The following is a 57671-nucleotide window of genomic DNA, read 5'->3' as shown; positions in this document are numbered from 1 at the left end:
TAGCCGCTATACTACGCGCCTTCACGATACTCCTCCCCGCTTCGGAGCCCGCATGACCCAGGATCAACTCAAACAGGCTGTTGCCCAGGCCGCTGTCGATTTCATTTTGCCCAAGCTTGACGACAAGAGCGTCGTCGGTGTCGGCACTGGCTCGACCGCCAATTGCTTCATCGACGCCCTGGCCAAACACAAGACCGCCTTCGATGGCGCAGTTGCCAGTTCTGAAGCTACCGCCGCGCGCCTGAAGGGTCATGGCATTCCGGTCTACGAGCTGAACACTGTCAGCGACCTGGAGTTCTATGTTGACGGCGCCGACGAGAGCGACGAGCACCTGAACCTGATCAAGGGCGGTGGCGCGGCCCTGACCCGCGAGAAAATCGTCGCGGCAGTGGCCAAGACCTTCATCTGCATCGCCGATGCCAGCAAGCTGGTACCGGTCCTAGGCGCTTTTCCGCTGCCAGTCGAGGTCATCCCAATGGCTCGCAGCCATGTGGCGCGCCAACTGGTCAAGCTGGGCGGCGACCCGGTGTACCGTGAAGGTGTCATCACCGATAACGGCAACATCATTCTCGACGTCTTCAACATGCAGATCACCAATCCGGTAGAGCTGGAAAGCCAGATCAATGCCATTGTCGGCGTGGTCACCAACGGCTTGTTCGCTGCCCGTCCAGCCGACCTGTTGTTGCTCGGCACCTCTGAAGGCGTCAAGACCCTCAAGGCCTGAAGGTCAGCTCAAAGACTCGTTACTCGGTCGGCTTCTTGAACACGTAAAACAGGTTCGGCTCGCTGACCAAGTAGATGGTCCCGGCATCGTCCATGGCGATCCCTTCGGCTTGCGGCACGCTGCGCTTCAAGCCCTGGAAGCCCTTGCGCAGCGACATTGTGCTCAGGGGCTTACCCTTCACATCGAGCTCCAGCACCAGCTGCGACTCATCCGACAGCGCCAGCAAATGCCCGCTGCGCTCATCGAACTGCAGGCTCGACAGGTCGCGTACAAACAGCCGCGAGTCGCGTTTCTGGTCCTGCACTACATGCACGGCGTAAGGTTGCTCCGGATTGTCATGGGGGAACCCGTGCACCTCGTAAATCAGCATCGGGTCGCGCTCCTTGGCAACGAACAGACGCTTGCCCGCCGAGTCGTAGGCCAGCCCCTCGAATCCTTTATTACCGTTCAGGCCGATACCCAGGGTGAGTTGCTCGGCATCCTTGGCATCCAGAAACAGAGTGTTGTCACTCAGGTGGACGCGAATCAGGCGCTGCTCACGCTCGTCCGTGATCACGTAACTGCCCGGCCCGACATACTCCACCGCTTCGGGATCACCAAAGCCGGTCAACGGCACACGGCGCAGAATACGTCCGTCCAGCGACAGCTCGATCAGCTCTGACCGCTTGTTGGTTACGGTAAACAGGCTTTTGCGGTCGGGATCGAAGGTCAGTGCGGAAATGTCGTCATCCAGACCTTCTACGGTCTGTGCTTCGATGATCACGCGGTACTGGTCCAGGCCAATACTCTGCTCGAATGGCTGCCACCAGGCCTTGAGGTTGAACCAGCCCCGCTCGAACAAGCGGTACTGTTGACCCGCAAGCGCAAGCACGAGCAAAGCCAGCAGGCTGGCAACCAGGAAAATCAGAGGCAGGCGGATGTAACGGCGCATTCAGGGGGACTCAGTAGGTGACTGCCTGAATCTAACCACATGCAACTGAAGCCAAGCTTAAATCCTGATCAGGGCTTCTTGAAACGATAGAACAAGTCCGGCTCGCTGACGATGTACAGGGTGCCCTGATCGTCCATGGCCACGCCTTCAGCGCGTGGAATACGCTTGTTCAGGCCATTGAAACCGCCCAGCAGGGTCATGAAGCTGACTTGCTCACCCACCTCGTTCAACTCCAGCAGCATATTGGAGTCGGCAGACAGCACCAGCATGTGCCCTGTACGCGGATCAATACCCAGGGCCGAAAGGTTGCGCAGGTCCAGTTCGTCGTTTGGCAGCGGCTGTTTATCCCCCGTCAACGGGCTGTGTCCGTCGCTGTTCCAGGTAAACAAGGCAGGTGGACGCTCTTCACCAAGCACGATGCGCTGCTGGCGCGGGTCCCAGGCTACTGCCTCGAAAGCCTTGTTCTGGTTTTCCGACGGCCCGAGGTCGTATTGTGGGAAATCAGCAACATTCAACGAACGGGTATCGGCGTTCAGGGTAACGATGGTCATTTTGTGATCACGTTCGTCGACAATCGCCAAGCGCCCACCCTCGAGTGCAGCAACACCTTCGGGATTGCTCCAGCCAACCAACGGTATTTTGCGCAGCACATCACCTTCGAGGGTCAGTTCCACCAGGAAGGGGTTCTTGCCCATCACCGCGAACAGAGTCTTGCTGATCGGGTTGTAGGTCAGATCGGAAGCTTCATCATCTTCCATGCCAGGCAATACCTTGGCATCGATGTCGACTTTGTAGTCCGGCAGCCAGATGCTGGCTTTTTGCTCAACAGGGCTCTCGAAACCCTCCTGCAACCACAGCAACCCGCGATCATCCCAGTGCATGGCAATTGCCACGCCATAGCCAATGATGGCTGCCGCAGCCAACCAGGTCGACCAACGCAAGGCGAGCCCGCGCTTTCGTGCAGACGGCACCGATTTACCGGAAGGAAGGGGAGTGGCCATGGGATCTATGCTCTTTTTTGCCAGTTAATATCACATTACTGGCACTTCGTAGAGCCAGACCGGCAAGCATTATCCGGATTGATTGTGAAAAAAACGCCAAAAGCTGACAAAGCGCGGGCAGCCAGCGTGGCTGGCTGCCGCAAAGGACTACAACACTCGGCTTTCGAAGCGGCTTGCGCCCGGCAGTTCCAGAATCAGTTCGTCGCCCGGATTGAGCGGGCCTACGCCAACTGGCGTACCAGTCAGGATTACATCTCCTGCCTGCAGGCTGAATTGCGAGGCCATGTGCTGGATCATAGGCACGATCGGGTTAAGCATCAGGGCGCTGTTCCCATCCTGACGCACCTCACCATTGATGGTCAGGCGAATACCGATGTCAGCAAGATTTTCGAAGGTACTCCCGGAAACAAAGGGCGGCAGCACACAAGCACCGTCAAAACACTTTGCGCGCTCCCACGGCAGACCCTTGGCTTTGAGTTCGGCCTGTAGGTCGCGAAGGGTCAAATCGAGTGCCGGGGCGAAACCGGAAATGGCGTCGAGTACTTCTTCCACGCTGGGGTCGGTAGACAACGACTTGCCCAACAACACCGCGATTTCTGCTTCGTAATGCACCGAGCCACGCTCAGTCGGGATTTTGAAACCGCCATCCAGCGGCACCACACAGCTGCCTGGCTTGATAAACAGCAGCGGCTCAGTGGGGATAGGGTTGTCCAGCTCTTTGGCGTGCTCGGCATAGTTGCGCCCGATGCATACCACCTTGCCCAGGGGAAAGTGAATACGCGTGCCGTCTACATACTGGTGCTGATAGCTCATTACCGACTCCTGGCGCTATTGGAAGCTCTTATTGCCTTTGACTTACTCGACAGCGAAGATTTTGCCCGGGTTCATGATCCCGTTGGGATCGAACACCGCCTTCACCGCTTTCATGTATTGGATTTCCACCGGGGAACGGCTGTAGGTGAGGTAGTCACGCTTGGTCATGCCGACACCATGCTCGGCGGAGATCGAACCGTTATACCGCTGGACGATCTCAAACACCCATTTGTTCACCGTAGCGCACTTGGCAAAGAACTCGTCCTTGCTCAAGGTATCGGGTTTGAGAATGTTCAGGTGCAGGTTGCCGTCGCCGATGTGGCCATACCAGACCACTTCAAAGTCTGGGTAGTTTTCTTCGACGATCGCGTCGATATCCCGTAGAAACGCTGGCACTTTCGATACAGTAACCGAGATGTCGTTCTTGTAAGGTGTCCAGTGCGAGATGGTTTCGGATATGTACTCGCGCAACTTCCAGAGGTTCTGCAACTGCTGCTCGCTCTGGCTCATCACCCCATCCAGCACCCAGCCCTGCTCCACGCAGTGCTCGAAGGTGGCCAAGGCAGCGTTGGCGACCTCTTCAGTGCTGGCTTCAAACTCCAACAGTGCGTAGAACGGACAGGGTGTGTCGAACGGCGCGGGAACATCGCCGCGACCCATGATCTTGGCCAGCGCCTTGTCGGAAAAGAACTCGAAAGCAGTCAGGTCGAGCTTGTCACGGAAGGCATGCAGCACCGGCATGATCGAATCGAAGTCCGGGGTACCCAGCACCATGGCCGTCAGGTTGTTCGGAGCGCGATCCAGACGCATCGTCGCCTCAACCACCAGGCCCAGTGTTCCTTCGGCACCGATGAACAACTGGCGCAGGTCGTAGCCAGTAGCGTTCTTGATCAGGTCTTTGTTTAGCTCCAGCACGTCACCGGCACCGGTTACTACCTTCAGGCCAGCAACCCAATTACGGGTCATGCCGTAGCGAATCACTTTGATTCCGCCGGCATTGGTGCCGATATTGCCGCCAATCTGGCTGGAACCTGCGGAGGCGAAGTCCACCGGATAGTACAAACCCTTGTCCTCGGCGAAGTTCTGCAACTGCTCGGTAATCACCCCCGGCTGGCAGACCACCGTGCGGTCGAACTCATCGAAAGCCAGGATCTGATTCATATAGTCGAAAGACACGACCACTTCGCCGTTGGCTGCCACCGCTGCCGCCGAGAGTCCCGTACGCCCACCCGAAGGCACCAGCGCGACCTTGTGCTGATTGGCCCAGCGGACAATGGCCTGAACCTGTTCGATACTCTTGGGGAACACGATTGCCCGCGGTGCCGGGGCAAAATGCTTGGTCCAATCCTTACCGTAAGTTTCGAGGGAAGCGGCATCGGTCAGCACCTTGCCAGGCTCTACCAGGGTCACCAGCTCATCAAGCAATGCAGAATCGGTCATCGACAGAACTCTCGAACAATTCATAGTCACCCTGAGCACACTTCACGTGCCAGGGGCTGGGCGTATAAGGGGGTACTCATGCTAGCATACGCCCCCGCTGATCGTGCTTTAGGCCGATGCTGCGAGAGCTTCACTTCCCTGCCATTTTTCTCCGGGACACAGGTTTACGCAGATGAGCAAGACTTCTCTCGATAAGAGCAAGATCAAGTTCCTTCTACTCGAAGGCGTCCACCAATCCGCCGTGGACGTCCTCAAGGCCGCCGGGTATACCAACATCGAGTACCTCACCGGTTCTCTGCCCGACGCCGAACTGAAAGAAAAGATCGCTGATGCCCACTTCATCGGCATCCGCTCGCGCACCCAACTGACTGAAGAGGTTTTCGACTGCGCCAAGAAACTGGTCGCTGTCGGCTGTTTCTGCATCGGTACCAACCAGGTCAACCTGGACGCGGCCCGCGAGCGCGGTATTGCCGTGTTCAATGCGCCGTACTCCAACACCCGTTCGGTTGCCGAACTGGTGCTGGCCGAAGCGATCCTGCTGCTGCGCGGCATCCCGGAGAAAAACGCTTCCTGCCATCGTGGTGGCTGGATCAAGAGCGCGGCCAACTCCTTCGAGATTCGCGGCAAGAAACTGGGCATCGTCGGCTACGGCTCGATCGGTACTCAACTGTCGGTCCTGGCTGAAAGCCTGGGCATGCAGGTGTTCTTCTACGATCCGCTGACCAAGCTGCCACTGGGCAACGCCACCCAGGTCACCAGCCTGAACGAACTGTTGGGAATGGCCGACATCGTTTCGCTGCACGTGCCTGAGCTACCGTCCACCCAATGGATGATCGGCGAGAAAGAAATTCGCGCAATGAAGAAGGGCTCGATCCTGATCAACGCCGCTCGCGGCACTGTGGTGGAGCTGGATCACCTGGCCGCCGCGATCAAGGACAAGCACCTGATCGGCGCGGCTATCGACGTGTTCCCGGTAGAGCCTCGCTCCAACGACGAACAGTTCGAAAGCCCGCTGCGTGGCCTGGACAACGTGATCCTGACCCCGCACATCGGTGGTTCCACCGCCGAAGCGCAGGCCAACATCGGTCTGGAAGTTGCTGAAAAACTGGTCAAGTACAGCGACAACGGTACGTCCGTATCGTCGGTCAACTTCCCTGAAGTTGCCCTGCCAGCGCACCCGGGCAAGCACCGCTTGCTGCACATCCACGAAAACATTCCTGGCGTGCTCAGCGAGATCAACAAAGTCTTTGCCGAAAACGGGATCAACATCTCTGGTCAGTTCCTGCAGACCAATGAGAAAGTCGGTTACGTGGTAATCGACGTTGACGCCGAGTACTCAGACCTGGCGCAAGAGAAACTGCAACACGTCAAGGGCACTATCCGTTCCCGCGTACTGTTCTAAGTTCCTCTAGCGTGACATCGCGGGGCAAGCCCGCTCCCACAGGATTTAACTAACCTGTGGGAGCGAGCTTGCCCCGCGATGGTTTAAGCCCTTACTTGACAGTAACGGTGATTTTCTTCGATTCGACGCTTGGCTTGAATGGCACATGGAACTTGTCGCCCAGTACCAGTTGCAAGGTGTGTTTGCCTGGCGTCAGGGTCAGTTCAACTTCGGTTTGAGCCTTGCCAAAGTGCAGCACTTGCGGACCGGCAGGCAATGCGCCCTTGTTTTCCGGCAGCAGGCTGGTTGGCAAAACCTGATCTGCAGCAGGCTCCTTATCCACATCTACCAGCAAGTGGTGATGACCGCTATGCGGGGTCTGATCACCCGCAGGCTTGAGCGCCATACCCTCGATGCCGAATTTGACGGTAAAGGTTTTGTCGACGGTTGCGCCATCAGCCGGGGAAACGATGTAGACCTTGGCGTCTTTGGGCGGCTCCTGGCTCTTCAGGCCTTCGGCTGCAGCGGCGAACGCCGACACTCCCATCATCAGGCCGACAACGGCTGCACGCGATACTAGGCTTTTCATTCACTTCTCCTGTGATTCTTTTCTTCAGTAGCTTTTAATAACCTTTGCCAGTGAAACAAAAGGCAATGGCTTGTAACCATAGATCAATTGATTCAGGACATATCCGAAATTTCGCACAGAAATTTTTTACCCGTGGGCCTAACATCCAAGCGCCAATGCTGTCCTAAGCTGCGTTCGACCGTGGCATCATCATAAAGCTCCGGCGATTTTTTCACTGCCAATGAATTCAAGGGATTTAAATGCGTTTAACCATAGGGATACTAGTTGCCGCCCTGTTCAGCCCCTGGGCACACGCTGAATTGATCGATGATGTGAACGACCGTGGCGAACTTCGCATTGCCGTTGAAGCCAACATGCCGCCGTTCAACTTCAAAGATGACGGCAAGCTGACGGGCTTTGAAGTCGAACTTGGCCAGGCCCTGGCGGGTGAGCTGGATATTCGCGCAGAATTCGTAGTAACCACTCGCGACGACTTGCTCCAGGGTGTAGAGAGCGGCAAATACGACATTGCCATGAACCAGATTGCCGCCACTCCCGAGCTCAAGGATCGCCTGGACTTCAGCGAACCCTACAGCTATTCCAGCGCGCAACTGATCGTACGCAAGGAAGAGAAACGCCCGTTAAGCAACCTTGAAGCGCTTAAGGGTCACAGCCTGGGCGTGGCTCAGGGCAGTCAGTTTGCCGAACAAGCCCGCGGTGTCGAGGGCGTTGACCTGCGCAGCTACCCAGATGCCACCCAGTCAATCAAGGACGTGGCCAACGACCAGATCGATGCTGTCATCAGCGACCGCCTGTTGGTGCCCTATGCCATTCGCGACAGTCAGCAAGCCGTTACCGAAGGCGCAACTGTGGGGCCGATTCTGAGCCTGGCAATTCCTTTTCAGAAAGGCAATCCAGCGTTCCACAGCGCCGTGGACAATGCCCTGCAACGCATCAAGGCCGACGGGCGGCTTGCGGCGATGTCGCAGAAATGGTTTGGCCTGGACGCAAGTAAGCCGCCGAAGTGATTTTCGCGGGGCTTGATAAACCCGCCGGAGCAGGCTCACCCCGCGAAAACTCAAAGTTCAGAGCTGGTTCAATGCCAGCTCTGCCGACTCAAGTTCAAGCTCGCTGAAAACCAGCACACCCTCGCGGCGTAGAAGCGCTGTGGTTACCCCTTCACCGCTCACCTTGGTGCCACTGAACGTGCCATCGTACGTCAGCACATTACCGCACGAAGGGCTACCCGCCTTGAGCACGGCGATACGTATGCCGTGACGACGAACCAGTTCCAGCGCCCGTTGTGCACCAGCCAAAAACTGCGCACTGACATCCTCGCCATCCACCGTGACTATCTGGGCATTGCCATCGAGTACGGCGCCGCCCTGGCCCCCGGGAATTTCAGCAGGGGCTCGTGGCGTTGGTAGCCCTCCTGCCACTTCCGGACACAAAGGCACGACACGGCCTTCGCGCTGCCAATGCCGCAGCAGGTCCGGGTGACCGCTGGTGCGGCCGTCGTAGCGTACCGGCTGGCCCAGCAGGCAAGCGCTGACCAAAACCCTGGGCAATTCAGAACGGCTCATTGCCACGTCGGCGGAACCATCCGGTGACCGATAAGCGCTCGCGCCGGGCCGGCAGCACTTCATGAGGAATGTCACCCGAGAGGAATACCACCAGGCAACCGCCGATGGGCTGCACATCGTGCTCCTCACCGTTCTTGAGGCTCATGCGCAACTGGCCGCCATCGTCGGGCGTCCAATCATCGGCATTCAGATAGATGACCGCCGATACTGTACGTCTATCGTCATCTCGGAAGCGGTCCAGGTGCTTGCGGTAAAACGCCCCTGGCGGGTACAGGGCAAAGTGACATTCGAAGTCCTCAAGGCCCAGGAACAACCCACGATTGAGGGCTTCACGCAGGCCTTCCATCAGTTCCAGGTACTGGTCGCACGACTCGGCCTGACCCGGCTCCAGCCACTGGATATGATCGCCGCGAATACCCTCGCGAACCTCCTGAGTAGCACCCCGCCCTACCGCTGCAGGTGCCAGCTCGCCCTCAGCGGCGCGGGTACGACACTCAGCCGCCAGCGCCAGGGTCAGGGACGCTGGAAGGAAGATGTCCTGCTGAGACCAGCCACAGGTGGCCAGGTCGTCGACAATGCGCAACAGCAGCGGGTGTTCAGGAGATAGAGGCATGCCGCGCATAGTATCCATCTGCTGCGAAAACCGACAGCGCCACTTAGCTGAGAGTATGCAATGGCTTCTCGACAAAGCCCGGCAACGCCAAGACAATAGCGCCCTGCCGACAGGAGTCCTGAATGCGCCGTTTGTTTTTTCTGCTTGTAATGATCAGCACCACGCCTGTCTGGGCAGACAGCCTCGACCAACTCTACAAGGTCGCCGGCTGGCCCGAGCAGCGCGCCCACTTTACCGATGCCCTCGATGCCGCCCAGCAGCGCTATCGCAATAGCCTGCCGCCTGCCGTTTACCAAGCCCTGGTGAATAACAGCAACCAGCGCTTCCAGGCCCAGGCAGTGGACAAGCGTGCGCAAACCCAACTGCGCGCCAACCTCAGCAACCCCTCCCCGGCGCTGGCGTTCTTCCAATCCCCGCTGGGGCGCAAGATCGTCGCCGCCGAACTGCTGGCCACCCGCCGCGATCAATTGGCCAAGAATGCCAAGGGTTTGCCCAAGATCGAAGCCAGCGACAATCGCCTGCTGATTATTGGCCATCTCGCCCAGGCCCTGCCTGCCCGTGAAGCCGGTGCCGAGGTCAGCTTGGCGATTGCCGGGGTTGCGGCAGACAGCCTCAGCCAGATGATCCCCGGCCTGCTCGGCGGTGGCCAGGCGCAAGGCCTGCTGGACGGTCAACGCCAGCGCTTGATGCAGCAAATCGGCAGCGAGCTGAACAACACCCTGCTGTATGTGTATCGCGACCTGTCGGATGAAGAGCTGGACGAGTTCGCCACTTTTGCCGAATCGGCAGAAGGCAAGGCTTACTACAAGGCCGCCCTGGCCGCGATTCGTGCGGGACTGGCTGTCGGCCAGAGCACCTCCGAGCTGAAGTGATCAGCCCAGGCGCTGATCGATAAATTCGAAATAGCGCTGGCGGATCGCTGGCAGCTCATTGACCAGATGATGGCGCGCCTCGGGAATCAGCAGAATCTGCGGCGCGGCGAATTTCTCCTGGAGTACCTTGAGGTTGTGCGGCCAGTCCACGGTCATGTCTGACTGCCCTTGGATAATCAAGGGGCGGCGCATACTGGCCGGCGCTGCTTCTATGCGTTTTACCCACTCCACCAACGCCCCCACCCATGCCGTTGGCAAACGCCGTGGCTGCAACGGGTCCGTCTGTAAAAATGGCAAGAACGTCGGATCATTACTGTTTTCACTGAAGCGCCGCGCAATGCCGTTGACGAATGGGCGCAACAGCCGATAACTGAGTTTCGACCACCGCCAGGCGCGAGGCCGCACCAAAGGTGCCAGCAGAATCACCTCACCTTGAGCCGGGCTTTGCCCATCGCCGTAAAGCAGGTGATCAATAACAATCGCGCCACCCGTGCTTTGCCCGCACAAATGCCAAGGCTGCGGAAGGTCAAGCGCACGCCCCTGCTCGAACAGTGCCAGCAGCACCTGTTGGTAGTCTGCAAAATCATCGATGCTGGCCCGCGCTCCGCTGGACAGACCATGCCCTGGCAGGTCGCAGGCAATAACCGCGTAACTCTGATCCAGGGCCCAGTCGATCACGTGACGGTACAAACCCATGTGGTCGTAGAAACCATGCAGCAACACCAGCGTCGCCACCGGAGCCGCTGGCAGCCAGACCTGCCCCACCAGCTCGTAACCGGCTGCCTCGAAGCGTCCAAGCCAGCGCTGCACAGCGTCCCTGCGGGCAGGCAAATCCAGCCCATAGAAACGCTGATAGGCCTGAGCCTGGGTCGATAACGGCTGACGCGCACTCAGCGGGAGCAGGCTGGCGCGTAACGAGTCGGGCTGAAATGACGCGGGCATAGAGAATTTCCAGACAGCAAAAGCGGGATATTGACCTGTGATATTCAGCTGTCGTCAGCGGCATGGCAAGCTAGGCAACTTTTTCCGGAACTTGCCCTCATGCTCGCCGCCTCAAAACGCACAGTGCTCAGCCTGATAATCGCTGCAATTTGCGCCGCGGGTGTGTGGTGGGCCTATGACAACTTCCAGAGTCGCTACCTGCGCACCTTCGACAACCAGACCGCGCTGTTTTCTGGCGACCGCCTGCAGCTACCCCCGACCATCGCGGGGCCTGGCGCAATCCGTCTGGTGCACTTCTGGGACCCTGCCTGCCCGTGCAATGTCGGTAACCAGCAGCACCTGGCCGAACTGATCGAGCACTTTGCAGCACAGGGTGTGGAGTTCTATGCGGTGCAAAAGCCCGGCAGTCGTGGACAGTTGCCGAGCACCTTGAGTGCACTTAAGCCGCTCGCAGGGCTGCCGGGCGCCGAGCACTTGCCTGCCAGCCCCGCCGTCGCAATCTGGGACCGCCAGGGCAACCTTGCCTATTTTGGCCCTTACAGCGAAGGGGCCACCTGCAATTCGAGCAACAGCTTCATCGAGCCGATTCTGCTGGCGTTGAGCCAAGGTCGGGCAGTCAGCGCCACCCACACCCTGGCGGTGGGTTGCTACTGCCCGTGGGACGGCTAACGCAAGCGCGCCGGATTACCCACTACCGTCGCCCTGGCCGGCACATCGCGCGTCACCACACTGCCGGCACCAATGACGGCGTGGTCACCAACAGTCACCCCGGGCAGGATGATCGCCCCGCCACCAATCCACACATTGTTGCCGATCTTCACCGCACGCCCACTTTCCAGGCCGCTGCGGCGCACCTTGGGGTCTAGCGGATGATCCGCGGCATAGATCTGCACAGCCGGTCCAATCTGGCAATCATCACCAATGCTGATCGGGCAAACGTCGAGCACAACGCAGTTGAAGTTCATGAACACGTTGCTGCCAATACTGATGTTGTAGCCGTAGTCGCAATAGAACGGTGGACGAATCACCACACCATCGCCGACCGCATTGAGATGTTCTTCCAGCAACGCATGGCGCTGTTCGTTGAGTAACTCGGCACTGTTGTTGTAGCGCTGCATCCAATGCTTGTTAGCGACCTGTTCGGCCTGTAGCTCTGGACAATTTGCGTGATAGAGCTGACCGGCGAGCATCTTCTGTTTTTCGCTGAGATTCATCATGCCTCCTTTGGGACTATCTTCTGTCCAGGTTTACCTCGATGATCGGACCACAAAATCCGCTAAAAAGTACAAGGAGTCCTGATGAAGCGCAGCCTGACTGTTCTCGCTGTGGTCATTGCCGCGGCAGCTGGCGGTGGTTACTGGTATGTGCACGGCAAGATGCCGCAGCGCGATGGCCAGGTGACCCTGGCCAGCCTGCAAGCCCCGGTCAGTGTGCGTTACGACACCCGCGGCGTACCGCATATCCAGGCCGCCAACGAAATCGACATGTATCGCGCCCTGGGCTACGTACATGCTCAGGATCGGCTGTTCCAAATGGAAATCATCCGCCGCCTTGCACGCGGCGAGCTAGCCGAAGTGCTCGGCAGCAAACTGCTGCCCACCGACACACTGTTCCGCAGCTTGCGCATTCGCGAACAAGCCGAACGCTATGTTGAGCGTCAGGACAAACAGGCACCCGCCTGGCTCGCGCTGCAGGCCTACCTCGACGGCGTCAACGCCTGGCAGGCCGGTCACCCGAAACCCATGGAATTCGATGTACTGGGGATCCCACCGCGTCCCTTCACCGCCCAGGACACCGTAAGCATTGCCGGATACCTGGCCTATAGCTTTGCCGCGGCCTTTCGTACCGAACCGGCGTTGACCTTCGTGCGCGACCAACTGGGTGGCGAGTACCTGAAAATCTTCGACCTCGACTGGAACCCCGAAGGTGCTCTGCACACCCGCCCGCCGCTGGCACAAGCCGACTGGAAAAGCCTGGAACACCTGGCTCGGGTCAGTCAGCAAGCCCTGAGCGAAGCGGGTATTCCACAGTACGAAGGCAGCAACGCCTGGGCTGTATCCGGCAGCCGTACCCGCAGTGGCAAGCCGTTGCTGGCGGGCGATCCGCATATCAGTTTTGCCGTACCCGCGGTCTGGTATGAAGCGGAACTGTCGGCGCCCGGCTTCAATCTTTACGGTTATCACCAAGCGCTCAACCCCTTCGCATTGCTGGGACACAACCGTGAGTTCGGCTGGAGCCTGACCATGTTCCAGAACGACGACGTCGACCTGATCGCAGAGCAGGTCAATCCAGCCAATCCCGATCAGGTGCGTATCAACGGTCAATGGCAAACCTTGGCCGTTACCCATGAGCAAATCGCGGTGAAGGGTGAAGACCCGGTAACCATCACGCTGCGCCGCTCGCCTCACGGCCCCATCGTCAACAATGTGCTGGGCGAAAATGCCGGACCCACGCCGATTGCCATGTGGTGGGCGTTCCTTGAAAGTGAGAATCCGCTGCTCGACGGCTTTTACCAGATCAACCGCGCCGACACCCTGGACAGGATGCGCGCCGCCGCAACAAAGGTTCAGGCACCCGGACTCAATCTGGTTTGGGCCAACGCCCTTGGCGACATTGGCTGGTGGGCCGCAGCACAGCTTCCGATTCGCCCGGATGGCGTCAACCCGGCGTTTATCCTTGACGGCAGTACACCACAGGCTGACAAGCTCGGTTTCTATCCTTTCAGCGCCAACCCGCAGCAGGAAAACCCGGCTAGCGGCTACATCGTCTCGGCCAACTATCAGCCACCTGCGGCCATGCCCATTCCGGGTTACTACAACATGCCCGACCGCGGTCAACAGCTGGATCGCCATCTGGCTGATCCACAGACCAAGTGGGATACACAGAACAGCCAAGCGCTGCAGCTCGATACCTCTACCGACTACGGACGACGTACCTTGGCGCCGCTGGTGGGCACCTTGCGCGAAATAGCCTCTGGCGAGCAGGAGAAGGAGTTGGTCGAGCAGTTGGCGAGCTGGAATGGCGATTATCCGCTGGATTCGGTCAGTGCCACCTTATTCAACCAGTTCCTCTACGACCTGGCTTACGCAGCCCTGCATGACGAACTCGGTGATGCCTGGTTCCAGACCATGATTAACACTCGCGTCATTGATGCGGCCATGCCACGCCTTGCCGCAGACGCTCACTCGCCTTGGTGGGGACAACATGGCAGCAGCGAGCATGGCGACCGCACAAGTGCGGTCAGGCAAGCCTGGCAAGCAAGCCTTGCGCATTTACGCGAAACCCTTGGCCAGGACCCTACGACTTGGCAGTGGGGCAAAGCGCATACCTTGACCCACAATCACCCACTGGGCTCGCAGAAACCGCTGAACCTGCTGTTCAACGTCGGCCCCTTCGCCGCGCCGGGAAGTCATGAAGTGCCGAACAACCTGTCGGCAAAGATGGGCCCGGCGCCTTGGCCAGTCACCTATGGCCCGTCGACTCGACGCCTGATCGACTTTGCCGATGCCGGTCACGCACTGACCATCAACCCGGTGGGACAAAGCGGCGTATTGTTCGATCCGCACTATGCCGATCAAGCCAAGGACTATATTGCAGGGAAATACCACAAGGCGCAGATGGGGGTGATTCCGGCGCAGAGCACCTTGCGGTTGTTGCCCGGTAAATAGAACATGGAAAAACCGAGGTCCGATCAATAGGGCCTCGGTTTACATACCATGCAACGCTAACTCGATCGCAGCGTGTCAATCACACCGCACTGCGGAGCAAGCCCGCTTTCGTAGAGAAGGTCCAGTCGTTGGCTCGGATGGCAATCAGAACGCCGGCAATACTGCGCCGCTGTACTTCTTCTCGATGAAGGTTTTCACTTCCGGGCTGGTCAACGCCTTGGCCAGTTTCTGGATGGCATCGCTGTCCTTGTTGTCTGGACGCGCTACCAGGAAATTCACGTAAGGCGAGTCGGCACCTTCAATTACCAGGGCGTCCTTGGCAGGGTTCAGACCAGCTTCCAGTGCATAGTTGGTGTTGATCATGTCCAGGTCGACCTGATCCAGCACACGCGGCAGCATGGCCGACTCAAGCTCGCGGAACTTCAGCTTCTTCGGGTTCTCAGCGATGTCTTTTGGCGTTGCCAGGGCATTCTTCGGATCTTTCAGGGTGATCAGGCCAGCCTTTTGCAACAGCAGCAGGGCGCGGCCACTGTTGCTGCCTTCGTTAGGAATGGCAACCGTGGCGCCGTCCTTCAGTTCGCTCAGACTCTTGACCTTCTTCGAGTAGCCACCGAAAGGTTCAACGTGTACGCCGATGACAGTTTCCAGGTGCGTGCCTTTACCTTCGTTGAAGTTCTTCAGGTAGGGCAAGGTCTGGAAGTAGTTGGCGTCCAGGCGCTTCTGGTCAACTTGAACGTTTGGCTGCACGTAGTCGGTGAATACCTTGATCTCAAGGTCGACACCTTCTTTTGCCAGCGTCGGTTTGATCAGCTCAAGGATCTCGGCATGCGGCACAGGGGTAGCTGCAACTACCAGCTTTTCGCCAGCATGGGCAAAACCTGCAACCGACAGAGCGGCCGCCAGAGCAGTGAACAACAGAGCCTTTTTCATGCGCAGTCCTTATTCGAATACAGCGCCATCGGTCGACGGCAAAAATAGGTTGCCAGCATTTTGATAGCTGGCTTGATGCGGACAATACCGATAATTTTTATACCAGAACAATATCTTTTAATTCGCCGCTTATTCCAAATAGGCATTGAACGAGCAGCAGACGTGTCTAGCCCTATGCCACACCCTTGGTTAGGCGCGTCAAGGTTAGCTCCAACACGTTTTGCAAGGCATGACGCTCGCCTGCCACCGCGCGATTGCACAATTGATCAAGCTGAGTGGCCAAGGCTTGCAGCGGCGTCGGCAGGTTCAGGTGTTGCGGCAAAATCTCGTCGCCACTGCTCACCAGTAATGCGAAGTGAATGACGTTTTCCAACTCGCGGGTGTTGCCCGGCCAGCTGTGCAACTCCAGCACGCGCTGGGCCGCCTCGCTGATCATTGGCACCGCAAGGTTGAGACGCGGGCTGTAGATGCCCACGAAGTACTCCGCCAGCGGCAGAATATCGCCAACGCGGTCGCGCAGCGCCGGCAGTTCCAAATGGCCCTCGCGCAAATAGTGATACAGACGGTCATAAAACTTGCCAGCACTGACCGCTTCACCCAGGTCGATGCTCGATGCCGCCACCAGACGTACATCCACCGGGTTCGGTTGCTGGGCACCCACGCGGGTAACTTCGCGGTTTTCCAGCGCGGCGAGAAGCTTGGTCTGAATCGCTAGCGGCAAATCGGCTATTTCGTCCAGGTACAAGGTGCCGCCGTTGGCCGAGCCAAACCATCCAGCCCTGCTGCTGGCCGTACCGCCATGGGTGCCGGCGGTGTAACCGAACAACTCGGCGTCGGCATAAGTCGGGCTGATCGCCGCACAACTGACCGATACAAACAAGCCGCCCCGATCACTGGCACGGTGGATCTGCCGGGCCAACAACTCCTTGCCCGTGCCCGTCTCGCCGCGAATCAGCACGGGTAGCGCCAATGGCGCGAGCCGTTCAAGCTCCTCACGCAATTGCCGCGAACGCTGGTCGACAAACACCAGCGCCTTGGCGCGAATGCTCAGCGGGCTTTTGTCCGACTCGGGAAAGGTCAGCAGCGGCTGACCGAAGGTGTCGTGATTACTCATGGCAAGCTCCCGCCGTCAGCATCTGGGGCCGGGCGTTGAATCTGGAAAAATGACAGGGCCTGGAATCAGGCGCGGCGAAGCGCGTGCTGCTCCAGGCGATTCTGCAGGCGATACAGATAGGCGAAACCCTGCTCCCAGCGACGGTGCCCGGACTTCACATTGATATGCCCGGCGCCAGCAAGAAAGCCAACTTCGGCGCCCCAGGCGCGCGCCAACTGCATCGCTCGCGGGGCGCTGATTGCCGGATCGTTGTCGGAACTGACCACCTGACTTGGAAATGGCAACACCTGCTGCGAGATCGGCGCAAAGTTACGCAACGCGAGTGCACAGGTCGGACGCTCGACATCCGCCGGTGCTACCAACAACGCCCCGCGCACCCGACGCAGCAAGCTGACGCTGGCCTGCGCGGCCCAGTGCGCAACCGTGATGCAGCCAAGGCTATGGGCAATCAGAATGACCGGCGAATCCTCCGCGGCCACGGCTTGCTCGAGTGCAGCAACCCAATCCTGACGCTGCGGGGTTAACCAGTCGTGCTGCTCGACCCGCGCACTGTTGGGCAGTACCTGCTGCCAGTGACTCTGCCAATGATCCTCTGGCGATCCTTGCCAGCCCGGCACAATCAGGTAACGGATAGAGGTGTTGCGCATGGGGCGCCTCCTGCTGGGTTTTGCGTGCTTGAAGCTAAGTATAGGGCCATGGTTATATTCGTAAAGGAATAAGAAGCTATTTATTAATAACCAAAATACCATTCCGACACTCTACTTCTTGCCGCTTGAAACGTGCAGCTAAAAAAAAGAGACCATCCCCTGCCGAGGAATGGCCCCTGAAGACTTGCCTGAAACAGGTTGCTTAGCGAGCAGTGATCACCGACAAGCGGGTGATGCCCGCGCGTTCGATCGAGGCCATGGCTCGTGCCACTTCGCCATAGTTCACGCCATCGTCAGCCTGCAGTTGTACGCGCAGCTCCGGGTCTTTGGCCTTGGCGGTCTGCAGACTGGTTTCCAGTAGCTCCGGCTGGATTTCGTCCTTGTTGATGAACACTTTGCCAGCGCCATCGATACTCACCACCAACGGGTCCTTCTGTTCAACCGGGGCCACCGCCTCGGTTTTTGGCAGGTTGATGGGAATAGCGTTGGTGAGCAGTGGCGCGGTTACGATAAACACCACCAGCAATACCAGCATCACGTCTACCAGCGGCGTTACGTTGATCTCACTGAGTACTTCGTCGCTGTCCTGGGTTGAGAAAGCCATATCAGGAGGCCTCCTTCACTTTTTGCGGGCTGGTGTTGGCTGGCTTGTACGCGGCTGGATGAACCAGAACCCGAAAAGCGCTCTTCTGCGCCAGGCTGTAGAAGTCATGGGCGAAGTCATCGAGATCGGCAGCGGTGAGCTTCAAACGCCGCAGAAAGTAGTTGTAAACCAGCACTGCCGGTACTGCGACGGCAATACCCACACCCGTGGCGACCAGCGCCGCACCAATCGGACCAGCAACGGTCTCGAGGCTGGCTGAGCCTGCAGCGCTGATACCCTTCAGTGCTTCCATGATGCCCCACACCGTGCCGAACAAGCCGATGAACGGCGAGGTACTGCCAATACTGGCGACCACGGCCAGGCCAGTTTCAAGAGAGCGCCGCTCACGCACAATTTGCTGGCGCAAGGCGCGCTCCAGACGGTCCTGATGGTTAATGGCCTGGCTCAGGTCAGTGGCTTGACCAGGCTCACCGACAGCAATGGCCGCATAGCCTGCCTGTGCCACCCGCGCAGCGGCGCCGGGCTGGCTTTCACTCAGCTCAGCCGCGGCGTCCAGGCTGGAAGCGGCCCAGAATTGCTTGTGAAAGCGCTTGTCCTGGTTTTTCAAACGTACGAACTGCGCGCCCTTGACCAGGGCCAGACCCCAGGTGACGACAGAAAAAGCCACCAGCAGCCAGATCACCGCGCTTTCGATGGATTCGAGGGGGGATGCCAATAACGTCATGATCAATACTCTCTCTATTAGCGCGAATTAGTGGATCTTGAATTCGATGGGTACGCTCACCCAGCCATCGAGGGCCACGTTCCCCTGCTTGGCCGGAACAAAACTCCAGCGCTTGACCGCTTGCAGTGCCGCCTCGTCGAGCTGCTGGCGACCGCTGCTTTTTTGCAGCTGAATGTCCCCGGGCTTACCGCTGGCCAGCACATGCACCCGCAACAGAACCGTGCCTTCCCAACCCCGTCTGTGCGCCAGTGCCGGATATTCCGGCGCCGGATTCTTCAAATAACCCGCGTTGGCCGAGGCCGGCGTCACCGCTGCAGGTGCCGGTGGAGCCGGCGGTTGTGGCGGCGCAGGCGGTTGCTCAACGGCCTTCGGTGCAGGCGCGGGCGCGGGCGTGGGCTTGGGTTGAGCTTTAACAACCGGCTTGGGCTTGGGTTTAGGCACCGGTTTAGGTGCGGGTTTAGCCGCCAGCTCATCGATCACTGGTGGCGGTGGTTCCACCACCGGTTGTGCAGGCGCAGGGGGTGGAGGCTCGACCACAGGCGGTGCCGGTTGCGAAAACTCGATGGTCATCGGCGGAATTTCCGGCGCCACCACTGGCAGCAGCGGCGCAGGTGCCTGGCTGAGCCAATAAGCCACTGCACCATGCAGCGCCAGAGCAAAAACTCCCAAGAGCACTTTTTCTCGATAACCCAGGGTACCTTTTGGCGTGCGCTGCAAACGCTGGCGCCCCAGCGGTACACGGTGCGGCCGGCCGAGGTCGACCAACTCGCCGCTTGGCGTTTGGCGCCAAAGCACATCAAGCGTGGCGGCGGTCTGGACATTACCCATTGATCAGCTCCTGGACTTTCTGTGTTTTCACCGATGGCAGCTCGACTGCCTTCGTTGGGCGAATCATCACTGCTCAATGCTTATTTCTTAAAGTAACTTTTATCTAATTAATTAGACCCAGAAGGCATATATAAACGTGCTACTTACCCCAACGCCCCGCCGTTCAAGGCTTTGCCTCAACCGTCGAATGGGTCATGCCTGCCACGCATTGAAAGTATTCGCGGCAGGCATCGAAAAACGCGCTCAGAAGTCGTAGCGTCCAGTCATCCCAAGGGTTCTCGGTGTGCCCGCCAGGCCTTCATAACCCCCATTGGCGGCGCTCCAGAGGGTGGTGTAGTACGTCTTGTCGAAGGCGTTTTTCAGCCACAACGAAACATCCCATTGCCCCTGGCCCAGGTCGCCACGCAAACCGGTAGAGAAATTGACGACGGCATAGCTGGGAATCTGCGCGAAGTCGGAGTCCTCGACCGTGCCCACTGCCTTGGAGCGGAATGCGTAACTGGCAGTGACGTAGGGCTGCAGGCCGTTATCCAGGTCCCACTGGTATTGGCCGTTGGCATTGCCGATCCACTTCGAGGCGCCGACTACCTGATGGCCGGACAAATCACAGGCGGCAGGAGCGCCTGTCTGCAGGGCGACCTCCGGTGCGCACGGCGCGTCTTTGTAGGAGAGGTACCGAACATCGTTGTAGGAGCCGTTCAGGTTCAGTGTCAGGCCACGAATCGGCACCAAGGTACTTTCCACTTCCACCCCACGCGAGCGCACCGAGCCGGCGTTGGTCAGGTATTGCACGCGGTTGGCTTCGTCGTAGGCGTTGGTCTGGTAGCCATGTACCTCGGTCCAGAACAGGTTGGCGTTAAGTTGCAGGCGGCGATCCCAGAGGGTGCTCTTGAGACCGAGCTCGGCATTGTTGGCGCGCTCGGTACCGACCAGCAGCGAATCGGCGCCTGCCACCGGCGCGGTCGCTACCGCCAGGTTGACCCCACCGGACTTCTCGCCATGGGACAAGGTGGCGTAGCCGAGAAGATCCTCGGTAAAGCGATAACTCAGGTTTAGCAGCCCGGATGGGCTTGAGCTGTACTGGTTGAGATCGCCCGAGTTATAGGCACCCACCCGGCCCTGGCGGGCAGCTGCTGCCGCACCGGTCACATCAGCGCCACCCACGGGTGCGTCACGATTGACCCAGGCACTTTTTTCTTCATAGGTGCCCCGTACGCCAGCGGTAAAGTCCAGGCGCTCGGTAAGGTGCCAAGTGCCCTGGGCAAACAAAGCAAAGCTGTCGGTCTTGATATGGCCCTTGCCGAGGGTGGTGACATTGGCCAGGGCGCCTGCCGGCGTACCGTTCCAGATGTCCGCTTGCGGCCCGTAATAGACAAAGGAGTTGTTATCCAGATCGGAGCCGAAGTAATACGCGCCCAGTACATAGTCGAAGAAGCCACCGGTGGGCGACGCCAGGCGAAACTCCTGCGAGTACTGTTTGTCGCGAACGGACACCCCGGAATTGTATGCTGCAGGCACATTCAGGCCTTCGTCGTTGCGCGGGGTGAAATCCCACCATCGGTAGGAACTGACCGAGGTCAGGGTGAAGTCGTTGTCCAGGGTCCAGTTCGCCTCCAACGAGGTGCCGCCCTGGAACACCGTTACCTGTTGGTCACTGTCGAGGTTGACCTTGCGCTTGCTGCCGTCGATCAGCGTTGCACCTGCCGCCTTGGCCCGCGCTTCGTAACGGTTGACGCCATTGATGGTCGGCCCGGTGCTGTACAGCAAACGGGTGCCGGCACTGGAGTCTTCTTCGTTGTAATCGCCAATCCAGCGTAGATTGAACTGCTCGTTGGGCTTGTACAGCAACTGACCACGAAAGCCCTGGCGTGAGCCGCCATTGAGAGTGTGGCCATCATATTCGTTCTTGATGTCGCCATCACTGCGGGTGCGGTAGGCCGAGATTCGTCCAGCCAGCTCATCACTCAATGGCCCGGACAAGGTGCCCTTGGTCTGGAAGTAGCCATCCTCGCCCACCGAAGTTTCAATGCTGCGCTCCGGGGTGAAGCTGGGTGCACGAGTACTGATGTTGATGACCCCCGCGGTAGTGTTCTTGCCGAACAAGGTGCCTTGCGGGCCTCGCAGCACCTCAAGCTGCTCGATGTCCATGAGGTCGAACACCGCCATGCCCGGGCGCCCGAGGTAAACGTTGTCCAGGTACAGGCCCACGCTGCCTTCCAGGCCATCGCTTGCAGGATTGTTGCCTAGGCCGCGAATCGACACGCTGGACTGGCGAGCATGCATGTAGGCGACGTTGACGCTCGGCACCAGTTGCTGCAAATCCTGAATACGGTACACACGCTGGCTTTCCAACGCCTGGCCGTCGAGAACGCTCATGGGTGTCGGCACGTCCTGCGCACTTTCTTCGCGGCGCCGGGCGGTTACGGTGACAGTCTTGAGCTGGCTGTCACTGGCTTTCACGGCAGTGGTTGGCGTCTCAGAGGCCTGGGCCGGCAACCAGTGCGCGCTACTGGCCAGCAGCAGTGCAAGGGGCAGGCGCTGAAGCCGTCGTGACGAAAGCGGTACAAGGCGATGGGACGGGCTCATGGGCGGCTCCTGGCCAGAAAATACATATTCCTGACGGCTATTTACTTATGGATTTAAATAGTTATTTCGAATAAGAGAATGCCTTTATAAGGAGTCCGACACAGGCGGGGCAAATGCCTTTGGCCGATATTTTTCATGAGCAAAATGCATGGCAGACAGGCGCACGAAAGCGTTCGGCAAGCGAAGTGCCGAGTGTTGGAGCAGGGGGAGTTTTACCGCGCGGAAATGACGCAGGAGCCAGCCTTGCTGGCGATCAGATCCGCGCGGTGTCAGGTGCGCGGTGTCTGGATCGCTGGCAAGGCCAACTCCTGCATATTTCTCAGAGAGAGGGTGTTAGATGTTGGCGACTTTCTGCCAAACCTTGGGCTTGAAGAACAACGTCTCGCCGCGCGCCAGGCCACTCAGGCTGTCATGATCCTTGACCACCTCGGCTTCGATCAGCTCGCTCTGCCCTTCGACTTTCAACGTCACCCGAGTCGTTGCACCCAATGGACGAATATCACGTACTTCAGCTGCGTGATGCCCTTCGACTTCATGGCGCGACAGCGACACTTCGTGGGGCCGGAACAAAACGTGGTTGCCTTCACTTAGGTGCAGACGGTTGGAATCACCAAGGAAGTGGTAAACGAAATCACTGGCCGGGTTCTCGTAGACATCACCCGGTGACCCGATCTGTTCGATTACGCCCTTGTTCATCACCACGATACGGTCGGCGACTTCCATGGCCTCTTCCTGGTCGTGTGTCACGAACACCGAGGTCAAGTTGATGTCTTCGTGCAGGCGCGCCAGCCAGCGGCGCAGCTCTTTACGTACCTTGGCGTCGAGCGCACCGAAAGGTTCGTCGAGCAGCAGTACTTTGGGCTCTACCGCCAGGGCGCGTGCCAGGGCGATACGTTGGCGCTGGCCACCGGAAAGCTGTTCAGGGTAACGATCGCTGAGCCAGTCCAGCTGGACCATGTTCAGCAACTCGTGAACCTTCTCGGCAATTTTGCTCTCGCTCGGACGCTCCCCCTTGGGCTTCATGCGCAGACCAAAGGCGACGTTGTCGAACACACTCATGTGGCGAAACAACGCGTAGTGCTGGAACACAAAGCCGACGTTACGATCACGCACGTCGTGCCCGGAGACATCTTCACCATGGAACACGATGCTGCCTTGATCCGGCGTTTCCAGCCCAGCGATGATCCGCAGCAACGTGGTTTTGCCGCAGCCCGACGGACCCAGCAGCGCCACCAGCTCGCCGCTGTGGATATCCAGGTTGATGCTGTCCAGGGCCTGGAAAGCGTTGAAGCGCTTGCTGACATTACGAACTTCGATCGACATGAATTATTCCTCCGCGGCGCTATGGCGCAGGCGGTTAATGCGGGACTCGCTCCACTGCTTGAGCAGCAGGATGAAGAGCGCCAGGATCAGCAACAGGCTGGCCACGCTGAAAGCCGCGACATGGTTGTATTCGTTGTAAAGGATCTCGACATGCAGCGGCAAGGTGTTGGTCACCCCGCGAATGTGGCCGGAGACCACCGACACGGCACCGAACTCACCCATTGCTCGCGCAGTACAAAGCACCACGCCGTAGATCAGGCCCCATTTGATGTTAGGCAGCGTTACATGCCAGAACATCTGCCAGCCATTGGCACCCAGCAGGCGCGCAGCCTCTTCTTCCTGGGTTCCCTGCTCCTGCATCAACGGGATCAGTTCACGGGCAACGAAGGGCACGGTGACGAAGATGGTTGCCAGCACAATGCCCGGCAAGGCAAACACGATCTGGATGTCATGGTCTTGCAACCACGGCCCGAAAAAGCCTTGGGCACCAAACATCAACACATAGACCAGACCGGCAATGACCGGCGATACCGAAAATGGCAAGTCGATCAGCGTTACCAGGATGCTCTTGCCGCGAAAGGTGTACTTGCTCACACACCAGGCAGCGCTGACGCCAAACACCAAGTTCAACGGCACCGAGATGGCCACGGCAATCAGCGTCAGTTTCAACGCCGACAATGCGTCAGGCTCGAAGATCGCCTCAAAGAAGGTTCCCAAACCCATTTTCAGGCCTTGGGATACCACAATAATCAGCGGCAACAAGAGGAACAGGGCAAATACCAACCAGCCGAGGCTGATCAGAATTCGCCGCGATATAGAACTGCCACGGCGAGCGGCATTGGCCGAAGCGGCTGCGCCAAGAGTAGATGCAGACATGGACGTGGCCTCCTTCAAGGGGTTTCGATGCGCCGCTGCAGCAAGTTGATCAGCAGCAACAGAATGAAGGAAACCACCAGCATCATCACGCCGATGGCGGTAGCGCCGGTGTAGTCGTACTGGTCAAGCTTGACCATGATCAGCAGCGGCAGAATCTCGGTTTTCATCGGCATGTTGCCGGCGATGAAAATCACCGAGCCGTACTCACCGACACCGCGTGCAAACGCCAGGGCAAAACCGGTCAGCCAGGCGGGCAATAGTGCCGGCAACAGCACATAGCGAAACACCTGCAGCGGTTTGGCACCCAAGCAGGCAGCCGCTTCTTCGACTTCCCGAGGAATGTCTGCTAGCACCGGCTGCACCGTGCGTACCACGAACGGCAAGGTAACAAAGGTCAATGCCAGGGTAATGCCCAATGGGGTGTAGGCAATCTTGAAGCCCAGATCGGTGGCGAACTGCCCGACCAGGCCTGCAGGGGCATACAACGCGGTCAGGGCAATACCGGCCACGGCAGTCGGCAGCGCGAACGGCAAGTCGATCATCGCCTCGATGATCTTGCGGCCCGGGAAGGTGTACCGCACCAGAACCCAAGCCAACAACGTGCCGATGATGCCGTTGATGATGGCAGCGAAGAGGGCAGTGCCAAAGCTCAGCTTGAGTGCAGCGATTACTCGCGGCGCACTGATGATGGCCCAGAACTGCTCCCAGGTGAGCTGGGCGGCATGTACAAACATGGCCCCCAGCGGTATGAGCACAATCAGACTGAGGTACACCAAGGTGTAACCCAGCGTCAGCCCGAAGCCGGGTATGACGGGGGAGATACGACGTGACATAAAGGTCCCTGGTTGAACGCACGAGGCCCGGGACAGATCCCGGGCCCATGCTAGCTACTGAACGGCGACTATCCTATCGGCCACGTTTCACTGCGCGGTGTAGATCTGGTCGAACACGCCACCATCATTGAAAAACTTGGGTTGGGCAGTTTTCCAGCCGCCGAAGTCTTTGTCGATAGTTACCAGGTCCAGTTTGGGGAACTGCTTGGCGTATTCGGCGGCGACTTTCTCATCACGCGGACGATAGAAGTTCTTTGCGGCGATGGTCTGCCCGGCTGGGCTGTACAGATGCTTGAGGTATTCCTCGGCAATTTTCTCGTTGCCCTTCTTCTCGGCGTTCTTGTCGACTACGGCCACAGGTGGCTCGGCGAGAATTGAAAGCGACGGTACGACGATGTCGAACTTGTCAGCGCCGCCGTCTTCCTTGAGCGCCAGGAAGGCTTCATTTTCCCAGGCCAGCAACACGTCGCCTTGACCGTTGTTGACGAAGGTGATGGTCGAGCCACGGGCGCCGGTGTCGAGTACCGGTACATGTTGGAACAACTGCTTCACGTATTCCTGGGCCTTGGCTTCGCTGCCGCCGGCTTTTAGGCCATAGGCCCAGGCGGCGAGGAAGTTCCAGCGAGCGCCGCCGGAAGTTTTCGGGTTAGGGGTAATCACCGACACGTCTTTCTTGATCAGATCACCCCAGTCCTTGATGCCCTTGGGGTTGCCCTTGCGCACCAGAAACACGATGGTCGAGGTGTACGGAGTGCTGGCATCAGGCAGGCGTTTCTGCCAGCTGTCTGGCAGGGCCTTGCCCAGCTTGGCCACTTCGTCGATGTCGCCGGCCAGCGCTAGGGTCACCACATCGGCACGCAGACCATCGATCACTGCTCGAGCCTGCTTGCCCGAGCCGCCGTGGGACTGCTGGATCTTCACCTTGTCGTCCGGGTGAGCCTGTTGCCAGTGCTTGATGAACTCAGCGTTGTACTCCTGATACAGCTCACGAGTCGGATCGTAGGAAACGTTCAACAACTCGTAATCCTTGGCGATAGCAGAACCGGCAAAAACGGCGCTGGCGAGTGCTGCCAGGGCATAACGGCGGATTGACATGGTGAAGCTCCCGATTGGCGTATTTTTCTAATTAGGCGGCGCATTCATCGCGGGCAAGCCCGCTCCCACAGGTATCAGCTGGGCTTGTTGCCGGGGTTCTGCAGGCGGAACTTTTCCTTGCGTTCTATCTGCACGACCTGGGCGTTGTGCACGGTAATTTCCACCGCGCCGAAGCGCAGGTCGCGCAGCGCGCTCTGAATTTCGCGCAGAATGGTGGCTTCGTCCTGACCGTCAACGCTACGCAGAGATGCGCTCATGCTCGTGCTCCTATGAATAAAGGGAACCGTGCAGTTGCGTAACAGAGGGCGACTGCGCCTGGCTTGAGGGCAATCTTAGGGGGGCGTGATTATTCTTAAAAATACTATTTAAGAATTTTTATATAACTAAAACACCTTTAGGCGGGGGATTGCCCCGCCATTGGGCCAGTCATTGCCAACGCAATTGCTGCGCCGGAACCGGTCGTCCAAACCAGTAGCCCTGCCCCAGCAGGCATTGATGCTCCAGCAGGAACTGCGCTTGCTCGGCCTGCTCGATACCTTCGGCAAGTACTTGCATACCCATGCTGTTGCCCAATGCGATGATCACCCGGACAATCGCCGCATCATCCTCATCGCAAGGCAAGCCCGCCACAAAGCCTTGGTCGATCTTGAGCTTCTGTACTGGCAAGCGCTTGAGCCGCAGCAGTGAAGAGTAACCGGTGCCGAAGTCATCGATGGCCAGCCGTAGCCCCAACTCACGTAGGCGGTGCAATTGCTCCAGGGCGACTTCGGGATTTTCCATTACCGCACTTTCGGTTACTTCCAGCTCCAACATGGCTGGAGCCAGACCGGTTTCATGCAGGACCTTGGCCACTTGCAGGTAGAGGTCCCGATGCCCAAACAAGCGGCTGGATATATTCACCGCGACGAATTGTATCGGTCTCCCGTTTGCCTGCCACTGCACCATCTGTGAACAAGCCTGTTGCAACACCCAGGTATCGATCTCGGCAATCAGCCCTGTGCGCTCGGCAATGGGAATGAACTCACCCGGCGCAACCAATCCGCGCTGCGGGTGCTGCCAACGCACTAACGCTTCAACGCCGACCATCGCACCGCTGCTCAGCTCGTGCACAGGCTGGTAATAAACCCGAAGCTCCTCGTGCTCCAGCGCCCTGCGTAGCTCACCCGCAGTCTCGACTCGCTGCTGGGCATGGGCGGTCAGTTCTTCGGTGTATAGCGCATAATCCGCACGACCACTGGACTTGGCCTTGAACAACGCCGAGTCAGCATTGCGCAAAAGCTGTTCTGCGCTCAGTGCATCACTTGGAAACAGGCTGATGCCAATGCTGACACTGACAAACAGACTCTGGTTCTCGACTTCGAAGGGCTGCTTCATTACGTCGATAATGCTTTGCGCCAATGCTGCAGCCTGCCCGACCTGCGGGCATTGCTCGGTAAGCACGGCAAACTCGTCGCCCCCCAGGCGCGCCAGGGTCACGCCGCTGCCCAGTAGCGTCTTGAGGCGCTCACCTACGAGCTTGAGCAACTGGTCGCCTACATTGTGTCCAAGGCCGTCGTTGATGCTCTGGAAGTGGTCCAGATCCAGCAGCAGCAAGGCACACCCGCGCTTGTTGGCCTGGGCTGCGGTCAGCGCCTGCTCGGCGCGATCGTTGAACAGTATACGGTTGGGCAAATCGGTGAGCGGGTCATGATGGGCCAGGTAAGCCAGTTCGCGCTCGGAGTGCTTGATCGCACTGATATCACTGAACACCGCGACGTAGTGACTGAGTTCTCCGCTGTCGTCGTGAATGGCGCAGATGGTCTGCCATTGCGGATACACCTCACCACTCTTGCGCCGGTTCCAGATTTCTCCGCTCCACTCGCCCTTTTCAGTCAGCGTCGAATAGATCTCCTGGTAGAACTCCGGTGCATGGCGGCCTGATTTGAACTTGCTCGGTCGCTGGCCAAGAACCTCGTCCTTTTCGTAGCCGGTAATGCGCATGAACGCGCGATTCACGTGCACGATCACACCTTGCCGATCAGTCACCAGCACACCTTCAAGGGTACTGTCGAACACCGCTGCGGCCATGCGTAGCCGCTCCCGGTCCTCGCGGCGCAAGCGCGCACCAAGACCAATGAAACTCAACAAGCGCGCACGAGAAGTAAAAATCAGCAACGCACTGCACAGCACCCAGACATGCGCACTGAACAACTGCCAGCGCGCCAGTTGCACCGGCTCATCGAAAACGCTGCCCAACACCTGATCAGAAAGCGCCAGCCAGAGCACGGACAACACCAGATAAAGCGCAGCCATGCGCATGGCGTCTCGAACGGAAGCAGACATAAGATCCTGACAAGCCCACAAAAAATAATGGGGGATTATAGGGTAGAAACATCCCGTGACCTCCTATCTAAAAGGCCGACTGGTTTTATTTGTCGGTGCAGGGATAATGCTTGCGCTGTTCCCTAAGTTTTCGAGGGCCCCATCGCCTATGTGGTACCAAGGTTTGCTCAACTTGTCGGCTTGGCAACTGCTGGCAGTTACCCTGGTCATGACCCACGTGACCATCGTCAGTGTCACGGTCTACCTGCACCGATACTCAGCCCACCGTTCGCTGGAATTGAACGCCGGGCTCAAGCACTTTTTCCGTTTCTGGCTGTGGTTGACCACCGCGCAGAACACCCGCGAATGGACTGCCATCCACCGCAAGCATCACGCCAAGTGCGAAACCGTCGACGATCCGCACAGCCCGGTGATCCTGGGGCTGTCCACCGTGCTGCGCAAGGGTGCCGAACTGTATCGCAAAGAAGCGACCAACCCGGAAACCCTGCGCATCTACGGCAAGAACTGCCCTGAGGACTGGATCGAGCGCAACCTCTACTCGCGCTACAAGCTGGGCGGCATCGCCTTGATGGCGGTTATCGACCTGCTGCTGTTCGGCACCATCGGCATCACCATCTGGGCGGTGCAGATGATGTGGATTCCATTCTGGGCAGCCGGCGTCATCAATGGTCTTGGCCATGCCGTGGGCTACCGCAACTTCGAGTGCCGCGACGCCGCCACCAATCTGGTGCCCTGGGGCATCATCGTCGGCGGTGAAGAACTGCACAACAATCACCACACCTACCCGAACTCGGCCAAGCTGTCGGTCAAACGTTGGGAGTTCGACATGGGCTGGGCATGGATCAAGCTGTTCTGCTTCCTGCGCCTGGCCAAGGTGCAGCGCGTTGCGCCTATCGCCCACCGCGTCGAAGGCAAGGGCCAGCTGGACATGGACACGGCAATGGCGATCCTCAACAACCGCTTCCAGATCATGGCCCAGTACCGCAAGCTGGTAATCGCGCCCCTGGTCAAACAGGAACTGGCGCGGGTCGATGATTCGGTTCGCCATCAGTTCCGTCGCGCCAAGCGCCTGTTGTCACGAGAAACCAGCTTGCTGGAAGACCGTCATCACGCCCGTATCCAGACCATGTTCGAGCACAGCCAGGCACTCAAGACCATCTACGAGAAACGCCTGGCCCTGCAGCAAATCTGGCTGCGCACCAGCGCCAACGGTCACGACATGCTGGCGGCCATGAAAGACTGGGTACACGAGGCCGAAGCCAGCGGTATCCAGTCGCTGCGCGACTTCGCCGCCCAGCTCAAAACCTACTCCCTGCGCCCCGCCTTGAGCTAACGCCGTTGATCGGCGCGCCCCACTGCGGGGCGCGCCTGTCGGAACTTCACCGCTTATTTTCACTCTGACTGGCACTACGCCCCTGCGGCGGGCCAGGTCATGGCCGCCCGCCTCTGTGTGAGAAGTTCCGCGCAAATGGTCAATAAGAAACCGTTGTCTCAACCCCACAGCACACCCCCTGAACTCGCCCAGACGCTCCTGGCACTCATGCATGCACAAGGCGAAGTGGCGCGCTTGAGCGAACGAGAACAACTCTTCAGCTCGCTGCTCGACAGCGTCAATGCCGTGCTCTGGGCGTTCGACTGGGAATTGCGCCAGGTGCTTTACGTAAGCCCCGCGTACGAACGAATTTTTGGTCGTTCGGCAGGGCTGCTGCTGGCTGATTTCAACGAATGGCGCGACAGCATCTACCCTGACGACCTGGACTACGCCGAACGCAGCCTGGCCGAGGTGCTGGTCAAGGGTGCCGTGGAAGATCGCGAGTACCGCATCATCGATGCTGAAGGTCGTGTGCGCTGGATCAGCGACAAGTGCTTTATCAATCAACAGCCAGACAACAACGATCGACTGATAGTGGTTGGCATGGCTGAAGACATTACCGAGAAAAAACTACTTGAAGGCGAACTGCAACGCCTCGCCACCACCGACGTGCTGACCCAAAGCAGCAACCGCCGACACTTCTTCGACTGCGCCGAGCAAGCTTTCGAAACCGCTCGCCGGGAGCAAGCACCGTTGTCGTTCCTGTTACTGGATATCGATGATTTCAAGCAAATCAACGACACCTATGGCCATCAGGAAGGCGACGCGGTACTTCAGCGCATTGCCGACATTGGCAAGGCCGTGCTGCGCCGTGGTGACCTGTTTGGACGCATTGGTGGAGAAGAGTTTGCGGCGGTGTTTCCTGGCTGCAACCCGCAAATCGCCAAGCAGATTGCCGAGCGTTTGCAGCGGGAGATTCAGTGCTTGAGCTTCAGTTATGAAGACCAGGCGTTCGGCGTAACGGTTAGCCAGGGGCTGACGGGCATCACCGACCCAGACGCGTCACTGGACAGCCTCTTTGCACGAGCGGATGCGGCGATGTATCAGGCAAAGCGGCAGGGCAAGAATCAGATCGTGATTGGCTAGCCCCACCTTGAACAATGACCTCCCGCTGATTTCAGCCGCTCAAACTTTGCGCAAGCGCATCAGCTCGGGCATTCCTACCTTCAACAGCCGTGCCGTTCTGCTTTCAGCCAACGCCTCCAGGCCCTGGTCTGCCGGCAAGCGCGCCAGCTGCCCCGCCAGGTTCATTACCAAGGCTTCGCGCGAATACACACCGCCGCCCAGCTGGTAGATCGCAGCGATCAACTCGCGCAACTCCAGCGGCAAGCGCCAGCGAGTGCGAAGCGCCGATCCGAAAGCCGCGCCGTATTCATTGAGCGACAACTCGATGCCATCCTCATCCAGCTCCCCGCCGGACAACCGCCATTCCTGCAGGCAACGTAGCAACGCCAGATCCCCCAGGCAATGCAACAGACCTGCGCAGTAGCAACGTTCCTGGTCCAGCTCAAGCATGCGTGCCAGGGTGCGTGCGTATTCGGCAGCGTGCAATGACAGCGCCCAGAAGTGCTCGGCGTGTTGCGACAGCAAAGGGTCGCTGAGCTTGGCACTGCGCTTGAGTGTCAGCCCCAGAATCAGGTTCATGCTCTGGGTGGTGCCCAGCTTGTTCAGTGCCTGCAACAACGTTTGCACGGCGCCATCACGGTGCAACGCGGCGCTATTGGCTGCAGCGATCAGTACCGCAGTAATCTGCGGGTCATTACGGATTTCCTCTTCCAGCGTTTTCAGGTTGAGCCCCTGCGGGTTCAAGCTGCGCTTGATTGCCTGCTGCACGTCCGCCAGCAATGGTCCGCCATCTGCCGTAGCCCGGCGCCCTTCGAGAAAGCGTGGCAAGGTCATGCCTGGTTGCAACGGTGGCACCGGACAGGCGATTTGCTCCCCCACCTTGATCAACAGCTCTTCCAGCCGATGGCGCAGGGAATCCATATTCAGCGGTTTGCTCAGGTAAGCTGTGGGCGCGAATGGCAACGCCTCGCGCACGCTGGCACTGTCGCTACGGTTGCTCATGAGAATGAACGGCAACGCCGGTTGACGACCTTTTGCCCGTACGTTGCGCAGCAGATCAAGGCCATCGCCACCGGGCAATTCGCGTGCGGCAATAATCAGATCAGGTTGGCAGGATAGCGCTGCCAACGCTTGCGAGCCGTCGGCGCACACCTGCAGGCGCGCATCACAGCGCACACTCAAGAGCATCTGACTCAGCATCTCCCGCACCCAGGGGTCGCCTTCGGCAATCAGCACGCAAGGAGCCGTGGGGGGGGTGACAACGCTCATACTCAACTCTCCAATAATTCTCTACACGCAATCCAGCGCACCTTCCAGGGTGTCTCCTTGCAAGCAACCTTAGCTTCCTTGCATTCCTTTGGGCGAAAAAAAACCCGCCGAAGCGGGTTTTTCTTCTACTGCGTCACAGTTTACGCGAGTTCAGCAAAGCACTCTTCGATGATTGCCAGACCTTTGTCCAGTTGCTCATCAGGCGAGGTCAGTGGAACCAGAATACGCAGGACGTTGCCGTAGGTGCCGCACGACAGCAGGATCAGACCCTTGTCGCGAGCCTTGGCTACAACCGAGGCAACTGCAGCAGCGTTAGGGGTCAGGGTGCCGGCTTTTTCGACCACTTCAATGGCGATCATCGAGCCCAGGGCGCGCACTTCACCAATGATTGGGTGCTTGTCCTGAATCTTCTTCAGGCCAGCGACCAGACGCTCGCCAACAGCCTGGCTGCGCTCCAGCAGGTTTTCTTCTTCGAACACTTCCATTACGGCCAAGGCCGCGGCGCAAGCGATCGGGCTACCTGCGTAGGTGCCACCCAGGCCGCCTGGAGCGATAGCGTCCATGTACTCGGCCTTGCCGCAGACACCGGCCAGTGGGAAGCCACCAGCGATGGATTTGGCGAAGGTGGTCAGGTCTGGGGCAACACCCATTTGCTCCATGGCAAAGAAGGTGCCGGTACGGCCAGCGCCAGTCTGTACTTCGTCAGCAATCAGCAGAATGCCGTGCTGGTCGCACAGTGCGCGCAGACGCTTCATGAACTCTTTAGGCGCAACGTAGAAACCACCTTCGCCCTGTACTGGCTCCAGGATGATTGCGGCGATGTCGCGCGCTTCGGCGTCGTTCTTGAAGATGCGCTCGATCGAAGCGATCGAGTCATCAACGCTCACACCGTGCAGTTCGTTCGGGTACAGAGCACGGAAGATACCGCCTGGCATCAGGCCCATGCCCGCCGAGTATGGAACGACTTTGCCGGTCAGGCCCAGGGTCATCATGGTGCGACCATGGTAAGCGCCGGTGAAAGCGATCACGCCGGCACGGCCAGTAGCGGCGCGAGCGATCTTGATGGCGTTCTCAACAGCTTCGGAACCGGTGGTAACCAGCAGGGTTTTCTTGGCGAAGTCGCCTGGCACCAGTGCGTTGACCTTCTCGCAAACTTCTACGTACGGTTCGTACGCCAGAACCTGGAAGCAGGTGTGGGTCAGCTTGTGCAGTTGAGCTTCAACGGCAGCAATGATCTTCGGGTGCACGTGACCGGTGTTCAGTACCGCGATGCCGCCGGCAAAGTCGATGAACTCACGGCCTTCGACGTCAGTGACGGTGGCGTTTTTTGCCGACTCGGCGAAGATCGGGTGGATCTGGCCAACACCGCGTGGAACAGCGGCGACACGACGTTGCATCAAAGATTCGTTGGTCTTGCTCATAATGTCCTCAATTCGCCACACGCAGGGTGGCGCGATTCAAGTCAGAGTGGCCGGTATTCAACTGCAGGCAGCATGCGTTGATCGACTGCTGCAGGGGCCCAGGCCACTGGGTGTACGGTGTAAAAAGGCCAGCGAGACGTCGCTCTCGCGCCCCGCTGGCAGAGGTAAAGCCTTACGCTGCGATCAGATGCTGATGCACAGGTATTTGATTTCCAGGTAGTCCTCGATGCCGTACTTGGAACCTTCGCGGCCCAGGCCCGAGGCCTTGATACCGCCGAACGGCGAGACTTCATTGGAGATCAGACCGGTGTTGATACCAACCATGCCGTACTCCAGCGCTTCAGCGACACGGAACACACGGCTCATGTCACGGGCGTAGAAGTACGAGGCCAGACCAAACTCGGTGTCGTTGGACATGGCAATAACTTCAGCCTCGTCCTTGAAACGGAACAGGGGTGCCAGCGGGCCAAAGGTTTCTTCCTTGGCGACGGCGGCGTTGTTCGGCACGTTGATCAAAACGGTTGGCTCGAAGAAGTTACCGTCGATCAGCTTGCCGCCGGTCAGTACCTGGGCGCCTTTGCCAACTGCGTCGGCAATGTGCTCCTGGACCTTGGCAACAGCCTTGCCATCGATCAGCGGACCGGTAGTGGTGCCATCTTCCAGACCGTTACCGATTTTCAGCTTGGCTACAGCAGCCTTGAGCTTCTCGGCGAAAGCATCGTAGACGCCGTCCTGAACGTAGATACGGTTGGCGCAGACGCAAGTCTGGCCGTTGTTGCGGTACTTGGAGATGATCGCGCCTTCAACGGCCTTATCCAGGTCAGCATCGTCGAACACGATGAACGGTGCGTTACCGCCCAGCTCCAGGGAAACTTTCTTGATGTCCTTGGCGCATTCGGCCATTAGCTGGCGACCGATTTCGGTCGAGCCGGTGAAGGACAGCTTGCGCACGATAGGGTTGCCAGTCAGCTCGCTGCCGATATCGCCAGCACTACCGGTTACCACGCTCAGCACGCCAGCCGGAATACCGGCACGGTGGGCCAGCTCAACCAGGGCCAGGGCGGAGTACGGCGTTTGCGACGCAGGCTTGAGCACCATGGTGCAGCCAGCGGCCAGGGCCGGGCCGGCTTTACGGGTGATCATTGCCGCCGGGAAGTTCCACGGCGTGATCGCTGCGGTCACACCGATTGGCTGCTTGATAACGATCAGGCGCTTGTCTGGCTGATGGCCAGGAATGGTGTCACCGTAAACGCGCTTGGCTTCTTCAGCGAACCACTCGATGAAGGAAGCGGCATAGACGATTTCGCCCTTGGCTTCGGCCAGTGGCTTACCTTGCTCGGTGGTCATCAGGCGGGCCAGGTCTTCCTGGTGCTCGATCATCAATTCGAACCAACGACGCAGCTTGCCAGCACGTTCCTTGGCGGTCAGCGCACGCCAAGCCGGCAGCGCCTTGTCGGCGGCCTCGATGGCGCGACGGGTTTCGGCAGCGCCCATCTTCGGCACAGTGCCGATGATCTCGCCGGTAGCCGGGTTATTAACCTTGATGGTCTGACCGTTGTCCGCGTCCAACCACATGCCATCGATGAAGGCTTGCTGGCGGAACAACTGGGCGTCTTTAAGCTGCATGTCGGCTTCCTTAACGGCACCGTACAGACACGGCGCGAATTATTGATTGTAGAAAAAGGAGAGCGTTTGAAATCTCAAACGAATCCTAGGAGCAACGGGGAAAAAGGACAATAGGGTGTTCGAAAAAAAGAACAAAAAGCGCTATATGGCGACCTTTTTCAGATCAACGTTACCTTTAAGCCCCTGCGTGTGCAAAATCGAACACAGCCCGTTGCGGCGATGGACGCCGCCAGTCTAGATGGGTATCATGGCGCCCGCGTTGCACTCGTAGCTCAGCTGGATAGAGTACTGCCCTCCGAAGGCAATACTCCTCGAGTTGAGAAGGGTGACAGCTAGTGGTCAAATAGGCCGCCGCAACAATTACGCACCAGTAGCTCAGCTGGATAGAGTACCGCCCTCCGAAGGCGGGGGTCGTGGGTTCGAATCCCGCCTGGTGCGCCATATCTCCATGATTTAAAAGCCTTTCCCCTAAGGCTTTGCCGGTCCAGATCCTGGATTAGCTAATTCCCCAAAACTAATCGCCATGCCGATACTCAGCCAGTGGTGAGTACTGCCCGCAGCGCCGCTTTTCGACAATTTTCCGGGATGTGCCAATTCTGTGCCTAAACCGTGCCTTTAAGCTTGGCTGCCTATTTTGCGAGCGAGGGTTTTGAGTACTAGCCATAAACCGAGCTGCAGCCACCAGGCTCAGTTCCGTTATCGCATGGTTCGGCCATTTTGGGGCGGCGCTGCAGCCCCAGAACTGCTGGTCTGCTTTAGCCGTCACTGTAGATGCGCAGAGCGAATCCGGCCACCCTCAGGCAGCGCCAGCAGCGAAAGCCATAAATCACTCGTAGAGGTATGCCCAGCGCCCCAGCAGGGTTTTCGACTCGACCTGGTCATAATTCTGCTTTGGTAAGTAAACGAGTTGGTCCCAGTTCAAACCACTACGGCCAGTGCGCAGATCTACAGCTTGGTCGAGACCGCCAAGGTCAACGGCCAAGAGCCCTATACGTGGCTGTGCCACGTACTTGAGCGGTTGCCGCATGCCTCGTCGGTAGAGGACTATGAAGCGCTGCTGCCATGGAACTGCTCACCAGAGATGCCACGGTAAACCGAGACCCCGTCTGGCGGTAGGTGGGGTTCATGGATCGCATACCGAGCTGTTACGTCCCCAAGGCGCATAACCAAGCAGCGGGAATCCCCCCATGACCAAGCTTGGTGCTGCAGCGATGATTGCAGCAATAAAAAAGCGAGTTTTATGTTTCTGCATAAAGCCCCTATATAAAACTCAAAAAATAAAGCACACGCTACGCATAAAATGAACAAACATTACTCAGCCGACGAGTAAGCAATTGAATGCTGCACGTACGAGCTAACGCTTTCAAGATATTGCGCAAAGAAATCAAAGTATCGACTACCGCTTGGCAAAAGCACCACTATGTTTTCTTTTGCTCTAGTCAAACCAGTGTAAACAAGCTCCGGCCCATCCAGATCATTAACGATTACAAAGACCGTGGGTGATTCAAAACCTTTAAAGCTATGAAGAGTCGATAACTTCATCACGCCGCTATTCAGATTGAAACCTTGCTTACGGCTGGCGCTTAACTTGCGCAGCTCATTCTTTTCTTCCGCACGCCCAAGTCTTTTTCCGCGAACCCTCTCAATATCTTCCTTAGAAGCAAAGCTTGTAATCGTCCGCTCCTGATGACGAGTCCCCGTGCGGATTGCAAAATCGACCTCCCTCAGAAGGTCTTCCTTTGACGACACGATGGTAATGTCATTCGGGTGAATACATTCGCGCTTCGCAATAGCGACAATGAGCTCAGCAACATCAAGCAACCTGCCAGCTGACCATGTCCCTACGGTACTCAAGCTAATCCCTGGCAAAAAAGCGGTTTGCTGATAAGACTCATCCCCATCAAAAATATATTTCTCTGAAAGGAACTGTTTCTGAAAGGCAACAGACAACTGCAATACCGGAGAATCCTGCTTATATCTGAAGCTTTTAGACAGGCGCTGCCAGCGCCCAAAACCGGAGATTATGCTTGCTCTTTTTTCCTCATCAACAGCACGCTCATAGATATTCTGTTTCTCATCCGCAAAAAGAACCATCTCTCCATCTTCAGCCAGAAAATTCTTTCTTATGATTCGCTGCCACTCGGGCTTGTAGTCTTGAGCCTCATCAATGAGGATGGTCTTATACCTATCGATAGCATAATTATCTAAAATAGCTTCATTCGAATAATAATGCTCTTCAAGGTACGCGCTGGGGTCCACCAAGCCCTCCGGGGCCTTCACATCGATTCCAGCACTGCTTAGAGCCGCACTCATAAATTTGTGGTAATTGACAATATGGAAAGCGCCCCAGCTGAAGTCTTCGCGAACCTCACTAATTTTGTCTCTGATGAACATGCGAAGCGTCAGGTTGAAGGTGAGTATCAACACAGGCTCGCCGTGGCGCTTATGCGCGCTCACCGCGCGCTTCGCCAATACGGAGGTTTTGCCCGACCCTGCAACTCCGCACACCTTGGCCCTGGCGCCTTCAACACTCTCAGATAGCCGCGCCTGTGGCTTTGTGTAGAGGATGGGTTTTCCTTCATTGGCGTAATGAAATGGCGGCTGCAGAAGGCGCATGAGCTCTGCATATACGCCATCCTCGAACTGAGGATTTTGCTTACCACCTGCGAATGCAATTTTTTTCAGTGAGTCTCGCGTAACAGCTAGAGAGCCTACATCGCGCTCTAGCTGCTTTTTCTTGTTGGCAAGATAGAGCCGCTTCTTCTCATACGATTCATATCCGACTTTTTGCTCACGATATGACTTTTGGTTGGCATCCAATTCGTCTCGTAGCTCACATAGCGCAGGCTCATAAAACACTGAAACTTCACTCTTTTTAGCATTGTGAAAATACACATATACCTTTATCAGGCCATAAAAAGTTTCGCTGGCCATGCTTTTATCGAGCAGGCCATTTGTGTGCACCTCAAAAAGGTTTTTCTTGTAGGAGAATGCCTGAGCAAAAGGCGACCTCAGGAGAGTCTGATTTTTGAGCAGACGCCATTGGTTCTTCGTATCTACACTGTAGCTAGCAAGGTTCCAGTCCTTGACCTCCACAACAATAGCGCCGACCCCTTTTTTGATTATTACGATATCGGGACGTTCGCCGTTAAAGCAGGGCTGGAAATAAACCTCAGCTTCTGGATCAAAATTTTCTTTTAGATAAGCAAGTAAAAAAAGCTCGCCCTCTGTTGGCGGCTGCCTAGAAAGCTTTGCTTTTTCAATCTCTGGAATTATTTTAGCCAAGTCTTCACCACAACTACTTCAGCGGTAAAACAATAGACTCAGCGTCAGCCAGGTCACCTTCATCACCCAGATAGCGGCTATTCAGCTCAGCCACCCGACTTTCATCTAAGCATGCAACATCAGTGAGGTGGTCGCGTTGCGTATGATCTTCTGGTTCGACAAAACCCCGATCAAATCGCAAGCCCGCGCGTTGACTGAGCAGATAACGAGCATGAAAGTCTTGATCAAGCCCCTCAACTGACAGCATATAAATTCGTAATTTAATCTCTTGAGCCAAGTCACCGGAAAGCAGTCTTTCATAATCTGCCACATCGTGATTGGCGTGTCGCTTTGGCGTGCCTTTCGCGGTATATACAACCACTTCAGATAATTGATGCCCGTGTTCACGGCAAAGCTTGATCATGGCTTGCAATACCTTGCAGCACCGAGGCTTTGCCTCAAAATACGGATCAACCAACACAACACGATCAGAGCTTAACAACACATAGAGTGCTGCCTCAGCTAGTGCGTTAGCATTACGCTTAACCTGCACATCCCGACGATTTTCAAAGAGCGCCTCTTCAACCTCGGCTAGACAATGAAATCGCTCTGCATCGCGCTGATCCCGCACCAAGATTGCTGACAGACGCTCGCGCACACCATCTCGTTTGGCGTTGGCAATCCAATCGTCACCATCAAACGGCAGACCCATGCGCACCAGCCGGTCGCTCTGGGCTTGGCGAAGCTTCTCGACGATACGCGCCCGCTCCACTTCCCCCACGCCGCGACGCTCACAGGCCTCAATCACCAATCGGGGCCATGGCTTAGGAAAGCGTGCTATCAACAAACCCTTGCTATAGCCGAATTTCTCCAGTGCGTACTTCAAGTCTTTCCAGTTATCGATAGCCTCTGGCTCTATGGCGAATATGGCGTGCATCAGAACAGCTCCTCGCCACGCTCAGCGAAGAAACCATTGGGCCATCGGCTGGTGAACTCGCCATCGCGATCAATTTCGATACGCTTGGCCTTTACACCGCCTGCTGCCGTGTCGAGGTAGATGATTGAAACATCCTCAGGTGCCAGCGGCTTCAGGCCATCAGGCAGCTCACCCTCTGTGCTTTCGCGAATACGCCGCAAGATCCGCAAGATCAAATGTTCGCTATGGGTCTCGATCAGGAAGCTGCATTGGCGATTGGCCTGGGTGAGCAAATCACCTATGCCCACCTGAATTCGTGGATGCACATGCAGCTCTGGCTGCTCGCAGGTCACAAGCCCCTGGCGCGCCACTACAGCCGCCACAATCAGCGGAAACAACTGTGAAATCCCTACACCAACCTCGGAAAAGGCTACCTCGCACTGCCGCGCGTCATCCCACAGCGCCCATTGATTGCGCACCTGCTCAATAACGGCACCCTTAGGGGCAGCGCTATCAGGCGCTAGCTCCTGCAGAAGCGCTTTCAGCTTCTCCATGTCTATAGGCGCTTTCTGCTCTGACGGATTGCCGTCCTCATCAGCACCGCTGAAGCTGATTTCGAGCTTATCGCCATGCGTATCGAGCATGGCGCGCAACTCGCCCAGACTGTCGTCACCACCGGAATACACCACCTTGCTCAACACCGACTTTGCACGCAGTGAATAGCCCAGGCCGAAATGCCCCATCCACTGGTTAATCTCGGCCAGTAAGGCGGGCGCTTTGTGCTGGCGGCTGAGCGAGCTGACCACATCCCATGCAGCCGCGCCGCTGAACCAGTCTTTCTGCTCAGGGTAAGGATTAGGCTGGCGTAAGGCATCGGGCACCATGCGCAGCGGGCCGATGCACAGACTCTGATTAAGCAGTGTCAGCATGTTATCTAATGGAGCTACCAACACATCCGAGAGAACCTCATGCAGCCGTGTGGTGATACGCGAGTCGTAGTGCTCGACGGTGGTTTCCAATCGCTTGTCCAGCAGCGGTAAGGCGCCAGCAAAGCCTTTAAAGCCCAGCTCGGCATGGGCAAAGGTCATTTCAGGCATATGCCAGGAGTCGCGGCGACTGACCTGCTGGGTGGGTCGGTGCGCGTTTAACAGCTCGTGCAACGTACTCACAAAGCCTTCGGCTTCGCGCTCAGGGGCTTCGTCCATATCAAGCTCTGCAAGCAAGGCAGGGTGCTGGTAATTGAGCCAGGCCAGCATCGGCTGCTTCATACCGGCATCGCTGGTCAGTTCAGCGATCAGCGTATCGTCCAGCCACAGCTTGTAGCAGGCCACATAGGCGGTTTCGGCTGATTTAGACCAAGCGATATGCAACTCCACAGCAAAGCGAGAAGCATCGGCAGTTGGGCTGTCGACAGTGAGGCCAAAATCCTCGTTGATCAGCTCATACAACTGGTTGTAACTGGCGCCGATGCTGTCGTTTTTCGCGACATGAAGCTTTATGACAATGCGCTTATTCAGGTCACCGCCATTCACCAGACTGGCAAAGCCGCCGATGTGTTTTTCGCCCAGCACATCAATGCGCTGTGGGTCGCAGTGACCTTTGGCAAGGATTTGCTGCAGATAAAACAGCGCCTGCAGCACCGAGCTTTTGCCGACGCTATTAGGCCCAAACATCAAGGTTACCGGCGCAAGCGGGATAACCTGGGTGGCCTGAAAGGAACGAAAGTTGGTGAGGGCGATTTCTGTAATGCGCATGATTTTTATGCTCTAGCTCGGCCTATGACCGGCAAATGGCTTATTTGTAATTTTGGGATGGCAATGGCTCAGCCGATGCATGAACCCACGGAGCGGCTGCAGGGCGCAAAGACAGACCAAACCGCTTTCGGCTGGGCCATAAACCGCTCCGGACTCAATGAACCAACGCCAGCAAATTCTCGATGAGCTCTTTCAGCTCCGAGCGCTGTTTATCGCCATCTTGGTACATCGAGCGCTCGAGGATTTGCTCGGCACTCATCCGTGGCCAGAATCGATCTGAAACATCGTCTGGTTTCATCCCCACTGCGTCACCAATGATCTGCTTGGCATCGCAGATATTCGTAAAGTTAACCGCGACACCAGCTTCGTGCAGAATCAAATCTGGGCACAGGTAGTTTTCGATTTCGCGTTTACGAGTCGAGTAGAAAGGCCTACCAAGGCCCTCTACTTCCTGTTTCCGCTTGAGATTAGTCTTGTGCTGAAAAGGATCACCAAGATCTGAGTCCAGAAAAACGCACCACGGCAGGCCAATTTCGTCGGCAAGCCGGTGGGTGACCCAATGCTTCACGTTTCCACAGCCGCCAACGTGAATCGGGATAAGTCCCTGATCATCGAGATCGCGGTTAATAACGTTTGCCGCTTTGAGGGTGCTAGCCGTGTGACGCAGGAAGGTGATGTCACTCTTGCCTTCCACCAGGATGATTCCCTTCGCCCGCTCCATCCCTGTTTCGGGGAGTACGCCCAGGCTCTCAGCAGCCTCCTTGAGCACATCGTCATTGGGCATTTTGACGGTGGGGATACCGTCCTCATCCTTGGTGACATAGCGGATGCCGTCGATGGGCATCAGGCCTGCCAGGGCGGGGACATGGGTGGTGACGATGATCTGTCGGTTGGGCTGGTTGGAGAGCTCCAGCAGGGCCTTCATCAGCATCATCTGGTAATTGGGGTGCTGCGAAGTTTCCGGCTCTTCGATGGCATAAATCACGTTGCGTGGGCTACCAATCGCAGCCTTCTCCGCTTCGGCGCGGAAGAAGTTGAGCAGGATCAGTCGGCGTACACCGCTGCCGCGCTTATTGATGGGGATGCCGTTCTCACCGTCCAGGGTGAAGTTGAAAGTCCACTTGGGCTTTTCTTTGAAACGCGGGGTCAGCTCATTAGCCAGCTCGGGAGCCATTTCCCGTAGCTTGTCGAGGGTGCGGGTGGCAACATCCAACACGCTGGCTTCGATCTGCTGCTCTAGCGCACTGATCTGATCCTGCAGCGCGGCCTGAGCCTCCTTGACCGCCTGCTGCAGCGGATTCTTGGCTTCAGCGTCGCCGTCACTGCTCTCGCGGTCCGCCTTGAACAGGGCGAAGGTGGGCAGCTGAGCCTCAATCTTTTCCCAGATGGATTTGCTGTCGGTAGAAAGCCCTTTGCTGACGTCGAGCAGAATCTCCTGACAGGCGATGGGCTGTGCTGCCGCACGGATAGCCTGCCGCCACTGCGAAGCCACGCGCTTGTCTTCGACTTTCTCGGCAACATCTCGCTGATCGCCAAGTTTTTTAAGGTCGGACATCTTGAGGCTTAGCAACCCGGCTAAAGCTTGATCCTCGGGATGCAGACAGCGGATGGCGGTGCGCTCCAGCTTGCCGGTGCTGGCCTTGAAGGTTTTGACGATCTCCAGCGCACCCTCGGCGTTAAGCAGGTATTCCTGCGCCAAGGACGTCTCGGCATTCTCATCCAGCACCAGCGCCTCAGGCAGATCAACAAACTCACAGGCAATCTCGAACTGCTCGGCGCCCTCGGCCAGGCTGAAGCAGTTCATATCGCTCTTGTCCGCCTTGACGTCGCCGCTCTCGAAGAAGATGGCCAAGGCTTCGAGGATGGTCGACTTGCCATAGTCATTACGACCGACGATGCCGGTCATGGCCTCGTCGATGGGAATAACCGTGGTGGTGCGATAGCCGCGGAAATGGGTGAGTTTGACGGACTTGAGGCGCATGGAGATTTCCTTATCTACAGCTGGCCGGAGACAAATGTGACGGGATCACATTTGCACAGCCGCAGGCTTGGGCGAAGCCCCGATCACAGGGAGGTGTGAGTGAAGGCTTGGGGGCTATCAAAGCTCACCTCGAAAGGCTTTTTGGCTGAGGGCGGCAAATAGATCTGCCAGATTTCCTTCCGATTGGCTTTGTGATCTCAAGCGCTGTTTAGTCGCTTGAAATATCGCCGCGTATTTATTTTGTATCTCAATCGGAGGCAAGAGAATCTGAATATTCTGCATCTCCTGAGCATTAATGTTGGCCATTCCAACAATGCTCTTGCACATATTTTGCAGCGTCGACTTGCCGTGCGTTGAATTCAGATAGCCGGAGACATAATAAGAATTACCCTTCTCGTTCATTCGAACACGAATCAGGTAACCGGCAATTGCAGCCACATCATCCCGGTCATATACAGCGGTTTTTCCAACCAGCTCTTTGCTGTTCGTACGATTGAAAAGCAAATCACCTTTTTCTACTAAATACTTGGGTTGATCTTTCTTGCTGAGATCAACGTACTTCAAGCCGCTGAAATCAATAGCACCAGAGTACGTAATATTCCCCATGCGCAGCATTGGAAACTCGCCTTCTGTTTCAGAAGCTTTTTCTGATGAACCATAGTTAGCTGTATCAACCAAATCCCGAACTGTACCTACTGGAAACCCCTTCGGATTGGTCACCAGGTCGCCGAACATGTCCAGAAAGACGGCGCGGAGGAAGTCTTCGGCGAGTTGGATGGCTTGCTGGCGTTTGCGGCGGATAGCGTCGGCCCTGTCGAGGATGGCGGCGATGCGCTTTTGTTCGGGCAGGGATGGCAGGGGGATCTCTACTGCTTCAAGCTTGCCTTTAGTAATGTGTTTAAGGCCAACCCCGCCATGAGCCTGGTCAATAATCAAGTCCAGCTTAGAATTTATTGCATATCGAAGATAGTTTTTGTCGATATAACGCTCATCAATATCAACCCTAAAAATGTGTTGATTTAGAAACCCCTTACCCCGATTCCAGAAGAATGCACCAAAGGAAGTCCCTGGGGTACCAGACCAAGAGAAAAGTAAGTCCCCCGAATCCACATGGAATCTTTTTTCCACCTCAAAATCGCAGTAATTGAAAGGTTTAGTTTCATCATTGAGATTTTGGATTCGAACAATAGGAGTGCCCGAGGCCGACCACTCCTCCGGCTTAAATGCTCTACCGTTCTGAAGGCTGCATACACTTCCAAAGGGAACGAGATTCATCACAACAATCTCTCCAGCTCATCCAGATCCACCAGGATTTCCTGTTCCAGCCCTTTAAGCCGTTGCAGAATCACCTTCGGGTCCTCAAAGGCTTCCTGCTGGTACTCCACTTCCTTGTAGCGACTGATGTTGAGGTCGTACTTGTTGGCAGCGATATCCTCGGCCGGCACGACAAAGGCTTTTTTGCGCTTGTCACCGAACAGGGTATTGATGGTGCTGGCGCTGATATTGCCCTCCACCATTTGCCGGTACTTGTGCCACTGGGCAATGGCATCGGGCAGGTCGTTGCCGGCCTCACCTTTGAGCGGGGTGCGTTTGTCGTCCAGCGAGTAGCCGTCGGCTTGCAGGTCGTAGAACCACACGCGCTCGGTGCTGCCACCCTTGGTGAAAATCAGGATGGCGGTGCTGACCCCGGCGTAGGGTTTGAACACACCGCTGGGCAGGCTGACGATACCTTCGAGTTGGTTGTTGTCGAGCAGCTCCTGGCGCAGTTGCTGGTGAGCTTTGCTGGAGCCAAACAACACGCCGTCCGGCACCACGACTGCGGCGCGGCCGCCGAGCTTTAGCGAACGAAGAATATGGGCGACAAACAGCAGCTCGGTTTTTTTGGTTTTCACCAGGCCGAGTACGTCGGGGTTAGTGTTGGTTTCGTCCAGCGTGCCTTTGAACGGCGGGTTGGCCAGCACCACGTCGAAGAAGTTCTGTTCCTGACGCGGGTAGTGCTCCTTGATGGATTTGCTCAGGGAGTCCTGGTAGCGGATGTTCGCGCCGTTCACGCCGTGCAGCATCATGTTCATGCTGGAGACGCGCAGCATGGTGGTGTCGAAGTCGAAGCCCCAGAACATCTGGCTGTTGATGTGCTGGCGGTAGGGTTCTAGCTCGTCGCCGGTGAAGTGCTGGTTGCCGTCTTCATCGGTGAAGATGCCGGCTTCACTGGAATGCACGCGGTTGAGGTATTCCATGGTGCGGGCAAGGAAGCCTGCAGTGCCGCAGGACGGGTCGCAGATCACCTCGGTGGGCTGCGGGGCGATCAGTTCGATCATCGTGTCGATGATATGGCGCGGCGTGCGGAACTGGCCGTTGATACCGGCGGTGGTGAGCTTGCTCAGCAGGTATTCGTAGATATCGCCCTTTACGTCGCTCTGGGTCAGCGGCAGGTCGTTGACCATCTCCACGGCGGAGGTGAGTACGGACTCGTTCTTGATCTCAAGATCAGCGTCCTGCATGTACTCGCTGATATGGCCTAAGCCCTCACGCTCACTGCCCTCGCCATCAACACCGCCGAGTTGGGCGAAGAAGGGATAGACCTTCTGCTTGAGGTGGCTGTGCAGCTCCTTGCCGCTCATGTTGCGGAAGTTCTTCCAGCGCAGCAGTTGGCCTTCCGGCGTATTGGGGAACAGACGGTCGAAGGGCTTGCCGGTGCGGTTGGCTTTGCGCTCGGCCACGTCTTCCTGCATGTCGAGCATGCGGGCGAACATCAGGTAGCTGATCTGCTCGATCACGGTCAGCGGGTTGGTGATGCCGCCAGTCCAGAACTTTTCCCAGAGCTTGTCGATATCAGTGCGGATTTTGCCAGTTAGCATCAGAAGAACTCGAATTCGTGTTTAGGGGTGGTTTCTGTGAGAGAGGGCTGCTCGCCTTCATGTTCGTCGGCGGGTAGTTGCGGCAGGATCTCGTTTAGTTCAGCCGATTCGTCGAGGGCTTCGACGATCAGCGAGAGTCGCTCGTTCTGGAAATCAACATGGACAGGCTCCAACGCAGGCAGGGTCTTGCTGACTTTGGCTGACAGCTGGCTGAAGCGATCAATCTTGCCGTATAGCCCCTGTTGACCCGCCAATGCTGTTATCGCGCTGTTGTAGTGATTGCTCGCCGTATTTAGCGTGCCACCCAGCTTGCCGATGCGCTCAGCCACTAGGCAGACCTGGTTGTAGATCTCGCCAGCCTTCTCGCTGATTTCACGCGCTTCGGCGTTGCTGCGCTCAATCATCCACAGGTTGGAAACGGTGCGCAGGATAGGAATCAGGGTGGTGTGCGAAACAAGCACGATGCCTTTCTTGTAGCCGTACTCGAACAGGTCCTTGTTGTGCTTCATGGCCTCGATATACGCAGGCTCAATGGGCATGAACATCAGTACGAAGTTGGGGCTACGCATGCCGATAAGGTTGGTGTAATCCTTGGAGGCGAGGTCGTCGATGTGCTTACGTACGGCTTTGACGTGCTCGATCATGGCCATCTGATAGGCCTCCGGCGTTTCAGCACCGACCGCGCGGTCATAGGCGTTCAGCGACACCTTGCTGTCGATGATGATGTGCTTACCGTCAGGAATCTTGATCAGGTAATCGGTCTGTTTGCTCTTACCCTCAGCGTCCTTAAAGGAGCTCTGCACCTCGAAGTGGGCTTCTTCGATCAAGCCGCTCATTTCCAGCGTTCTGCGCAGCTGGGCTTCACCCCAAGCGCCGCGCTGCTGCGAGTCGCCCTTGAGTGCGGAGGTCAGGTTATTGGCCTCCTTACTCATCTGTAGACCGATCTCTAGCACCTTTTTGATTTCACCATTAAGGCTAGTGTTGCCCTGCAGGGAAGCGTCATGCACATCGTTGATACGTTTCTGGAAGCCCTCGATCTGCTCGCGAAAAGGCTTGAGGAGACCGTCGATACTGGCCTGACTGGTTGTGGTGAAGGTTTTGCCCTTCTCCTCGAAAATCTTGTTGGCCAGGTTTTCAAATTCCTGGGTGAGCGACTTCTTGGTGTCAGACAGTTGCGCCATCTGCTCCTGAAAATGCTCCTCGCGCTGACTCAGGGTAGTTTTGAGTTCGGTATGGTCCGCGTTGAGCTGCTGCAGGCGTTCCTGGAGTTCGCTGAAAGACTGCACCTGCTTTGCAAGCGTTTGCTTGGTTTCAGCCAACTGCTCACGCACTTCGTGCTCGGCGGTTTCAAGAGCCTTAGCCCGCTTGCCTTCGCTGGCCAGTTCGTCCTTCAGGCGGTCGCGCTCAGCATTCAGCTGATCACCGGCGAGCTGAGTCCTAGCGAGTCGATCATTTAGATCGGCCACTAATTCCTCACGCTTTTCCAAGGCAGTCTTCAGCTCTGCATGAGCATTGCTCAGCGGCTCATAACGGCCCTGTAGCTCGGCGCGTGACTGAGTCTGCTCAGCCAGTTTCTGCTTGGTTTCGGTGAGCTGCTCACGCGCTTCACGCACTTCTGATGCGGCAACCTGGACGCTGGCATCCAGGCTAGCCAGCTCGTTTTTTAGGCCGTCACGCTCGCCTTGCAGCGAGATGATGGTGGTTTGCGCCGTATTCAGACGATCACGCAGGCCGGTGACTTGCTCCTGAAGCGCTCGTCCATCGGCCTGGGCGGTTTCCAGACGCTTGGCGGTTTCGTGATGCTGCCGGCTGGCATCATCCAACTTCAGCTGTAATGCAACCTGTGCGTCTTTGCCTGCCTGCTGCTCCTGACTCAGCCGCGTCACGTTTTCGTAAGCCGCCTGCAGTTTAGCCTTCAGTGCGCTTTCTTCGATTTGAAGCGCCTGACGGCGTGTCTCTGCAGCATTAAGTTGCTCACTCAGCGCCGTGCTGGCGGCCACTGCCGAGACCTGCGCCTGTTGCGCTTGTTCAAGCTGCGAGTTGAGCCGGCTGAGCTGCCGCCCTTGACGCAGAGCCGCGACAACATAGCCGAGCACCAGACTGGCTAGGGCGGCGATCACGCAGATCACGATGATTTCAGTCGTCAATTGGCTGGCTTGCATAATCACTCCTAGTGACTGGCTGGCGGGGTATCCCCGCGCAAAAAGGGCTTAAGTACGGCGACCAACTCGGTGACATCGGCGGGAGCGAACACACCGTCGATGCCCTCGTGGGAAATGCTGGAAAACGGCACGTCGTAGAGGGTCTCGATGACGATGCTGCCGTGCTGGGCGATGTAGTTTTTCAGCAGGTTCATAAAGCGCACCTGCTGAGCGGTGAGGCTGGGATGGGCATGGAGGAACTTTTTGAAGTGTTCCTCGATGGCGTGGGCATCCAGACCGATAATCTCGCGCACGGTGAGGTGCAGTTGATCCGCCGTGCGACCGTAGAACTCGTTGAGCACCTCCAGGCTGACGCCGGGGTGGCTGGTGAGGATGGTCGAGGTCAGCGTTTTCAGCTCGGCCTCTGCAATGGGCTCGCCCTTGTGGATTTTCTGCAGGGTCGGGTTGGCGGCAAGCATCCCGGCGAGTATGTCCTTGAGGCGGCGGCGGTAGATCATGGCCTCGCTGGCACCGGCAATCACGACCTTGCGCTCATTCACTTCCACGCCATCGTCGCCGGTACGGGTGCTGGGCATGGCATAACCGCCCGTGCTGCCGGTTTGCCGGTATTTCATGATGCCGCGTAGCTCCTGGCGGGCGCTCTCCAGCTTGTCGATGCTCGGCTGCAGCCAGAAGTCGGCACTGCGTACTTCGGCGATCAGTGCATCCTTCTGACGTACCGCCTGGATATTCACGGCGAGCTTGTCCAGCTCGGCCAGCAGGGCAATTTTGCCGTCCTCGAAGCAGCTGGCCTGCTCGACCAAGCAGCATTGAATGCCGGCGATGAGCTTATCCAGCGCGGTGGCGTGTTTATCGCGCAGCACACGAGCAGACATCAGCGGGGCAATGGTGTTTGCCAGCAGGTGCTGGGTTTTGCCATCGAACTGCTGCAGCTGCTGGGTTTGCTGCAACTGGTGCACGACACGCAGCTCGCGCTTTACCGCCACGCTGGTGTCGGGCAAGTCGTTGATGTCGGCACGCAGCAGGGCAAGGGCGGCATCGAAGGCGGCGGCATGGTTGTGACGCAGGGCAGCTTGGGCCAGCGCCAGGCGGGCTTCGAAGGTGGTTTGCAGCAGGGATTTGCTGCCGGTGTCTTCCGGCTCTTGATATTCCTGCTCGAAGAAATCGAAGTTGCCGTAGTGATCGAAGATCAGGAACTCGGTTTTGTCTTTACCGGGGCCAAACAGGTTAGGGCGCAGGCGCGTGCCGCGTCCGATCATCTGCCAGAACTTTACCCAGGATTTTACCGGCTTGGCGAACACCAAGTTGACCACTTCGGGCACGTCGATGCCGGTGTCGAGCATGTCCACCGAGATGGCGATGCGGAAGTCGTTGTCCGGCTTTTTGAATTCCTTGATCAGGGTATCCACGTGCGGGATTTGGTTGTGTATGACCTTGCAGACCTTTGTGCCGTACTGCGGGTAGAGCTTGCAGAAGAGCTTTTCCAGGTGCTCGGCGTGGTCCTGACGCTGGGCGAAGACGATGGTTTTACCGACCAGTGAGCCGGTCTCATCCTTGATGCCGTTGTTGATCAGGTTTTCCAGGATGATGCGGTCGGTGTCTTCGCTGAAGATTTTACGACCGATGTCCTTGCCGGCAATGGTGGTGCGCTTGGCTTCTTCCTCGCCGAGGTCCTCTTCGAGCTGGCGTTTCTGATCGTCGCTGAGGTCGTTGTAGTGGATGCCATCACGCAAAAAATCGGTAGTGAGGTCACGCACGCGAAACGGCGTCAGATACGGTGGCTCGTTATTGATGGCGGCATCCAGACCGAACTCGAAGGTGGGGTCGGTGGTTTCGCAATCAAAAATATCGAAGGTGTTGCGGCTGATGAACTTCACCGGGGTGGCGGTGAGGCCGACCTGCAGGGCATCGAAGTAGTCGAACAGGTCGCGGTACTTGTTGTAGATGCTGCGATGGCTTTCGTCAGCGATGATCAGGTCGAAGAAGCCGACATCAAGCTGGGCGAAGCGGTTCATCATGCCTGGATAGGTAGCGATATAGATGCGGGCGGTCTGGTCAACCTGACCGGTTTCGCCGATCACGCAGCGCGGCTCGCTGGGCAAGTTCTGCTTGAAGGCTTCATCGGCCTGTACGCGCAGCTCTTTGCGGTCGCAGAGGAACAGCACTCGCTTGGCCCAGCCGGTGCGCAGCAGCAATTCAGCCAGGGCGATGGCCACGCGGGTTTTGCCGGTGCCGGTGGCTTGGATGATCAGGGCCTTGCGGCGCTGCTGCTGGAAGTGCGCGGCGACAGTTTTGATCGCTTCGATCTGGTAAGGCCGGTCGGCGATGCTCAGCTCGGGGTTGTGTTTCTCCAGCGTGGGGATGCGGTACTGGCGCTGGTAGGCTAGGTATTCCAGGCTGTCTTTGCTGTAGAGGCCGTACACCGGGCGATAGGTGTTGTATTGCTTATCGTCCCAGATAAAGGTTTCGTAACCGTTGCTATAGAAAATCACCGGGCGCTGCATGCCCATACGCTCGAAGCCATCGGCGTACATGCGGGCCTGTTCGCGCCCGGCTTGCAGGCTGACATTGCCGGATTTCTTGGCCTCGATCACGGCCAGGGGCTGACCGTTGTCACCCCATAGCACGTAGTCCGCACGGCCCTTGCCGGAGACGTTGTCGGGGAAGTCCACTTCTACTTCCTGGCCAACCTGCGCGGGGTTGCTGACATCCCAGCCGGCCTGCAAGAGCATGGCGTCGATCAGCAGTGCGCGCGTTTTGGCTTCATTCCACTGCAGGCTGTCAGCCACCTTCTGGCTCTGCTGCTGACGTTTTTGCTGGTCGGGCTTGGCGGGCGCGTCGATCTTGTCGAGGTGACGGGTGCGCTCCTGCTCGAGCTTGTCCATGACGCGCTGCAGCTCTTCCTGCTGCTGGTTGAGTTCCTTCTCGTAGCTGGAGACGGTTTTTTGCAGGCTGGCCAGCGTCGCCGTTGGGTCTTTGACCTCGGCAAACTCAGGGATCGTGGTCTGTTCAGTACCGTAGTACTTGATGGCCATGTACATGGCCAATTGGTAAGCCGTTTTCAGGGCCAACTGGGCGTTGCGCAACTCGCCTTCGGCACCGTGGGCGGTATCGTTGCCCTGGATGCGCAGGAAGTTGATCTGGTGCACCAGAGGCTTGCTGACGCAATCGACAAACACCGGGTTCTTCACCAGGTCGTAGAAACTCGACTGCGGCATGCGCGGCAGCAGTTCTTCCTTGTAGATGGCTTTGGTCAGCTCTTCGGCGAAGCTGCGCAGACGGGTGAGCGCGCTGCCCGGATCAATGTGCAGTACGGCCTCGGCAAGACCGGCAAGGTTGGCCAGCAGCTCGTTGCCGGAGCGGAGGAACTCGAAGTTGACTGATTTCATAAAGGCTATTCTGTCCATAGCGGTCCTATAGCGAGGACCGTGCCAGTTTTATTCGATGCCGTATTTGTCCATCCAGTTGCTCAGCGTTTGCTGGCTTTTAAGGCCTAGCAGGCTGGCCGCCCGGGTTTTGTTGTTGCCGGTAAGCATCAGAGCCTTGCGCAGATAATGGCCTGCGACTTCAGCGATTATCTGTTGTAGATCAATGCCTTGCGTAACATCCATGGCCAATACATCGGCCTGCGCTTGCGGCAATTTGAACAGTGCTTGCTCGATATCGTGAGCCGCTATCAGATCGCCCGGACACCAGAGTGCTGCACGCAATAAGGTGGACTGTAGTTCACGGACATTGCCACGCCAGGGGTGCTGGAGGATAAGATTTTTTGCTTCTGCGGAAATTTTCTTATCGCCGAGACTGGCGTCCTGGCTGGCAATCCCCGCCAGCAGTTTTTCCGACAGCAACAGCAGATCACCTTCGCGCTCTCTGAGCGGCGGAAGGTGCAGTACACCTACAGCGATGCGATAGAACAAGTCTTCACGGAAGCGCCCGTGAGCGACTTCCTGCATCAGATTACGGTGGGTAGCGGTGATTAGTCGCACATCCACCTTGAGCTCTTGGTTGGAGCCTACAGGAGTGAATGTGCCTTCCTGCAGTACGCGCAGGAGCCGCACCTGAACATCGGGCGTCAGCTCACCGAACTCATCCAGAAACAGCGTGCCGCCGTGAGCCTGCTGGAACACCCCGGGCCGATCCGCAATAGCGCCGGTAAATGCGCCTTTTTTGTGGCCAAACAGGGTGGAGTCAATCAGCTCCGGCACGATGGCACCGCAGTTCACCGCCACAAAGGGCGCGGCAGAACGTGGGCCGGCATTGTGAATGGCGCGGGCAAACAGCTCTTTGCCGGTGCCGGTTTCACCGTAGATCAGCACCGGCACCTGCTTCGCCGCGAGTATTTGCGCCTGCGCCTTGAGGGCCAGCATGCGCTCGCTCTGCGTCACGATGCTGTCGAAGGCTGCATCCACGGGAGCATCCAGCCCGGCGAGCTGGACCAGCTTGTCGGTACTGATGGTATCAGCAGCCGGCACATACTCGGCCGCGATTTCAAACGGCACCTCGACCTGCTGAACACCTTGCTCAAGTGAGGACTGGTAGAAGGTCGCCGGGTAGCGCGTTTTGCCCAGCAGAATCCACACCGCTTGCATGGCCGGTGTACCGGGACTGAGCAGAATGGAAAGCTGATTAGCGGAAGTACTCAGGCGTTTTAAATGCTGACTGGCGGCCTGGTAGATCTCGCCGAAATGAACGGGGGAAGACAGAGAAACGTAATGCGCGGTGATCGCTACATCCACCTGATCGCGCAGCCAGGCCAGGTAGGGCTCAACGCGCTCAGCAGGGTATGAGCAAAGCAGCTCGACGCTATCAAAGGACACCGTGTTCAGGGTCGCAAGAATCGGGCCTGCCTCAGCGCCTGCGACTGCTTTGAGATCATTCCCGCCAACCCAGCTGGCCAATACGCACTGCTTCTTTACCACTGTCCCTTTACTCCCGGCCTCCCTCTTGCCCATCAGCGGGCAGGAGAAAAAATGTGCTCTGGTTCGCGTCCGGATAGTAAACCAATCCTTCAACCCGGGTCTTTAACTGCCTGACTGCATGTTCAAGTTGAGTTGTACCGACGGAGGTGCCGGAAACTTCATCCAAACGAAGATTGGCAAGTGAATGGGACAGTCTCGCTGCTGCCGAGGTAGAACAATAAAGGGGCCTTTCGGCCCCTTCTGAACTTAGTTAGCCAACAGTCTTTCAAGCTTCTCGATCAGATAGTCGAGCGGGCTGCGGCCCTCCAGGCGCTTTTCGAAAACTTCGTTGCGGTGGTAGGCGACCCAGGTTTCGAGGGCATGCCGATTATCCTTCTCGTAGCCGGAGCCGAGGATGCAGATAAGCTCGGTGCCATGGGGGTTCTCAAGGTAGTGACTCATGGCTGAAGCCAAGTGCTTGAGGTACTTATGCTCGCGGGCCTCCATTGATGGATGCAGAGGGGTCACGTTGTCACGTTTGATCAGTTTCATGGTGGAACTCCTCAGGCCTTGAGATTGGCTTTGATCAGGTTGTCGAAGGCACTGCCATCACGCCGAGTCAGGTTGGGGACATAGCGCGAATAGACACGGAACAGCATCTCGGTGGTGGTGTGTCCCATCTGCCGGGCGATCCACTCCGGGTTTTCACCAGCCGCCAGCAACAAGGTCGCGGCCGTATGACGGGTTTGATAGGGACGCCGCCTGCGCAAGCCCAGATGGCGCAGCAGCGGGTACCAAACCCGGTCGTTGATATTGCGATATGCGTGCGGCGTACCTTCACGGGTGCAGAAGACGAACTGGCCACTGCCGGTTTTCTCGCGCTGGCCGAGGAGCGCCTGGTAAACCGGCTCGGACATATCGATCTCACGCTGCGAACCGTCGTTCTTGGTGTAGTCGAGCTTGCCGCCTACCCAGGTTTCGCGGATCAGAATCTGCCGACGCTGAAAGTCGACGTACTTCCATTGCAGGCCATCAACTTCGGCTGTGCGCATACCGGTGAAGAAGCGCACCGTGTAGTAGTTGCGGAAGTCCTCACGCACGGCACCGAGAATCTGCAGCACTTCATCCAGAGTGAAGGGCTCTACATCTGTCTTGGGGACTTTCAGTGATTTGATGTTGAGGTATGGCGAGGTAAACTCGAATCGGTCAGCTGCCTCACTAAGGATCATGCGCAATGGCGTCATGATGTGGTTGATTCGCGTCGCTGTCAGACTTTGACCTTTCTGCCCGGGGACTTTGCCGAGTGCCGAGCGGAATGACAGAAGTTCTGCTTTCGTGATGGCGCTGACCTCTTTTTTGCCGAACTCAGGCAGCAAATGCTTATCAAGGGTAAGGCGCACGGTTTTGGCGTGCGTATCACGCCACTCGACCCTCATTTCATCAAACCATAGTTCGGCAAAATCCTTGAAAAGTGGTGTTTTTAGCGATGTACAGCCAGCCTGCAACCGACTGATCTCTTGCACCTTGCTGCTTTGAGGGAAGTAGGTGGCGTAGTCAAAGCAGCCGAGGGTGATTTCCGCCTCTATGCGCTCAAGAATCTTCTCCAGCTTTTTCCGGTTAGCAGGCGTATCAGGCAGCGTGGTCTGCTCGCGGCAGCGCTGATCCAGGTAGGTAAAGTCAAAGAACAACTTTTCGTTGTCGACACGGGCACGAATCTTACCCATGGCAGATGCCTCCACCAGCCATCGGAACCAGCCCAGAAGCCCGCGAGAATTTCTGCATGTCTTCTTCCACGGCTTCCCAGATGAAAAGGATCTTGCGGCCGCCAAAAGGACGGAAGTAGTGAATCCCTTCGAGCAGGACTGAATCTTTCAAGCGATTACGGATGGTGCGCGCGTCGTACTTCATGCGTGTGGCCAGCTCTTCGGTAGTCAGGTATGTGTGAGACATGGACATGCCCTCTCTGCTAAATTGAACGACAGCGGATTCTTATGAGCTTCTGAACTCTCATAATGATCTCCTGTAGATCAATATAACGCTCATTTTGAGCTTTGCAAGGACAAAATGATCTCCTGAAGATCATTTTTGGAGATTGGGATGGTCAAGTGCCATTTGTCTCGCTTACTGGGCGAGCGGAAACTGAAGATCAGTGACGTGGTCAGGGATACGGGGATCAACCGCGGAACCCTCACGCGGCTCTATCACGAGACCGCGCAGAGGGTAGAGCTCAAGGACCTGGAAACGATCTGCCAGTACCTGAACTGCCAGGTGGGAGAGTTGTTGGAATTGCAGGATGATCCGGCGGGCTGAACGCCCTCCGGACTTGGTCAGACTCGGAAATGCCAGTCGATGGAGGCCATCAGCATCAAGTAGCGCAGGGCTGCTCCGGAGTGGTGGTGGTTCTGCTCCTGAGCATTGAGCTCTGCTCCTGGTAAACGCAGTGTCGCTCGAATACCCAAGTGGCTGTTCTGGGTGCTTCGATTCTCTGGAGCTTGCTCAATGAATTTCAGGCGGGGTTTTCCCAGAACCGTTCGCCAACGGCTTTTGGTTTGCTTGGGCGTGCCCTCGTCGTAAATGATGAACTTAATATCAACCAAAGGGATGCCCAGTTCAGATAGAAGCCACAGGTACTCACGGGCACTCTTATCATCCCTGCCGGAGTAGAAGCGTAGTGTTGTCTCGCTCGCCCAGCAGCGCTCAACGAAATCGTCCAGCACTCGACCAGCTTTAGCTTTATGCCGGCTGCTTAGCAGGCGATAGAGCCGATCCGCATAGGCGGCTACCCCGGCCAGACCTCCGTGCTTAGGCGGTCTAGGGACAAGCTCAATTCTATAATTTGAGTCAGACGTCGCTGGGCTCTGCAAACGATGCTTCCCGAGGTGGCTGATGTATCTTGCCCGCTCCAGCATGGCCGATCGATCAGCTTCGGTAAACGTAACCCACTCCATGTTAACCAACTGCCCCGAGGACTCTGCGTAAACCTCGTAGGAGAGCATGGATGAGATTTCATTCAATCTCCTCAGTGCCCACCCACCTTCAACCTTCTGAGGGGAGATCAGTGGGCGCCTAACTTTTACTTGGTTACTGTGCCTATAGACCTTCATGCGGCCGATGATTCGCTGCATGTGCCGAATCTCTGCAGACAGGCCTGCCGCAGGTAGGTCGTCCGGCTTGTTTGGCAAACTGACTTGGGCAATTTTCGCGATGACATGGCCAGGCGGCCAAAATTCAGGATTCCATTGCCAGCACAGCGCCGATAACCATGGCATGCAGTGAACATAGTGGAGCAGGGATGTTTTGGGACTCGCATGCCCTAGAACAGCGCTGGTGATGTGGATAACACGTCGAGTGGCGGACTCCGGGGAGTGAAGAAAGGCTCGGTTGAACCGTTCTGTGTCCAGCAGCCAATTCATGGTTTGCGCATGCTTACCGAACAGCAATCCAACCGACTGACTAACACCGAGGTCTGAAGCGGCCAGCTTAAACGTCAGCCAAGTCGCGGCCGAATGTCTCAGGTGGTGATAGTGCATATCTCTGCACCCAGTGACACGGCGTAGTGCGTCATGAATAGCCGGCATCAGTGTTGATTCAGATACCCATCGAGTCTGGAATTCCGGGATACAGAACAAGAATTCCGAATATGAACTCTTCAGCTCTTCGTCATCGCGCAGCCGAGCCAGGCGCTCGATGAGCTGCAACTCATCTGGCTCAAGCAAAACGTGAAGTGGTAGCGTCCTTGTCGAGTTACGTGTTTTTAACGCACGCTGAGCATGTGGTCGAACGTGCAAGTTGACCGGTCGTTCAGGAGCAATCAATCGCTCAGGCGACAATAGCTTGAGGCTCGGATGTCTGCGCCTTACTGCAGCGGCACGCTCAACAGACAGCGCAGGTAATTGCAGATCACGACGCAGCAATTTCAGCGCCTCATTACGACGCAGACCTAGGCGAAAACCGAAAATCAGCATCACCTGCGCGACCATTGCAAGGCGTGGCGAACGCTGGCCCAACGGCCCTGCAGCCAGATCTCGCAACGCTAGGTGATATTGCTCCTCGCTGAGGATCTGGGCATCGACGAACTGAGGTGTTTTCCCAATACCCAATGCCGCATAGGGACTGATAGGTGGATACGCAAATCTTTGCTGTAGATAGCCATGAAATTCCAACAGCCCCTTGGCTAGGTTTCTCCTCATAGGAGCTGTGGGTTGAGCTTCGAGCATCTGCTCATAGAGCTCCTCCAGCGCATCAGGTGGAACATCCAGGATCGATTCGACAGAGAGCATATCGTCCAATCCAACACCGACATCCCGCAAATAGTTGGACACTGTTTTGGGCTGTAACGGGTTGCCATAGAACGAGCGGCCGTGAAGTAGAAATGACGCCCAGTTGCCGATCAGCGCCTGGAGAGTTCGGGGTGGCTGCTCATTCTCGAATACTGCAATTTGCCTCTTTCGGACTTTTCGGCATAACGCCGTCAACCACTCGGGAATACTTTGCTTGGGCCTGCGAAACCGGTGTTTTTTCCGTTTTGGTTTCCCTTCGATTTCTGGAATCGGTGAATTTCCGTGCAAATGCTGCCAAGAATCCACCAAAACCGAATGCGTCACATAGCTGGACCTCGTGGAGTAGTTCATCAGCAGCTGTGGCAATTGTGTTTGACGTTGAATACG

The 57671-nt window shown here is 57.3% G+C and carries 47 protein-coding genes, 1 tRNA gene and 1 pseudogene (1 of these 49 only partly in view); 11 read left to right on the top strand and 38 right to left on the bottom strand.

The annotated features are described in order from the left end of the window. Positions 1–52: 52 nt before the first annotated feature. Positions 53–724, top strand: coding sequence for a ribose-5-phosphate isomerase RpiA (gene rpiA, locus H8F21_RS06875; protein WP_203481012.1), 672 nt, complete (start codon positions 53–55; stop codon positions 722–724). Positions 725–743: 19 nt separating this feature from the next. Here rpiA and H8F21_RS06870 read toward each other — a convergent pair whose 3' ends face one another. The 4 genes from H8F21_RS06870 to H8F21_RS06855 form a co-directional block, all read right to left on the bottom strand. Further along, complete coding sequence (locus tag H8F21_RS06870; protein WP_203584169.1) at positions 744–1655, bottom strand: SdiA-regulated domain-containing protein; 912 nt, start codon at positions 1653–1655, stop codon at positions 744–746. A 68-nt stretch (positions 1656–1723) separates the two neighbouring features. Then, entirely contained in the window at positions 1724–2656 is a 933-nt protein-coding gene (locus H8F21_RS06865; RefSeq protein WP_203481013.1) for an SdiA-regulated domain-containing protein, read from the bottom strand. Positions 2657–2803: 147 nt separating this feature from the next. Next, complete coding sequence (locus tag H8F21_RS06860; RefSeq protein ID WP_203481014.1) at positions 2804–3469, bottom strand: fumarylacetoacetate hydrolase family protein; 666 nt, start codon at positions 3467–3469, stop codon at positions 2804–2806. Positions 3470–3511: 42 nt separating this feature from the next. Beyond that, the gene (locus tag H8F21_RS06855; RefSeq protein WP_203481015.1) at positions 3512–4909 is read right to left on the bottom strand and encodes an FAD-binding oxidoreductase; all 1398 of its coding nucleotides are present in this window, start codon (positions 4907–4909) and stop codon (positions 3512–3514) included. A gap of 172 nt (positions 4910–5081) precedes the next feature. Here H8F21_RS06855 and serA point away from each other — a divergent pair, with 172 nt between their 5' ends. Further along, positions 5082–6311, top strand: a complete 1230-nt coding sequence (serA, locus tag H8F21_RS06850) for a phosphoglycerate dehydrogenase (protein ID WP_203481016.1) — start codon at positions 5082–5084, stop codon at positions 6309–6311. A gap of 91 nt (positions 6312–6402) precedes the next feature. Here serA and H8F21_RS06845 read toward each other — a convergent pair whose 3' ends face one another. Continuing rightward, complete coding sequence (locus H8F21_RS06845; protein ID WP_203481017.1) at positions 6403–6879, bottom strand: DUF4399 domain-containing protein; 477 nt, start codon at positions 6877–6879, stop codon at positions 6403–6405. 239 nt (positions 6880–7118) lie between these two features. On the opposite strand from H8F21_RS06845, the gene H8F21_RS06840 reads away from it, so the two are divergent. After that, positions 7119–7886, top strand: a complete 768-nt coding sequence (locus H8F21_RS06840) for a transporter substrate-binding domain-containing protein (RefSeq protein WP_203481018.1) — start codon at positions 7119–7121, stop codon at positions 7884–7886. A gap of 57 nt (positions 7887–7943) precedes the next feature. Here the strand turns inward: H8F21_RS06840 and H8F21_RS06835 are convergent, their stop codons facing one another. Both H8F21_RS06835 and H8F21_RS06830 read right to left on the bottom strand, forming a co-directional pair. Then, positions 7944–8441, bottom strand: a complete 498-nt coding sequence (locus tag H8F21_RS06835; RefSeq protein ID WP_203481020.1) for a 2-thiouracil desulfurase family protein — start codon at positions 8439–8441, stop codon at positions 7944–7946. Beyond that, positions 8428–9063 carry a 2OG-Fe(II) oxygenase gene (locus tag H8F21_RS06830; protein WP_203543911.1) on the bottom strand — a complete coding sequence of 212 codons (636 nt, stop codon included), beginning with the start codon at positions 9061–9063 and terminating at the stop codon, positions 8428–8430. Before H8F21_RS06830 ends, H8F21_RS06835 begins: the two co-directional genes overlap by 14 nt. A gap of 113 nt (positions 9064–9176) precedes the next feature. On the opposite strand from H8F21_RS06830, the gene H8F21_RS06825 reads away from it, so the two are divergent. Next, complete coding sequence (locus H8F21_RS06825; RefSeq protein WP_203481021.1) at positions 9177–9926, top strand: DUF2059 domain-containing protein; 750 nt, start codon at positions 9177–9179, stop codon at positions 9924–9926. On the opposite strand, the gene bipL is transcribed toward H8F21_RS06825, so the two are convergent. Beyond that, positions 9927–10868, bottom strand: coding sequence for a phospholipase BipL (gene bipL / locus H8F21_RS06820; RefSeq protein ID WP_203481023.1), 942 nt, complete (start codon positions 10866–10868; stop codon positions 9927–9929). A 99-nt stretch (positions 10869–10967) separates the two neighbouring features. On the opposite strand from bipL, the gene H8F21_RS06815 reads away from it, so the two are divergent. Continuing rightward, positions 10968–11537 (top strand): DUF6436 domain-containing protein, encoded by a 570-nt coding sequence (locus H8F21_RS06815; RefSeq protein WP_203481025.1) that lies wholly within the window; start codon positions 10968–10970, stop codon positions 11535–11537. On the opposite strand, the gene H8F21_RS06810 is transcribed toward H8F21_RS06815, so the two are convergent. Next, positions 11534–12082, bottom strand: coding sequence for a sugar O-acetyltransferase (locus H8F21_RS06810; protein ID WP_203481027.1), 549 nt, complete (start codon positions 12080–12082; stop codon positions 11534–11536). The genes H8F21_RS06815 and H8F21_RS06810 overlap by 4 nt on opposite strands. An 84-nt stretch (positions 12083–12166) precedes the next feature. On the opposite strand from H8F21_RS06810, the gene H8F21_RS06805 reads away from it, so the two are divergent. Beyond that, positions 12167–14536: a penicillin acylase family protein gene (locus tag H8F21_RS06805; RefSeq protein WP_203481029.1), complete on the top strand. Its 2370-nt coding sequence runs from the start codon at positions 12167–12169 to the stop codon at positions 14534–14536. A 144-nt stretch (positions 14537–14680) separates the two neighbouring features. On the opposite strand, the gene H8F21_RS06800 is transcribed toward H8F21_RS06805, so the two are convergent. The 13 genes from H8F21_RS06800 to dibA form a co-directional block, all read right to left on the bottom strand. Beyond that, on the bottom strand, positions 14681–15466 hold the full coding sequence (locus tag H8F21_RS06800) for a MetQ/NlpA family ABC transporter substrate-binding protein (RefSeq protein ID WP_136473980.1): 786 nt from the start codon (positions 15464–15466) through the stop codon (positions 14681–14683). A 172-nt stretch (positions 15467–15638) separates the two neighbouring features. Continuing rightward, complete coding sequence (locus H8F21_RS06795; protein ID WP_203481034.1) at positions 15639–16580, bottom strand: sigma 54-interacting transcriptional regulator; 942 nt, start codon at positions 16578–16580, stop codon at positions 15639–15641. A 65-nt stretch (positions 16581–16645) separates the two neighbouring features. Continuing rightward, the gene (locus H8F21_RS06790; RefSeq protein WP_203481036.1) at positions 16646–17227 is read right to left on the bottom strand and encodes an alpha/beta hydrolase; all 582 of its coding nucleotides are present in this window, start codon (positions 17225–17227) and stop codon (positions 16646–16648) included. A gap of 202 nt (positions 17228–17429) precedes the next feature. Next, positions 17430–17831, bottom strand: coding sequence for an ExbD/TolR family protein (locus H8F21_RS06785; protein ID WP_203481038.1), 402 nt, complete (start codon positions 17829–17831; stop codon positions 17430–17432). A 1-nt stretch (position 17832) separates the two neighbouring features. Continuing rightward, positions 17833–18555: a MotA/TolQ/ExbB proton channel family protein gene (locus H8F21_RS06780; RefSeq protein ID WP_203481040.1), complete on the bottom strand. Its 723-nt coding sequence runs from the start codon at positions 18553–18555 to the stop codon at positions 17833–17835. 27 nt (positions 18556–18582) lie between these two features. After that, entirely contained in the window at positions 18583–19383 is an 801-nt protein-coding gene (locus H8F21_RS06775; RefSeq protein WP_203481042.1) for an energy transducer TonB, read from the bottom strand. 243 nt (positions 19384–19626) lie between these two features. Further along, on the bottom strand, positions 19627–21969 hold the full coding sequence (locus H8F21_RS06770; RefSeq protein WP_203481044.1) for a TonB-dependent receptor: 2343 nt from the start codon (positions 21967–21969) through the stop codon (positions 19627–19629). A 333-nt stretch (positions 21970–22302) separates the two neighbouring features. Continuing rightward, entirely contained in the window at positions 22303–23292 is a 990-nt protein-coding gene (locus tag H8F21_RS06765; RefSeq protein WP_136473973.1) for a sulfate/molybdate ABC transporter ATP-binding protein, read from the bottom strand. A gap of 3 nt (positions 23293–23295) precedes the next feature. Further along, positions 23296–24168, bottom strand: a complete 873-nt coding sequence (gene cysW / locus H8F21_RS06760) for a sulfate ABC transporter permease subunit CysW (protein WP_203481046.1) — start codon at positions 24166–24168, stop codon at positions 23296–23298. Between the two features lie 14 nt (positions 24169–24182). Continuing rightward, entirely contained in the window at positions 24183–25001 is an 819-nt protein-coding gene (cysT, locus tag H8F21_RS06755; protein WP_136473971.1) for a sulfate ABC transporter permease subunit CysT, read from the bottom strand. A gap of 87 nt (positions 25002–25088) precedes the next feature. Next, entirely contained in the window at positions 25089–26096 is a 1008-nt protein-coding gene (locus H8F21_RS06750) for a sulfate ABC transporter substrate-binding protein (RefSeq protein WP_203481048.1), read from the bottom strand. Between the two features lie 74 nt (positions 26097–26170). Beyond that, positions 26171–26353 (bottom strand): sulfur starvation response protein OscA, encoded by a 183-nt coding sequence (gene oscA, locus H8F21_RS06745; protein ID WP_007941032.1) that lies wholly within the window; start codon positions 26351–26353, stop codon positions 26171–26173. Between the two features lie 169 nt (positions 26354–26522). Then, positions 26523–28418: a phosphodiesterase DibA gene (gene dibA / locus H8F21_RS06740; protein WP_203481050.1), complete on the bottom strand. Its 1896-nt coding sequence runs from the start codon at positions 28416–28418 to the stop codon at positions 26523–26525. 148 nt (positions 28419–28566) lie between these two features. On the opposite strand from dibA, the gene desA reads away from it, so the two are divergent. Beyond that, entirely contained in the window at positions 28567–29751 is a 1185-nt protein-coding gene (gene desA / locus H8F21_RS06735) for a delta-9 fatty acid desaturase DesA (RefSeq protein WP_203481051.1), read from the top strand. Between the two features lie 135 nt (positions 29752–29886). After that, positions 29887–30876 (top strand): GGDEF domain-containing protein, encoded by a 990-nt coding sequence (locus H8F21_RS06730; protein WP_203481052.1) that lies wholly within the window; start codon positions 29887–29889, stop codon positions 30874–30876. Positions 30877–30915: 39 nt separating this feature from the next. On the opposite strand, the gene H8F21_RS06725 is transcribed toward H8F21_RS06730, so the two are convergent. From H8F21_RS06725 to gabD, 3 genes are all read right to left on the bottom strand, one after another. After that, complete coding sequence (locus H8F21_RS06725) at positions 30916–32124, bottom strand: response regulator (RefSeq protein ID WP_203481053.1); 1209 nt, start codon at positions 32122–32124, stop codon at positions 30916–30918. A 140-nt stretch (positions 32125–32264) separates the two neighbouring features. Continuing rightward, positions 32265–33545: a 4-aminobutyrate--2-oxoglutarate transaminase gene (gabT, locus tag H8F21_RS06720; protein ID WP_203481054.1), complete on the bottom strand. Its 1281-nt coding sequence runs from the start codon at positions 33543–33545 to the stop codon at positions 32265–32267. Between the two features lie 183 nt (positions 33546–33728). After that, positions 33729–35171: an NADP-dependent succinate-semialdehyde dehydrogenase gene (gene gabD / locus H8F21_RS06715; RefSeq protein WP_203481055.1), complete on the bottom strand. Its 1443-nt coding sequence runs from the start codon at positions 35169–35171 to the stop codon at positions 33729–33731. A 364-nt stretch (positions 35172–35535) separates the two neighbouring features. Here gabD and H8F21_RS06710 point away from each other — a divergent pair. Next, a tRNA-Arg gene (locus tag H8F21_RS06710) sits at positions 35536–35612 on the top strand. Between the two features lie 487 nt (positions 35613–36099). Beyond that, positions 36100–36264 (top strand): annotated as a pseudogene (locus H8F21_RS06705) (transposase domain-containing protein); the annotation flags it as partial. A gap of 218 nt (positions 36265–36482) precedes the next feature. On the opposite strand, the gene H8F21_RS06700 reads toward H8F21_RS06705, so the two are convergent. The 12 genes from H8F21_RS06700 to H8F21_RS06645 all read right to left on the bottom strand — a co-directional run bounded on the left by H8F21_RS06700 (position 36483) and on the right by H8F21_RS06645 (position 54954). Then, positions 36483–38456 carry a nuclease-related domain-containing DEAD/DEAH box helicase gene (locus tag H8F21_RS06700; protein WP_203584168.1) on the bottom strand — a complete coding sequence of 658 codons (1974 nt, stop codon included), beginning with the start codon at positions 38454–38456 and terminating at the stop codon, positions 36483–36485. Positions 38457–38469: 13 nt separating this feature from the next. Next, complete coding sequence (locus H8F21_RS06695; protein ID WP_150743106.1) at positions 38470–39372, bottom strand: hypothetical protein; 903 nt, start codon at positions 39370–39372, stop codon at positions 38470–38472. Next, the gene (locus H8F21_RS06690; RefSeq protein WP_203584167.1) at positions 39372–41105 is read right to left on the bottom strand and encodes an AAA family ATPase; all 1734 of its coding nucleotides are present in this window, start codon (positions 41103–41105) and stop codon (positions 39372–39374) included. The genes H8F21_RS06695 and H8F21_RS06690 overlap by 1 nt, the downstream gene beginning before the upstream one ends. Positions 41106–41259: 154 nt before the next feature. Beyond that, on the bottom strand, positions 41260–43086 hold the full coding sequence (locus H8F21_RS06685) for an AAA family ATPase (protein ID WP_150743104.1): 1827 nt from the start codon (positions 43084–43086) through the stop codon (positions 41260–41262). Between the two features lie 117 nt (positions 43087–43203). Next, positions 43204–44361 carry a restriction endonuclease subunit S gene (locus H8F21_RS06680; RefSeq protein ID WP_153428235.1) on the bottom strand — a complete coding sequence of 386 codons (1158 nt, stop codon included), beginning with the start codon at positions 44359–44361 and terminating at the stop codon, positions 43204–43206. Next, on the bottom strand, positions 44361–45944 hold the full coding sequence (locus tag H8F21_RS06675) for a type I restriction-modification system subunit M (RefSeq protein WP_153428236.1): 1584 nt from the start codon (positions 45942–45944) through the stop codon (positions 44361–44363). Before H8F21_RS06675 ends, H8F21_RS06680 begins: the two co-directional genes overlap by 1 nt. Next, on the bottom strand, positions 45944–48106 hold the full coding sequence (locus H8F21_RS06670; protein ID WP_153428237.1) for a DNA recombination protein RmuC: 2163 nt from the start codon (positions 48104–48106) through the stop codon (positions 45944–45946). The genes H8F21_RS06675 and H8F21_RS06670 overlap by 1 nt, the downstream gene beginning before the upstream one ends. A gap of 8 nt (positions 48107–48114) precedes the next feature. Then, positions 48115–51495, bottom strand: a complete 3381-nt coding sequence (locus tag H8F21_RS06665) for a type I restriction endonuclease subunit R (protein ID WP_150743100.1) — start codon at positions 51493–51495, stop codon at positions 48115–48117. A gap of 48 nt (positions 51496–51543) precedes the next feature. After that, positions 51544–53025: a sigma-54 interaction domain-containing protein gene (locus tag H8F21_RS06660; protein WP_203584166.1), complete on the bottom strand. Its 1482-nt coding sequence runs from the start codon at positions 53023–53025 to the stop codon at positions 51544–51546. Positions 53026–53271: 246 nt separating this feature from the next. Next, on the bottom strand, positions 53272–53556 hold the full coding sequence (locus H8F21_RS06655; protein ID WP_153428240.1) for a hypothetical protein: 285 nt from the start codon (positions 53554–53556) through the stop codon (positions 53272–53274). Positions 53557–53567: 11 nt separating this feature from the next. Then, the gene (locus tag H8F21_RS06650) at positions 53568–54728 is read right to left on the bottom strand and encodes an Arm DNA-binding domain-containing protein (RefSeq protein WP_153428241.1); all 1161 of its coding nucleotides are present in this window, start codon (positions 54726–54728) and stop codon (positions 53568–53570) included. After that, entirely contained in the window at positions 54721–54954 is a 234-nt protein-coding gene (locus tag H8F21_RS06645) for a hypothetical protein (RefSeq protein WP_003292744.1), read from the bottom strand. The genes H8F21_RS06650 and H8F21_RS06645 overlap by 8 nt, the downstream gene beginning before the upstream one ends. Before the next feature lie 147 nt (positions 54955–55101). Here H8F21_RS06645 and H8F21_RS06640 point away from each other — a divergent pair, with 147 nt between their 5' ends. After that, positions 55102–55314, top strand: a complete 213-nt coding sequence (locus tag H8F21_RS06640; protein WP_128723350.1) for a helix-turn-helix domain-containing protein — start codon at positions 55102–55104, stop codon at positions 55312–55314. 17 nt (positions 55315–55331) lie between these two features. Here H8F21_RS06640 and H8F21_RS06635 read toward each other — a convergent pair whose 3' ends face one another. After that, positions 55332–57671 carry the 3' portion of a site-specific integrase gene (locus H8F21_RS06635; RefSeq protein ID WP_203584165.1) on the bottom strand. It continues 777 nt past the right edge of the window, so the window shows 2340 of its 3117 coding nt (coding positions 778–3117); its start codon lies off the right edge, out of view — the gene reads right to left on this strand; it ends in the stop codon at positions 55332–55334.

This window comes from Pseudomonas arcuscaelestis (assembly GCF_016881005.1).
Lineage (GTDB): Bacteria > Pseudomonadota > Gammaproteobacteria > Pseudomonadales > Pseudomonadaceae > Aquipseudomonas > Aquipseudomonas arcuscaelestis.
This window is presented reverse-complemented; position numbering and strand designations above follow the sequence as displayed.

Excerpts from the sequence above, each read along its gene's own strand:
- H8F21_RS06650 (WP_153428241.1), bottom strand. The coding sequence starts at position 54,728 with ATGGGTAAGATTCGTGCCCGTGTCGACAACGAAAAGTTGTTCTTTGAC.
- H8F21_RS06750 (WP_203481048.1), bottom strand. The coding sequence starts at position 26,096 with ATGTCAATCCGCCGTTATGCCCTGGCAGCACTCGCCAGCGCCGTTTTT.
- H8F21_RS06865 (WP_203481013.1), bottom strand. The coding sequence starts at position 2,656 with ATGGCCACTCCCCTTCCTTCCGGTAAATCGGTGCCGTCTGCACGAAAG.
- H8F21_RS06785 (WP_203481038.1), bottom strand. The coding sequence starts at position 17,831 with ATGGCTTTCTCAACCCAGGACAGCGACGAAGTACTCAGTGAGATCAAC.
- H8F21_RS06640 (WP_128723350.1), top strand. The coding sequence starts at position 55,102 with ATGGTCAAGTGCCATTTGTCTCGCTTACTGGGCGAGCGGAAACTGAAG.
- bipL (WP_203481023.1), bottom strand. The coding sequence starts at position 10,868 with ATGCCCGCGTCATTTCAGCCCGACTCGTTACGCGCCAGCCTGCTCCCG.
- desA (WP_203481051.1), top strand. The coding sequence starts at position 28,567 with ATGTGGTACCAAGGTTTGCTCAACTTGTCGGCTTGGCAACTGCTGGCA.
- serA (WP_203481016.1), top strand. The coding sequence starts at position 5,082 with ATGAGCAAGACTTCTCTCGATAAGAGCAAGATCAAGTTCCTTCTACTC.
- H8F21_RS06855 (WP_203481015.1), bottom strand. The coding sequence starts at position 4,909 with ATGACCGATTCTGCATTGCTTGATGAGCTGGTGACCCTGGTAGAGCCT.
- H8F21_RS06685 (WP_150743104.1), bottom strand. The coding sequence starts at position 43,086 with ATGCGCCTCAAGTCCGTCAAACTCACCCATTTCCGCGGCTATCGCACC.
- H8F21_RS06845 (WP_203481017.1), bottom strand. The coding sequence starts at position 6,879 with ATGAAAAGCCTAGTATCGCGTGCAGCCGTTGTCGGCCTGATGATGGGA.
- H8F21_RS06795 (WP_203481034.1), bottom strand. The coding sequence starts at position 16,580 with ATGAGTAATCACGACACCTTCGGTCAGCCGCTGCTGACCTTTCCCGAG.
- H8F21_RS06775 (WP_203481042.1), bottom strand. The coding sequence starts at position 19,383 with ATGGGTAATGTCCAGACCGCCGCCACGCTTGATGTGCTTTGGCGCCAA.
- H8F21_RS06725 (WP_203481053.1), bottom strand. The coding sequence starts at position 32,124 with ATGAGCGTTGTCACCCCCCCCACGGCTCCTTGCGTGCTGATTGCCGAA.
- H8F21_RS06780 (WP_203481040.1), bottom strand. The coding sequence starts at position 18,555 with ATGACGTTATTGGCATCCCCCCTCGAATCCATCGAAAGCGCGGTGATC.
- cysW (WP_203481046.1), bottom strand. The coding sequence starts at position 24,168 with ATGTCTGCATCTACTCTTGGCGCAGCCGCTTCGGCCAATGCCGCTCGC.
- H8F21_RS06690 (WP_203584167.1), bottom strand. The coding sequence starts at position 41,105 with ATGCGCATTACAGAAATCGCCCTCACCAACTTTCGTTCCTTTCAGGCC.
- oscA (WP_007941032.1), bottom strand. The coding sequence starts at position 26,353 with ATGAGCGCATCTCTGCGTAGCGTTGACGGTCAGGACGAAGCCACCATT.
- H8F21_RS06860 (WP_203481014.1), bottom strand. The coding sequence starts at position 3,469 with ATGAGCTATCAGCACCAGTATGTAGACGGCACGCGTATTCACTTTCCC.
- H8F21_RS06670 (WP_153428237.1), bottom strand. The coding sequence starts at position 48,106 with ATGCAAGCCAGCCAATTGACGACTGAAATCATCGTGATCTGCGTGATC.
- gabD (WP_203481055.1), bottom strand. The coding sequence starts at position 35,171 with ATGCAGCTTAAAGACGCCCAGTTGTTCCGCCAGCAAGCCTTCATCGAT.
- rpiA (WP_203481012.1), top strand. The coding sequence starts at position 53 with ATGACCCAGGATCAACTCAAACAGGCTGTTGCCCAGGCCGCTGTCGAT.
- H8F21_RS06730 (WP_203481052.1), top strand. The coding sequence starts at position 29,887 with ATGGTCAATAAGAAACCGTTGTCTCAACCCCACAGCACACCCCCTGAA.
- H8F21_RS06655 (WP_153428240.1), bottom strand. The coding sequence starts at position 53,556 with ATGAAACTGATCAAACGTGACAACGTGACCCCTCTGCATCCATCAATG.
- H8F21_RS06805 (WP_203481029.1), top strand. The coding sequence starts at position 12,167 with ATGAAGCGCAGCCTGACTGTTCTCGCTGTGGTCATTGCCGCGGCAGCT.
- H8F21_RS06695 (WP_150743106.1), bottom strand. The coding sequence starts at position 39,372 with ATGCACGCCATATTCGCCATAGAGCCAGAGGCTATCGATAACTGGAAA.
- H8F21_RS06770 (WP_203481044.1), bottom strand. The coding sequence starts at position 21,969 with ATGAGCCCGTCCCATCGCCTTGTACCGCTTTCGTCACGACGGCTTCAG.
- cysT (WP_136473971.1), bottom strand. The coding sequence starts at position 25,001 with ATGTCACGTCGTATCTCCCCCGTCATACCCGGCTTCGGGCTGACGCTG.
- H8F21_RS06835 (WP_203481020.1), bottom strand. The coding sequence starts at position 8,441 with ATGAGCCGTTCTGAATTGCCCAGGGTTTTGGTCAGCGCTTGCCTGCTG.
- H8F21_RS06790 (WP_203481036.1), bottom strand. The coding sequence starts at position 17,227 with ATGCGCAACACCTCTATCCGTTACCTGATTGTGCCGGGCTGGCAAGGA.
- H8F21_RS06800 (WP_136473980.1), bottom strand. The coding sequence starts at position 15,466 with ATGAAAAAGGCTCTGTTGTTCACTGCTCTGGCGGCCGCTCTGTCGGTT.
- dibA (WP_203481050.1), bottom strand. The coding sequence starts at position 28,418 with ATGTCTGCTTCCGTTCGAGACGCCATGCGCATGGCTGCGCTTTATCTG.
- H8F21_RS06830 (WP_203543911.1), bottom strand. The coding sequence starts at position 9,063 with ATGCGCGGCATGCCTCTATCTCCTGAACACCCGCTGCTGTTGCGCATT.
- H8F21_RS06825 (WP_203481021.1), top strand. The coding sequence starts at position 9,177 with ATGCGCCGTTTGTTTTTTCTGCTTGTAATGATCAGCACCACGCCTGTC.
- H8F21_RS06665 (WP_150743100.1), bottom strand. The coding sequence starts at position 51,495 with ATGAAATCAGTCAACTTCGAGTTCCTCCGCTCCGGCAACGAGCTGCTG.
- H8F21_RS06675 (WP_153428236.1), bottom strand. The coding sequence starts at position 45,944 with ATGCTAACTGGCAAAATCCGCACTGATATCGACAAGCTCTGGGAAAAG.
- gabT (WP_203481054.1), bottom strand. The coding sequence starts at position 33,545 with ATGAGCAAGACCAACGAATCTTTGATGCAACGTCGTGTCGCCGCTGTT.
- H8F21_RS06680 (WP_153428235.1), bottom strand. The coding sequence starts at position 44,361 with ATGAATCTCGTTCCCTTTGGAAGTGTATGCAGCCTTCAGAACGGTAGA.
- H8F21_RS06815 (WP_203481025.1), top strand. The coding sequence starts at position 10,968 with ATGCTCGCCGCCTCAAAACGCACAGTGCTCAGCCTGATAATCGCTGCA.
- H8F21_RS06645 (WP_003292744.1), bottom strand. The coding sequence starts at position 54,954 with ATGTCTCACACATACCTGACTACCGAAGAGCTGGCCACACGCATGAAG.
- H8F21_RS06870 (WP_203584169.1), bottom strand. The coding sequence starts at position 1,655 with ATGCGCCGTTACATCCGCCTGCCTCTGATTTTCCTGGTTGCCAGCCTG.
- H8F21_RS06765 (WP_136473973.1), bottom strand. The coding sequence starts at position 23,292 with ATGTCGATCGAAGTTCGTAATGTCAGCAAGCGCTTCAACGCTTTCCAG.
- H8F21_RS06840 (WP_203481018.1), top strand. The coding sequence starts at position 7,119 with ATGCGTTTAACCATAGGGATACTAGTTGCCGCCCTGTTCAGCCCCTGG.
- H8F21_RS06810 (WP_203481027.1), bottom strand. The coding sequence starts at position 12,082 with ATGAATCTCAGCGAAAAACAGAAGATGCTCGCCGGTCAGCTCTATCAC.